The following is a 57,671-nucleotide window of genomic DNA, read 5'->3' on the forward strand; positions in this document are numbered from 1 at the left end:
CCCCCGCCTAACCAGCGGGGGTTTTTGCTTTCTAACCCCACAAACCCCTCTCATCCCCCTCCCTCTCGCAACGCGCTCCCGTCACGCCACCCCTTTGTTGACCCAGCCGCGCGTCCGTTTCGCCCCCTCCCTTCCTCTTATCCCCCATTAATGGCCCAGCCGTCTGACCGCTTACCCCTTCTCCGAAATCACGCGAATACCCACCATCCGTAAGGCATATCGTGGATCTTCTCGTCAGATCGGCAGCGGAAGGTGGAGTGCTATGCCTTGAATCGAAACGTCGATCGCGTTGCCAGATTTCCCTGCTGCCCACCTGGAACCCCGAGATTTAGTAAGTTCAAAGCGTAAAATCACCGGACCCACAGAAACTGAGTCGATAAAACATGTCCGCCCCAATCCAAATCGCTCGAGCAGTTTGCCCGCATGACTGCCCAGACACCTGTGCAATGCGCGTCACCGTCGAGAATGGTCGAGCGGTCAAGGTTACGGGAGATCCGGATCATGCACCCACTCAAGGCGTTCTATGCACGAAAGTGAGCCGATACGCGGAGCGCGTTCATCATCCTGAGCGACTGACCGTGCCGCTTAAGCGGGTGGGACGAAAAGGAGAAGGGCGTTTTGAGCCGATTAGCTGGGAGGCAGCTAACGAGCTGGCGGCCGAACGGCTCTCGGAAATCGCGCGCCGCGCTCCGGAAGCGATCGTGCCCTATAGCTATGCAGGAACAATGGGGCTGATTCAAGGCGAAAGTATCGCCCAGCGTTTTTTTAATGTATTGGGCGCCTCATTACTCGAAAGGACGATCTGCTCCGCTGCGGGCACCGCAGGACTTCAGTATACCTACGGCGCCAATATCGGCATGCATGTCGAATTTTACGAAGAAAGTGAATTGATTTTGATTTGGGGGGCTAATCCGATCGCGTCGAATTTGCATTTTTGGACGCGTGCTCAAGAAGCCAAACGTCGGGGTGCGCAATTGATTGCGATCGATCCATACCGGTCGCTGACGGCCGAAAAATGCCATCGTCACATCGCGCTGAAACCGGGCACGGACGGCGCGTTCGCGCTTGGCATGATGCACGTGCTGATCGGCGAGGGGCTTCTCGATCATGATTTTATCCGCGATCACACGCTCGGTTTCGACGCATTGAAGGCGCGTGCGATGAGTTACTCCCCGGAGCGAGTCGCGCGGATCTGCGGAATATCTGAGTCGGAAATCATCAAACTGGCCCGTATTTACGGCCATACGCGCAAGGCATCCATTCGTCTGAACTACGGCATGCAACGCGCACGGGGTGGCGGCAACGCGGTACGCGCGATCGCTTCGCTGCCCGCGCTCACCGGTGCATGGCGGGAGCGCGCGGGCGGCCTGCTGCTGTCCTCGGCCGAATGGGCGCCGATTAACCATGCGGCGCTCAGACGCCCGGATTTACTGCCTGGTTGGCCGAATAAGCTGCCGCGTTCGATCAATATGAATGCAATTGGCGACGCGTTGTTGCATCCCGGCGGAGGGGATTTCGGTCCGAAGATAGAGGCGGTCATCGTCTACAATTCGAACCCGGTGGCGGTGGCGCCCGATTCAGGCAAAGTCGCCGCAGGTTTTGCGCGAGAAGATTTATTCACGATCGTTCTCGAGCATTTCAAGACAGATACGGCCGATTACGCCGATCTTGTGTTGCCGGCAACCTCGCAGCTCGAACATCTCGATGTCCATAAATCGTATGGCCATACGTATGTGATGGCGAATCTGCCATCGATCGAGCCGGTTGGCGAGGCCCGGCCGAATACCGAGATCTTCCGCGGTATCGCGCGCCGAATGGGGCTCGACGAGCCCGCGCTGTATGAAGACGATGAAGCGCTCGCACGCGCATCGCTGCACTGGAATGATCCGTCGCTGCAAAGTAATTGGGATACGCTCAAGCAGGCGCGTTGGATCAAGCTGAAGCTTGCCGATGCGCCGTTTGCGAACGGCGGTTTCCGAACGCCATCCGGGAAATGCGAGTTTTACAGTGAACGTCTCGCGCAGTTGGGGCTCGATCCGGTGCCCGACTATCTGCCGCCTTATGAATCGGCGGACGGCGCGCCGGAACTGGCGGCCCGCTATCCGCTCGCGATGATTTCCCCGCCGGCCCGTCATTTTCTAAATAGTACGTTCGTCAACGTCGCGAGCCTGCGTTCGGCTGAAGGTGAGCCGTATCTCGACATCCACCCAGCTGATGCTATGCAGCGCGGTATCGAAGAGGGCGATATCGTGCGGATCTTCAATGACCGCGGCTCGCTGCAGGCGAAGGCGCGGGTAACCGAACGCGCGCGCGAAGGGCTCGTCGTCGGCTTATCGATCTGGTGGAAGAAGCTTGCGCCGGACGGACGGAACGCGAATCAGGTGACGAGCCAGGCGTTGACCGATCTCGGGCGCGGCGCGACGTTCTACGATTGCCTGGTTGAAGTGGAGCGTGTGTAAAGGATGTGGGAAAACCGCGGAAAAGACGCACGGATGAACGAACGACGCCGCGCGCTGCCGCTGCCCGGCAGCGTTGGCAAAGTTGGAAAGGAGTGTCTAACTGGATTGTCTCGGAGGGACCGACCGGCTACGATGCAATTTTTAGCACGACCATTCGAAAATGAGCCTGGAGACGCGCTGCATGGAGAAGATTTGGCTGAAGTCGTATCCCCCCGGCGTGCCAGCCGAAATTGACGCGTCCCCGTATTCGTCCGTTCCTGATCTGCTCGAAGAAAGCTTTCGCCTCTATCGCGAACGGCAAGCCTTTATTTGCATGGGCAAGGCGATCACCTATGGCGAACTCGACGCGCTATCGCAAAAGCTCGGCGCGTGGTTTCAATCGCGCGGGCTTGCGCCTGGCGCGCGGATCGCGATCATGATGCCGAACGTGCTGCAGTACCCGGTGACGATCGCGGCTGTGCTGCGCGCGGGTTATACGGTCGTCAACGTCAATCCGCTCTACACGCCGCGTGAGCTTGAACACCAGCTCAAGGACAGCGGCGCGCAAGCGATCGTGATTCTCGAGAATTTCGTGACGACGTTGCAGGCGGTGATCGCCGGTACGTCGATCAAGCACGTCGTCGTCGCGGCGATGGGCGATCTGCTTGGTTTCAAGGGTTTGATCGTCAATTATGTCGTGCGTCGCGTGAAGAAGTTGGTGCCGGCGTGGCGCTTGCCATCGTTTACGCGTTTCAACGCGGCGCTTGCCGAAGGCGCCAAGCAGAGCTTCAAGCCGGCCAAGCCGAAGCCGGACGACGTCGCGTTCCTACAGTACACGGGCGGCACGACCGGCGTGGCGAAGGGCGCGACGCTGCTACACCGCAATATCGTCGCGAATGTATTGCAAGCGCAGGCGTGGCATCAGCCTGCTTACACGCTGCGTCCTGAAGTGACGCAGTTCAATACCGTGGTTGCGCTGCCGCTCTATCACGTGTTCGCGCTGACCGTTTGCGGGCTGCTGACCTTGCGCACGGGCGGTACTGGCATCCTGATTCCGAATCCGCGCGACATTGCGGGTACGATCAAGGAATTGAAAGGTATCCAGATCATCACGTTTCCGGCCGTCAATACGCTTTATAACGCCCTGTTGAATCATCCGGACTTCGACCAGCTCGATTTCTCGAAGCTCGCGGTCGCCAATGCGGGAGGGATGGCGGTTCAGGAAAGCGTGGCGAAACGTTGGTACGAAAAGACGAAAACGCCGATCGTCGAGGGCTACGGCTTGTCGGAAACGTCGCCCGTTGCAACCTGCAATCCGGTCACGGCAACCGAATACAGCGGCACGATCGGCTTGCCGTTGCCGTCGACCGAAATCGCGATCCGCGACGATGCCGGCGCCGACGTCGCGCTCGGCCAGCCTGGCGAAATCTGCATTCGCGGCCCGCAGGTGATGGCGGGTTATTGGAATCGTCCGGACGAAACCGCGCAGGTCATGATGCCGGACGGCTTCTTCAAGACGGGCGACATCGGTGTGATGGACGAGCGCGGCTACGTGAAGATCGTCGACCGAAAGAAGGACATGATTCTCGTATCGGGCTTCAACGTTTATCCGAACGAGGTTGAGGATGTGGTCGCGTCGCATCCGGGCGTGTTCGAGGTGGCGGCCGTCGGCGTGCCCGACGAGCATTCGGGCGAGGCGGTGAAGCTGTTCGTCGTGAAAAAGGACCCGGCGCTCACGGACAAGGAAATTCTCGCTTACTGCAAGGAGCGCCTGACCGGCTACAAGCGGCCCAAATACGTCGAATTCCGCACCGAGCTGCCGAAGACCAACGTCGGCAAGATCCTGCGCCGCGAGCTGCGTGACGGCAAGGCGTGACAAGCGCTGCGTGCGGCGCGCGAGGTTCGACGCATTCATTTTCGGGCGCGACTTTTTCGCGTAGCGGCATCGTCACATCGTCAATAAAAAAGGCGCCCTCGGGCGCCTTTTAAGCGACTGCGGGATATTCATTACCCGCTACTGCGCATGTATCAGAACTTGTGGCGGATGCCGACGCGCGCCGTGAACTGATTGCGGTTCGACGATGGCGTGATGCCGTTGATCGCCGCGGTTGCCGGCCCAATGGTATTGCCGTTCGCTTCGATCACGTTGCCCGATGCGTGCTGGTACACGCCGATCATATAGACGTCGGTGCGTTTCGACAGGAAATAATCGACGCCCGCCGAGCCCTGGTGATATTTTGCCGCCGACTGGCCGGCGATCTTGCTGCCCTGCGTGTAGTCATACGCGGCGCCGGCGACGAGGGCCGGGGTCAATTGATACTTGAAGCTGACTTCGCCGTTGTTGAACGTCGCGGTTTGGTTTGGGAACACGGCGCTGGCGAAGTTCATAAACTTGATGTTCGAGTACGTCGCGCCGATCGTTGCAGCGCCGATCGTGTACGCTGCGGCCGCGCCGATCACCTGGTACGTATGCGCGGAAGCGTAGCCGGCATAGACGGGAGACGTCACGGCGGCTGGCGTGCTCGACGTCGTGTTGTTGCCGAACAGGCCGCCCGATGTCGATGGCGTGCGTGCGTTCAGGTAGCCGACACCCAGCGAGAGCGGGCCGTTCGTGTAGCCGGCGCCGAGCGACCAAGTCTGGTTGCGGCTGAAGTCGCCGGCGATGCCGCCGAGGCTGTACAGGCCGCCGAACGTGAAGCCGCCGTAGTTTGCACTGGTGAACTTGATTGCATTGTTCACGCGATAGGCGTTGTTGAAGTTGTCGAGGTCGCCGGGGTGCGCGGCAATGTAGCCGCCCCACTGATCGCCGACGGCGAGCGGGCCGACGAAATCGACGACGGAGTCATATTGGCGGCCGAGCGTGACCGTGCCGAAGCCGCTCGATAGGCCGACATACGCTTGACGGCCGAATTCGAGGCCGCCTTGGTTGATTTGGCCGGTGCTGGCGTTGAAGCCGTTTTCGAGCACGAAGACGGCTTTCAGTCCGCCGCCGAGATCTTCAGTGCCGCGCAAGCCCCAGCGGCTGCCCTGCATGACGCCGCTCGTCAGGTCGTACTTATGCTTGCCGCCCGCATTCGTATTGATGTTGAAGCCCTCGTCGATGATGCCGTAGAGTGTCACGCTGCTTTGCGCGTGCGCCGCACCAGCAAACGCGCTCAACGCGACGAGCGCGAAAAGCGATTTCTTCATTGAAAGATCTCCAAATATGAAATTTTTTGTGGCGGCCATCGTCGTGTTTTGAGGTCTCGGGCCTGCTCGAACTTCGAAAGAAGCGCTCGTAATTTAGCAAATGGACTAAAGGCGACAAAGGGAAAGCGCGACATGAGATTCCTCATGTTTCCTTTATGCAACAATGGGTAAAATCACGGGTTAACCGCTATTTCCGGCGCTACCGTAATAAGCATGAGCAATTATTTTGTTACGCTTTCCTTACGAAAAGCGGCGCGTCGGCATGGAGAAACGCAATGGTGTTCGACGAGTTGATCAGTGAATTTGACCGGGGCTTGCGCTCGATGACGGGCGTGAGCCGAATGAGCCGGCCGGTGCCCACGCCCGCTGTTGAGGCAAGCGCCGAACTTACCGCTGCCGAGCGCAAGCATGCGGCGGGATTGATGCGGGTGAATCATGTCGGTGAGGTATGTGCTCAGGCGCTTTATCAGGCGCAGAAGCTCACGACGTCATCGAGTGCGCTCAAGGAAATGTTCGACGAGGCCGCACGCGAAGAGGAGGATCATCTCGCATGGACCGCGCATCGTCTGAAGACGCTCGATTCCCGGCCGAGCTTGCTGAATCCGCTGTGGTATGCGGGCGCGCTCGCGATCGGCGTCATTGCCGGGCGGTTCGGTGACAAGGTGAGCCTCGGGTTCATGGCTGAAACGGAGCGTCAGGTCGAGAGCCATCTCGACAGCCACTTATCTGCTTTGCCGGCGGCGGACGTCGAATCGCGCGCGATCGTCGAGCAAATGCGCATCGACGAGATCAAGCACGGCAAGACGGCGGCCGAAGCGGGCGGAATCGAGCTGCCGCAGCCGGCGCGTATGCTGATGCGCGCCGCGTCGAAAGTAATGACAAGCACTGCCTACTATCTTTAAATAGTCAGTCCGGAACGGCTGTATTCGTGCCGTTCCGGACGCTAACCCGCCCCGCCGTTTTCCCTCCGCTGTTTTCTCTTCTGAAATCCCTGCCGCCGCGCCGACCTGGGGCGTGCTTCTCATGTACCACTTTCACAAATTGCACTAGTCCATTCATTTATAACGTTTTTTGGCATGATGGGTGACTTGAGGTGATGCGCGTAAGTCCTTGTTCTGAATAACAAAATTCGTCAAAAAATCGGCCGTCTCCCTTGACCGTCCATAGGCGTTCCTCTAAAGTGGGAGACAGTGTGAGAAAGTGTATTTTTGTGTGATTTGCCGGGGTTTTCCGGCTAAATTTTCAGCGTTGGGCGGATTCTTCGGCGCCCTGATCGGGAGAGCGGAAACGTGTTTCAAGGGGCGTCGGCGCTGACGCTCGATGCGAAAGGACGGATGTCGGTGCCGTCCCGCTATCGCGAGGCGCTGCAAGGACAGGCAGAAGGACGGGTGACTGTGACCAAGCACCCGGACGGCTGCCTGTTGCTGTTTCCGCGTCCTGAATGGGAAGTGTTCCGCGCAAAGATTGCCGCGCTACCGATGGACGCGCACTGGTGGCGCCGCATTTTTCTGGGCAACGCGATGGATGTCGATCTCGACAGCGCGGGCCGGATTCTCGTGTCTCCCGAGCTGCGGATGGCGGCCGGGCTGGAAAAGGAAGTCATGTTGCTGGGAATGGGAAGTCACTTCGAGCTGTGGGATGCGCAGACCTACATCGCGAAGGAGCAGGCGGCGATGGCGCAGGGCATGCCCGAGGCGCTGAAGAATTTCACGTTCTGATTGCGGTGAGGAAGGCGCCCGCGATGGGAAACGAATTGCAGCATCGCACGGTGCTGTTGGATGAGGCGGTCGATGCGCTCGTGGCGCGGCCTGACGGTATCTATGTCGACGGCACGTTCGGGCGTGGCGGTCATAGCCGCGCGGTGCTCGCGCGGCTCGCGCCGGCGGGCCGGCTGATCGCGTTCGACAAGGATCCGCGTGCGATTGAAACGGCTGCGGGCATCGGGGACGCGCGCTTCGAGATTGTTCATGACAGCTTCGCGTCGCTCGCCGGCGCGCTGGCCGAGCGTGGAATAGGGCGGGTGTCGGGCGTGTTGCTGGATTTGGGCGTGTCGTCGCCACAGGTCGACGATCCGGAGCGCGGCTTCAGCTTTCGCGCAGACGGCCCGCTCGATATGAGGATGGACCCGACGCGTGGTGAATCGGCGGCTGAGTGGCTCGCGCGAGCGTCGGTGCAGGAATTGACGGAGGTGATACGGGATTATGGGGAAGAACGGTTTGCTTTTCAGATTGCAAAGGCGATTGCTGCTCGCCGGGCAGAGTCCGACCGTCTCGGGCCTCTCGACAGCACGCGCGAGCTTGCCCAAATCGTGGGTCACGTCGTCAAGACCCGTGAGAAGGGCAAGGATCCGGCAACCCGCACCTTTCAAGCTATACGGATTCACGTCAATCAAGAGCTTGCGGACCTGCAAGTCGTTCTAGAGGCAGCATTGACGGCGTTGGAGCAAGGGGGGCGGCTCGTGGTCATCAGCTTTCATTCGCTGGAGGACCGGATCGTCAAGCGATTCATGCAGGCGCATGCGAGTGCGCCTGCTGTCGATCGTCGTCTGCCGATCCGCGCCGTCGATCTGCCCAGCCCGCCACTCAAGCTGCTCGGCCGCAAATTCCCGGGCGACGCGGAAGTCTTGGCCAATCCGCGTGCCCGCTCGGCGGTGATGCGCATCGCGGAGCGCGTCGCGCCATGAGCCGCCTCAATATCTTTCTGCTGATCATCGTGATGGGATGCGCGCTGTCGGTCGTCAATTCGACGAACCAGCAGCGGCAGATCTTCATCCAGTTGCAACGCGCGCAATCTCAGGAGCATCAGCTTCATCAGGACTACGCGCAGCTTCAGTATCAGCAAAGCGCGTTGTCGAAGACATCGCGCATTGAGCAGCTTGCGACGAGTTCGCTGAAAATGCAGCCGATTTCGACGGGCCGCACGCAATATCTGACGGCGCCGTCCGGCGACGCGAAGGCGGCTGATGCGCCGCTGCCTTCCAGCGCCGTCGCGGCTCAGGGAGGCGCGCGATGAAGCCGGCGTCCAAGCGTGCGCAAGGCGTGAAATTCGCATCGAGCCCCGTGTTATCGGTGCACCTGCCGATGTGGCGCTCGAAGTTTGTCGTGTTCCTGCTGTTCATGGCGTTCGTCGCGCTCGCCGCGCGTGCGTTCTGGATTCAGGGACCCGGCAACGCGTTCTATCAGAAGCAGGGCGAGAGTCGTTATCAGCGCACGCTCGAGCTGCCGGCGACGCGCGGCAAGATCCTCGACCGCAATGGCCTCGTGCTCGCGACGAGTCTGCCGGTGCGCGCAATCTGGGCGATTCCGGCCGACGTGCCGGACGATTTCGGCGGCGACAAGCTCGCCGCGCTCGGCAAGCTGCTCGGGATGACCACGAAGGAGCTGAGGGCGAAGCTGTCGGAGGACAAGACGTTCGTCTACGTGAAGCGTCAGGTGCCGCTCAATGTTGCCGATCAGGTCGCGAAGCTCGACATCCCCGGCATCTATCAGCGTGGTGAATACAAGCGCTTCTATCCGGAAGGCGAGATCACGGCGCATCTGATCGGCTTCACGAACGTCGAGGACGAAGGGCAGGAAGGCGTCGAACTCGCGGACCAGAAGCTGCTCGCCGGCGCATCCGGCAGCCGGCGCGTGATCAAGGACCGGCTGGGGCATATCGTCGAGGATGTCGACGAGCAGCTTCCTCCGCACGACGGGACGGACGTGGGGCTGTCGATCGACAGCAAGATTCAGTACATCACCTATACGAATCTGAAGGCGGCCGTCGAAAAATTCCATGCGAAGGCGGGCGCGGCGGTCGTGGTCGACGTGCGCTCGGGCGAGGTGCTGTCGCTCGTCAATTATCCGACTTACAACCCGAACGATCGCTCGCACCTGACGGGCGAGCAGTTGCGCAACCGCGTGCTGACCGACGTGTTCGAGCCGGGCTCGATCATGAAGCCGCTCACGGTGTCGCTCGCGCTCGATTTGCATCGCGTGACGCCTTCGACGCTCGTCAACACGGGCAATGGCCATTTCGTGCTCGACGGCGCGCCGATTACCGACGATGCGGGCTTCGGCACGCTGACGGTCGGCGGCGTGATCCAGAAATCGAGCAATATCGGTGCGACGAAGATTGCGATGACGATGCGGCCCGAGGAAATGTGGAATATGTATACGAGCATCGGGCTCGGGCAGGCGCCGAAGGTCGGTTTTCCGGGGGCGGCGGCCGGGCGTTTGCGGCCGTGGAAGAACTGGCGCCGGATCGAGCAGGCGACGATGTCGTATGGCTACGGGTTGTCGGTGTCGCTGTTTCAGCTTGCGCGCGCGTACACGGCAATCGCGCACGACGGCGAGCTGATGCCACTCACGATCTTCAAGACCAACGACGAGCAGCCGCCAAGCGGCCCGCAGGTTTTCGCGCCGACGACCACACGCGAAGTGCGTGCGATGCTCGAGACCGTCGTCGCGCCCGGCGGCACGTCGCCCGATGCGGCGGTGCCCGGCTATCGCGTCGGCGGCAAGAGCGGCACCGCATACAAGCAGGTCGGCCGTGGCTATGATCACAAAAAGTATCGCGCGTCGTTCATTGGCATGGCGCCGATGCCGAATCCACGCATCGTCGTCGCGGTGTCGGTCGACGAGCCGACGACGGGCAGCCACTTCGGCGGCCAGGTGTCGGGCCCCGTATTTTCGGCGATCGCAGGCGATACGCTGCGCGCGTTGAACGTGCCGCCCAACATGCCGGTCAAGCAGCTCGTCGTGTCCGGCGAGGCCGCGAGCGGCGCGAACGCCGCCGCGCCGTACAAGCTGTCTGCCACGGCGCCGGCCAAGCGCATCACCGTGTCGAGTACGACACATAACCATCCTGGAGTTGTTCGATGAGCGCCGTGCGCAGTTCTCATCCGGCGCATTCCCAAATCGCGGCCGCGCTCGCGTGGCTGCGCGCGCATGCCGCGGCGGGCGCGCAGTTGCACGCCGACACGCGCAGCGTGCAGGCCGGCGACGTGTTTTTCGCGTATGCGGTCGACGGTGCGGACAATCGCCCGTTCATTGCCGACGCGCTCGCGCGCGGCGCGGCCGCCGTGTTGTATCAACCGGAAAATTTCGATGCCGCGAAACTCGATCCGGCGGTATCGCTCGCCGTTCCCGCGCTCGATGTGCTCGCGGGCGAGATAGCGAGCGGCTGGTATGGCGATCCGAGTGATGCGTTGCTCACGATCGGCGTAACGGGGACGAATGGCAAGACGTCGTGCACGCAGTGGATCGCCGCGGCGCTGTCCGCGCTGCGGCGGCCGTGCGCGGTGATCGGCACGCTCGGCAGCGGGATGCCGGGCCAACTCGTGCATACGGGCTTCACGACGCCCGATGCGCCGCAACTGCAGCGCAGTCTCGCGAAATTGCGCGACGCCGGCGCTCAGGCGGCGGCGATGGAAGTATCGTCGCATGCGCTGCATCAGGGGCGCGTGAACGGTACCGCGTTCGACATCGCGGTTTTCACGAATCTCACGCAAGACCATCTCGACTATCACCATACGTTCGAAGCCTATGAGGCGGCGAAGGCCAGGCTCTTTGCGTGGCGCGGGCTGCGCGCGGCGGTCGTCAATCGCGACGATGCGGCTGGCCGCCGCTTGCTGGCGACGCTCGCCGGCCGCGTGAGCACGCTCGCCTACGGCATCGGCGCGCGTGCCGATGCCGTAGGCGCGGATCGCGAACTTGTCGCGACCGATGTCCGCGCGACGGCGACAGGCACCGCGTTTCGCGTGACGTCGCCGTGGGGCGAGGCGGACGTCGAGGCCAGCACGCTCGGCGCGTTCAACGTCAGCAATCTGCTCGCGGTGCTCGGCGCGTTGCTCGCTGCCGATGTGCCGTTCGATACGGCGATCGCCGAGCTCGAAGGGCTCGAACCGGTGAACGGCCGGATGCAGCGGCTCGGCGGCCGGCTGCAGAACGACGAGCCGCTCGTCGTCGTCGATTATGCGCATACGCCTGACGCGCTCGAGAAAACGCTCGATGCGCTGCGTCCGATCGCGCAGGCGCGCGGCGGCGAACTTGTCTGCATGTTCGGCTGCGGCGGCGATCGCGACCCGACGAAGCGCCCGCTGATGGGCGCGATCGCCGAGCGTCTCGCCGACAAGGTCGTCGTGACGAGCGACAACCCGCGCAGCGAGGACCCGCAAAGGATCATCGACCAGATCGTCGCCGGGATGCGGGAGCCGGCGCGTGCCCGTCGGCTCGAGGATCGCGCGAGCGCGATCTTGCAGGTGGTGCGCGGCGCCGCGCGCGACGATGTCGTGCTGCTCGCCGGCAAGGGGCACGAGGCGACGCAGGAAATCATGGGCAAGAAGCGCGTGTTTTCCGATCAGGACCATGCGCGTCTCGCGCTGGCCGCACGCACGACGCAGGTGCGCGGAGGCGGCGAATGACGATGCTGACTTTGCGCGAAGCCGCCGCAATGATCCCGGGTGCAACCGTACTAGGCGACGAGCACGCGTCGTTTGCGCGAGTGTCGACGGACAGCCGCACGGCGGGGCCGGGCGATCTGTTCGTCGCGCTGAAGGGCGAGCGTTTCGATGCGCACGATTTTTTGACCGACGTCGCCGCCCGCGGGGCGAGCGCGGCGCTGGTCTCGCGCAACCCGGCCGAGGGGCATTTGCCTGCGCTGAAGGTTGCCGATACGCGCGCGGCACTCGGCGCGCTGGCGCACGGCTGGCGCACGCGCTTCGCGGTGCCGGTCGTCGCGGTGACGGGCAGCAACGGCAAGACGACCGTCAAGGAGATGATCGCGGCGATCTTCTCGGCGGCGGTCGGTGAACAGGCGCGGCTTGCGACATCGGGCAATTTGAACAACGACATCGGCCTGCCGCTCACGCTGCTGCGTCTGTGCGCCGCGCACCGGCTCGCGGTTGTCGAACTCGGGATGAACCATCCGGGCGAGACCGAAACGCTCGCGCGGATCGCGGCGCCCACGGTTGCACTCGTCAACAACGCGCAGCGCGAGCATCAGGAATTCATGGCGACGGTCGAGGCGGTCGCGCTCGAGCATGCATCGGTGATTCACGCGCTCGGGCCGGACGGTGTCGCCGTATTTCCGGCTGACGACGCGTATGCGGGCATCTGGCGCGTCGCCGCGACCGGCAACCGGATCGTCGATTTCGCGCTGCACGGTGCCGCGCCCGCGATGTCCGCCGCCGTGACGGGCACGCTTGACGGCAGCCGTTTGGCAATCGAGACGCCGGACGGCAGCGTCGACGTGCAATTGCGCGCGCTCGGCGAGCACAACGCGCGCAACGCGCTCGCGGCGACGGCGGCGGCGCTCGCGGCCGGCGTGCCGCTTGCCGCGGTCAAGGCCGGGCTCGAGGCGTTCGAGCCGGTGAAAGGGCGGCTGCAGGTCAAGCGCGCGACGGCCGGCCTGCTCGCCGGCGCGACGTTGATCGACGACACATACAACGCGAACCCGGATTCGATGCGCGCCGCGATCGACGTGCTCGCTGCGCAGTCCGCACCGCGTGTGCTCGTGATCGGCGAGATGGGTGAGGTCGGCGACGAAGGGCCGGCGTTCCATCGCGAGATCGGCGCATACGCGCGCGAGCGCGGAATCGATGCGCTCTTCGCGCTCGGCGCGGCCACGCAGCCGGCATGCGATGCGTATGGCGCCGGCGCGCAGCGTTTCGACGACGCGCAGGCGCTGATCGCCGCGCTCGGCGCGGCGGGCTTCGGCGCTCGCGCGACGCTGCTGGTGAAAGGCTCGCGGTACATGAAGATGGAGCGCGTGGTCGATGCGCTCGCGAACGCAACCGCGCCGGGCGCTGCGCCCGGCGCACACTGAAGAAAGGAAGTAAGAGCATGCTGCTGGCGTTGGCGCAATGGCTGCAAAGTGACGCAAGCTTTTTGCGCTTGTTCACGTACCTGACGTTCCGGGCGGTGATGGCCACGATCACGGCGCTCGTGATCGGCCTCGTCTGCGGTCCGTGGGTGATTCGCAAGCTCACCGAGATGAAGGTCGGCCAGGCGGTGCGCAAGGACGGTCCGCAAACGCATCTCGTGAAATCGGGCACGCCGACGATGGGCGGCGTGCTGATCCTGATCGGCATCGCGGTCGCGACGCTCCTGTGGGGCGATCTGACGAACCGTTTCATCTGGATCGTGATGCTCGTCACGTTCGGCTTCGGCGTGATCGGCTGGGTCGACGATTACCGGAAGGTCGTCTATAAGGACCCGCGCGGGATGTCGTCGCGCGAGAAGTATTTCTGGCAATCGGTGATCGGCCTCTTCGCGGCCGTTTATCTGGCGTTCAGCGTGTCCGAGGCGAATAACGCGCGTGTGTTCGATCTGTTCATCGCGTGGGTGCAAAGCGGGCTATCGATGGGGCTGCCCGCGCGCGCGGATCTGCTGCTGCCGTTTCTCAAGTCGATCAGCTATCCGCTCGGCGTCTGGGGCTTCATCGCGCTCACGTATTTCGTGATCGTCGGCGCGAGCAACGCGGTGAACTTGACCGATGGCCTCGACGGCCTCGTGATCATGCCGGTCGTGCTGGTCGGCGCGTCGCTCGGCGTGTTCGCCTACGTGATGGGCAGCGCCGTCTATTCGAAATATCTGCTGTTTCCGCACATTCCGGGCGCGGGCGAGCTGCTGATCTTCTGCTCGGCGATGGGCGGCGCGGGGCTCGCGTTCCTCTGGTACAACACGCACCCCGCGCAGGTGTTCATGGGCGACGTCGGCGCGCTCGCGCTGGGCGGCGCGCTCGGCACGGTCGCCGTGATCGTGCGCCAGGAGATCGTGCTCTTCATCATGGGCGGCATCTTCGTTGCCGAGACGCTGTCGGTGATGCTGCAGGTCACGTGGTTCAAGTACACGAAGCGCCGTTACGGCGAAGGGCGGCGCATCTTCAAGATGGCGCCGCTGCATCATCATTTCGAATTGTCGGGCTGGAAGGAAACGCAGGTGGTGGTGCGTTTCTGGATCATCACATTGATGCTCTGCCTGTTCGGTTTGTCCACCCTCAAGCTGCGGTAAAGGGAAGCTCAGGATGTTTGGCGAGATGTTCGGAGATCGGCAGCGGCCGATGGTGCTCGTGTTGGGGCTCGGCGAATCGGGCCTCGCGATCGCGCGATGGTGCGCGACGCACGGGTGCCGGCAGCGTATTGCCGATACGCGCGAGACCCCGCCCAATCTTGATGCGCTTGCCGCTGCGGGAATCGACGCCGAATTCGTCGGCGGTGCGTTCGCACCGGCGCTGCTCGACGGCGGGATCGAACTCGTTGCGCTGAGCCCCGGCTTGTCGCCGCTTGCCGATGACGTCGCGCCGCTCGTCGCTGCCGCGCGCGAGCGGGGCGTGCCGGTGTGGGGCGAGCTCGAATTCTTCGCGCAGGCATTGAAGGCGCTGGGTGCGAGCGGCTATGCGCCGAAGGTGATCGCGATTACCGGCACGAACGGCAAGACGACCACGACGAGCCTCACGGGCCTGCTGTGCGAACGCGCGGGCAGGAAGGTCGCGGTTGCGGGCAACATCAGCCCGGCGATGCTCGACAAGCTTGCCGAAGCGATCGACGCGGCCGCGCTGCCGGACGTCTGGGTGCTCGAGCTGTCGAGCTTTCAGCTCGAAACCGCGCATACGTTCGCGCCCGACGCCGCGGCGATTCTCAATATCACGCAGGACCATCTCGACTGGCACGGCGGCTTTGCCGCCTACGCGGCCGCGAAGGGCCGGATCTTCGGGCCGCGCACGGTGCGCGTGCTGAACCGCGACGACGCCGAGGTGATGAAGTTCGCGCCCGCGGCCGCCGATGCGCCGCGCGCTGTCACGTTCGGCTTGAACGAGCCGGGCGCCGACGGCGACTACGGTTTGTCACGCGACAATGGGATCGCGTGGCTTGTCGAGGCGGTCGATCGCGACGCGGCCGATGCGGGCGCCCCGACGTCGCGGCGCCGCAGGCAGGACGCCGCGCACACGCCGGATATCGGCATGAAGCGCCTGATGCCCGCCGACGCGTTGCGCATCCGCGGGCTGCACAACGCGGCGAACGCACTCGCCGCCTATGCGCTCGCGCGCGCGGTCGAGCTGCCGGCTGCGCCGCTGTTGCACGGCTTGCGTGAATACCGGGGCGAGCCGCACCGGGTCGAGGTGATCGCGACGCTCGACGGCATCGATTACGTCGACGACAGCAAGGGCACGAACGTCGGCGCGACCGTCGCCGCGCTCGACGGGCTGGCGCAGCGCACGGTGCTGATCGCGGGCGGTGACGGCAAGGGTCAGGATTTCGCGCCGCTCGCGGCGCCCGTCGCGCGCTGGTGCCGTGCGGTGATGCTGATCGGCCGCGACGCGGGCGCGATTTGCGCGGCGCTGGCCGACGCCGGCGTGCCGCTTGCCGAGCATGCGACGCTCGAGGCGGCGGTGCGCGCGGCGAGCGCGCTCGCGCAGCCGGGCGACGCGGTATTGTTGTCGCCCGCATGCGCGAGCCTCGATATGTTCAGGAATTATGCGCATCGGGCCGACGTGTTCCGTAGCGCGGTCGAAGACATCGCCTTGGAAAAAGGAACGACGTTATGAGCTGGTCCGATCGCTTCGTTTTCCGTTTCAACAACGCGCGCGACGCGGGCGGCGGCGCATCGCGCTCGGCGGCCCGGGGCGCGTCCGGTTCGTCGCGCATCACGACGGGGCTCGCAAGCGTCGTCAACGGTGCGCGCCCGACTCGCTCGCGCATGCTCGATTTCGACTATTCGCTGCTGTGGGTCGCCGTTGCGCTGCTCGGGCTCGGGGTCGTGATGGTGTATTCGGCTTCGATCGCGATGCCGGATTCGCCGAAATACGCGTCGTATCACGATTATGCGTTCCTGCTGCGTCACGTCGTGTCGCTCGTCGTCGCGTTCGTCGCTGCGGTGGTCGCGTTCCGCGTGCCGGTTTCGACGTGGGATAAATACGCACCGCATCTGTTCCTGATCGCGCTCGTCGGCCTCGTGATCGTGCTGATTCCGCATGTCGGCAAAGGCGTGAACGGCGCGCGCCGCTGGATTCCGCTGGGCATCACGAACATGCAGCCTTCGGAGATCATGAAGCTCGCGGTGACGATCTATGCGGCGAACTACACGGTTCGCAAGCAGGAATATATGCAGAGCTTCGCGAAGGGCTTCTTGCCGATGGCGTGTGCGGTGGGCCTCGTCGGCGCGCTGCTGCTGCTGGAGCCCGACATGGGCGCGTTCATGGTGATCGCGGCGATCGCGATGGGCGTGCTGTTCCTCGGCGGCGTGAACGGCAAGCTGTTCGGCGGCCTCGTTGCGACTGCGGTCGGCACGTTCACGATGCTGGTCTGGCTTTCGCCGTGGCGGCGCGAGCGGATCTTCGCGTATCTCGATCCGTGGGACGAGCGCTATGCGCAGGGCAAGGCGTATCAGCTCACGCACTCGCTGATCGCGTTCGGGCGCGGCGAGTGGTTCGGCGTCGGCCTCGGCGGCAGCGTCGAGAAGCTCAACTATCTGCCGGAAGCGCATACCGACTTCATTCTTGCGGTGATTGGCGAGGAGTTGGGTTTCATCGGCGTGCTCGTCGTGATCCTGCTCTTTTACTGGATCGTGCGCCGCGCGTTCGAGATCGGCCGTCAGGCGCTCGCGCTCGACCGCACGTTCGCGGGCTTGATGGCAAAGGGCGTAGGCATTTGGTTCGGTGCGCAAGCGTTCATCAATATGGGCGTGAATCTTGGCTTGCTGCCGACCAAGGGCTTGACTTTGCCGCTCGTCAGTTATGGCGGCTCGGGCATTCTGCTCAACTGCGTCGCGCTGGCGGTGCTGTTGCGCGTCGATTATGAAAACAGGGTGCTGATGCGCGGAGGAAAGGTATGAGCGCAGCGCAGCGCACGCTGATGGTGATGGCTGGCGGCACCGGAGGCCACGTGTTTCCGGGGCTCGCGGTCGCGCACCGGATGCAGGCGCAGGGCTGGCGGGTCGTTTGGCTCGGCAATCCGTCCGGCATGGAAGCGACGCTCGTGCCGAAGCACGGCATTCCGATGGAATATGTGAACTTCGGCGGGCTGCGTGGCAAAGGGCTGAAAACGAAGCTCGCGCTGCCCTTTAATCTGCTGCGTGCGTGTGTGCAGAGTTTGTGCGCACTGTCGCGCGTGAAGCCCGACGTCGTACTCGGCATGGGCGGCTACATCACGTTTCCGGCCGGCCTGATGGCGACGTTGACGGGGCGGCCGCTCGTGCTGCACGAGCAGAATTCGATCGCGGGGCTGACGAACCGAGTGCTCGCGAAGCTTGCGAAGCGCGTGCTCGTCGCGTTTCCCGGCGCGTTGCCGCATGCGCAATGGACGGGTAATCCGATTCGTGCGGAACTTGCGCGCACGGAATCACCCCAAGCACGCTATGCGGCGCGCAGCGGCAAGCTCAAGCTGCTCGTCGTCGGCGGCAGTCTGGGGGCCGCGGCGTTGAATGAGGTGGTGCCGCGCGCGCTGGCGCTGCTCGCTGCCGGCGAGCGGCCGCAAGTAGTCCATCAGGCGGGCGCGAAACACATCGATACGCTCAGGGAGAACTATGCGGCCGCCGGGCTCGCGGCCGGCCGCGACGTCGAGCTTGTGCCGTTCATCGACGACATGGCGAACGCGTATGCGAGCGCCGATCTGGTGATCTGCCGCTCCGGTGCGATGACGGTCGCGGAAATCGCGGCGGTGGGAGTGGCGGCGCTGTTCGTGCCGTTTCCGTATGCGGTCGACGATCATCAGACGACCAACGCCGCGTTCCTGGCCGAACAAGGCGCGGCAGTGCTGGTGCAGCAACGCGACTTGTCGGCCGAACTGCTTGCCGATTGGTTGCGCGGCCAGTCGCGAGAGTTGCTCGCGGCGATGGCCGAGCGTTCGCGCTCGCTCGCCAAGCCGGACGCCACCGACGAAGTCGCGCGGGTGTGCGCGGCGGTGGCGGGCGCGAGGCTGGAAGGAAAGCAATGAAACACATCGTCAAACATATTCATTTCGTCGGAATCGGCGGCGCGGGCATGAGCGGCATTGCCGAAGTGCTCGTGAACCTGGACTACCAGGTGAGCGGCTCCGATCTCGCGCGCAACGCGGTGACCGAGCGCCTCGAGGCGCTCGGCGCGCGCGTGTCGATCGGCCATGACGCAGCGAACATCGAAGGCGCGAATGCGGTTGTCGTGTCGAGCGCGGTGCGCTCGGACAATCCGGAGGTGCTCGCCGCGCGCCGTCTGCGCGTGCCGATCGTGCCGCGCGCGGTGATGCTCGCGGAGCTGATGCGCCTGAAGCAGGGGATCGCGATCGCAGGCACGCACGGCAAGACCACCACGACGAGCCTGGTGGCGAGCGTGCTTGCCGCGGGCGGCCTCGATCCGACGTTCGTGATCGGCGGACGCCTGACGAGCGCGGGCGCGAATGCGCGGCTCGGCACGGGCGATTTCATCGTTGCCGAAGCGGACGAGTCGGACGCGTCGTTCCTGAACCTGTATCCGGTGATCGAGGTGATCACGAACATCGACGCCGATCACATGGATACCTACGGCCACGATTTCGCGCGGCTCAAACAGGCATTCATCGAATTCACGCAGCGGCTGCCGTTCTACGGCAGCGCGGTCGTGTGCGTCGACGATCCGAACGTGCGTCAAATCATTCCGCTGATCTCGAGGCCCGTGGTGCGCTATGGGCTTGCGGCGGACGCGCAGGTGCGCGCGGAGCACGTCGAGGCCCGCGACGGCCGGATGCATTTCACGGTGCAGCGCGAAGGGCGCGCGCCGCTGCCCGTCGTGCTGAATCTGCCGGGGCTGCACAACGTGCAGAACGCGCTCGCGGCGATCGCGATCGCGACCGATCTCGGCGTCGACGACGCGGCGATCCAGCAGGCGCTCTCGGAATTCACCGGCGTCGGCCGGCGTTTTCAGCGCTACGGCGAAGTGCCGCTCGCGCACGGCGGCGCGTACACGCTGATCGACGATTACGGCCACCATCCGGTCGAGATGGCGGCGACGATCGCGGCCGCGCGCGGCGCGTTTGCCGGCCGCCGGCTCGTGCTCGCGTTCCAGCCGCACCGCTACACGCGCACGCGTGATTGCTTCGACGATTTCGTCAACGTGCTGTCGACGGTCGACGCGCTCGTGCTGACCGAAGTGTACGCGGCGGGCGAAGCGCCGATTCCGACCGCGAACGGCGACGCGCTGTCGCGCGCGCTGCGCGCGGCGGGCAAGGTCGAGCCGGTGTTCGTCGATACGATCGACGCACTGCCTGAGGCGATCGCGCGCATCGCGAAGGCGGGCGACGTGGTGATTACGATGGGTGCGGGCTCGATCGGCGGGGTGCCGGGCAAGCTCGCGCGAGACACACAACAGAAGGGATGACATGAGCGGGATCGATCCGAAACGTTTCGGCAAGGTGGCGGTGCTGCTCGGCGGGCAATCCGCCGAGCGCGAGGTGTCGCTGAATTCCGGCCGGCTGGTGCTGCAAGGCCTGCGCGACGCGGGCATCGATGCGCATCCGTTCGATCCGGCCGAGCGGCCGCTGTCGGCGCTGAAGGACGAGGGCTACGCGCGCGCATTCAACGCGCTGCACGGCGGCTATGGCGAGAACGGCCAGATCCAGGGCGCGCTCGATTTTTACGGCATTCGCTATACGGGCAGCGGTGTACTCGGCTCGGCGCTCGGGCTCGACAAATTCCGCACGAAGCTCGTCTGGCAGCAAACGGGTATTCCGACGCCGCCGTTCGAGACCGTCATGTGCGGCGACGATTACGCGGCGCGTGCGAACGACATCGTCGCGAAGCTCGGCTTGCCGCTCTTTGTGAAGCCGGCGAGTGAGGGTTCGAGCGTCGCGGTGCTGAAGGTGAAAAGCGCCGATACGTTGCCTGCCGCGCTGGCGGAGGCGGCGAAACACGACAAGATCGTGATCGTCGAGAAGAGCATCGAAGGCGGGGGCGAGTACACCGCGTGCATCGCCGCGGATCTCGATCTGCCGCTCATCAAGATCGTGCCCGCCGGCGAGTTTTACGACTATCACGCGAAGTATGTCGCGAACGATACGCAGTACCTGATTCCGTGCGGAATCGACGCGGCGAAGGAAGCGGAATTCAAACGCCTCGCGCGCCGCGCATTCGACGTGCTCGGCTGTACCGACTGGGGCCGCGCGGATTTCATGCTGGATGCCGACGGCAACCCGTACTTCCTCGAAGTCAACACCGCGCCGGGGATGACCGATCACTCGTTGCCGCCGAAAGCGGCGCGCGCGGTCGGCATCAGCTATTCGGAGCTGGTCGTGAAAGTGCTGTCATTGACGCTCGATTGATTGGATGCAGGACCGGATTTGAACCATGTGGAATAACGTTCGCCAACTGAACCTTGCCGCCAGCGCGTTGTACGCGCTGCTGCTGCTCGTGTTGGCGGCGGCCGGCTGCTACTGGCTGATCCAGCGCCCGGCGTTCGCATTGCGCGAGATTCGGATCGACGGCGATACCGAGCATATCAACGCGCCGACCGTGCGCGCGGGTGTTGTCGGCCGGCTCAAGGGCAATTTCTTTACCGTCGATCTCGATCTCGCACGCGCCGCGTTCGAGCAGATGCCGTGGGTGCGCCATGCGAGCGTGCGGCGGGTTTGGCCGAACGCGCTTGCCGTGACGCTCGAGGAATACAAGCCGCTCGGCACCTGGGGCAACGATCAGCTCGTGAGCGTGGACGGCGAACTGTTTACCGCGAACCAGGGCGAGCTCGAAGACGAACTGCCCGCGTTCGATGGGCCGGAGGGCAGTGCGAAGGAGGTGGTTGCGCATTATCGCGACTTCGTCAAATGGTTTGCGCCGCTCAACGCGACGCCGGAGGAAGTGACGCTGTCGCCGCGTTACGCGTGGACGGTGAAGCTGTCCAACGGCATGCAGGTGGAGCTTGGCCGCGAGCGCAACAACGACACGCTGTCGGACCGGGTCCGCCGTCTCGTTTCGGCGTGGCCGTCCGTCACGCGCCGCTGGGGCGGCGATATCGAGTATGCGGATTTGCGCTACCCGAACGGGTTTGCGATCCGGGCGGCCGGCATGCGGTTTCTGAGCGACGCCGACAAAGGCAAGAAGTAACACGACATCACACGCAAGAGCACTCTATGAGCAAAGACTACAAGGATCTGCTGGTTGCCCTCGACATCGGTACGTCGAAGGTGGTGGCCGTCGTCGCCGAGCTGAAGGGCGAGGGTCACTATGAGGTGATCGGCCTCGGCCAGAGCGAGTCGAAGGGGCTGAAGAAAGGCGTGGTGGTGAACATCGAGGCCACCGTGCAATCGATTCAGCGCGCGCTCGAGGAAGCGGAGTTGATGGCCGACTGCAAGATCACGAACGTCTTCACCGGGATCGCCGGCAGCCATATCCGCAGCTTCAATTCGAGCGGGATGGTCGCGATCAAGGAGAAGGAGGTCACGCAGACGGACGTTGCGCGCGTGATCGAGACCGCGAAGGCGATCAACATCCCGACCGACCAGCAGGTGCTGCACATCCTCACGCAGGAATTCATCATCGACGGCCAGGAGGACGTGCGCGAGCCGATCGGCATGAGCGGCATCCGCCTCGAGGTGAAGGTCCATATCGTGACGGGCGCGGTGAGCGCCGCGCAGAACATCGTCAAGTGCGTGCGCCGCTGCGGGCTCGAAGTGAACGACTTGATCCTGCAACCGCTCGCGTCGTCGCTGGCGGTGCTGACGGAAGACGAGAAGGATCTCGGCGTCGTGCTGGTCGACATCGGCGGTGGCACGACCGACATCGCGATCTTCGCCGAAGGCGCGATCCGCCATACCGCGGTGATTCCGATCGCGGGCGATCAGATCACGAGCGATATCGCAATGGCGCTGCGCACGCCCACGCCGGACGCGGAAGACATCAAGGTTGGCTACGGGATCGCGAAGCAGGCGCTCGCCGATCCGGACGAGATGGTCGAAGTGCCGGGCCTGGGCGAGCGCGGGCCGCGCACGCTGTCGCGGCAGGCGCTCGCGGCCGTGATCGAGCCGCGCGTCGAGGAGTTGTTTTCGCTCGTGCAGCAGGTGGTGCGCGAGTCTGGTTACGAAGAGTTACTCAGTTCTGGTGTCGTGCTGACGGGCGGTGCTGCGATGATGCCGGGCATGGTCGAATTGGGCGAGGACATCTTCCTGAAGCCGGTGCGCATCGGCGCGCCGGAATACGCGGGAGGCCTGGCCGACGTCGTGCGTAATCCGCGCTATTCGACAGCGATGGGCCTGCTCGTCGAAGGCAGCGCGCAACGCATGCGCGGGCGCAAGGTCGCGGTTCAATCCGGCTCCGCAGGCCAGATCTTCTCGCGGATGAAGGACTGGTTCCTCAGCAACTTTTAAACACGTTCGGATCGGGCGGCGTGCGCCAGATCCGAAAAGCGGGAAAACCTGGGCGGCCCAGTGTTTTCTTCAAAGCGGTTTCGCAATACGCGCCGGTGCCGGCGGCTGGCGCGCGACGAAAGGTTGCCCGATCTTTCGCCGAATAACGGCCGAATAGCGGTTATTTTCTTGACGGAGGCAATGATGGAATTCGAAATGCTGGAAACCGAGACCAACGGCACGATCATCAAAGTGATCGGCGTTGGCGGCGCGGGCGGCAACGCCGTGCAGCACATGATCAACAAGGGCGTGCAGGGCGTCGATTTTGTCGTGATGAATACCGACGCGCAGGCGCTGTCGCGTTCGCGCGCGCCGTCCGTGATTCAGCTCGGCAACACTGGCCTCGGCGCCGGCGCGAAACCGGAAATGGGCCGCGCGGCGGCCGAGGAAGCGCGCGAGCGCATCGCCGACGCGTTGCGCGGCGCGCACATGGTGTTCATTACGGCCGGCATGGGCGGCGGCACCGGCACCGGCGCGGCGCCCGTCGTCGCGCAGATCGCCAAGGAGATGGGGATTTTGACCGTCGGCGTGGTCAGCAAACCGTTCGAGTTCGAAGGCGGCAAGCGCATGCGTGTCGCGGAAGCCGGTTCGCAGCAACTGGAAGATCACGTCGATTCGCTGATCGTCGTGCTGAACGACAAGCTGTTCGAAGTGATGGGCGACGACGCCGAGATGGATAAGTGCTTCCAGTGCGCCGACGACGTGCTCAACAACGCGGTCGCGGGCATCGCCGAGATCATCAATGTCGACGGCCTCGTGAATGTCGACTTCGAAGACGTGAAGACGGTGATGGGCGAACAGGGCAAGGCGATGATGGGCACGGCGACGGTCGCCGGCGTCGATCGCGCGCGCCTTGCGGCGGAACAGGCGGTGGCGAGCCCGCTGCTCGAAGGCGTCGATCTGTCGGGCGCGCGCGGCGTGCTGGTCAACATCACGTCGAGCCGTTCGCTGCGCCTGTCGGAAACGCGCGAAGTGATGAACACGATCAAGAGCTACGCGGCGGAAGATGCGACGGTGATCTTCGGCGCGGTGTACGACGACGCGATGGGCGACGCGCTGCGTGTGACGGTGGTGGCCACCGGTCTGGGCCGCGCGGTGAAGAAGCAGCAATCGGCGCCGATGACGCTGCTGCGCACCGGTACGGACAATCAGCCGGTCGCCGCGGCCCAGCACGGCTACGCAAACTCGCATCACGTGAGCACCGGTGACTACGGCGCGTTCGATACGCCGGCTGTATGGCGCAATTCGCGCGAGACGGCCGCGTCGCACGTGCAGGCGCTGCAGGAGAAGGGCGTCGACACGTATGACATCCCGGCTTTCCTGCGCAAGCAGGCCGACTGACGCGCGAGCTGCTTCGCGCCGCGTGATGCACGCGCGGCACGAGCCGACGTGACGGATGAAACGGCTCATCACAGGCCGCGTCGCTTGACGCCGGGCTGGCACATTGCCCGCTTCGCTCGTGCGAGGCTGGCCGGGCCGTGTCGTCTGTTGCAAACGATCGTATCGCAAGAGGAAGAACCAGCAATGATTCGAGTGGGCGACACGCTGCCCGACGCGGAACTCTTCGAGTATCTCGACGACGCGCGCGTGGGCTGCACGCTGGGGCCGAACGCCTTCAGCGTGCGCGAGCAGACGGCGGGCAGGCGCGTGGTGATCTTCGGATTGCCGGGCGCATTCACGCCGACTTGCTCGATGCAGCATGTGCCGGGTTACGTCGAACATGCCGAGCGGTTGCGCGCGGCGGGTGTCGACGAGATCTGGTGCGTTGCCGTCAACGACGCATTCGTGATGGGCGCTTGGGGACGCGATCTGCACACCGCGGGCAAGGTGCGTATGATGGCGGACGGCAGCGCGGCTTTCACTCATGCGCTGGGTCTTACGCAGGATTTGTCTGCGCGCGGCATGGGGACGCGTTCCCGACGCTACGCGATGGTGGTCGATGACGGCGTGGTCAAGACGCTGTTTGTCGATATGCCGGGCAAGTTCGAAGTCAGCGATGCGGCAAGCGTGCTGGCGAGTTTGACGCGCTGAAAATGCGCTATGCCATTGCCCGCCGTTGTCTTTGAGCAACGCAGCGGCGCGCCGGCTGCGAAGTTGTAACACGGGCCGACGACCGGGAACGCCTCCGTTCCGGGCGCCGGCCCGTCTCGCATTCATCAGGGTAATGCGTCGAAACAGTTTGAAACGTTGATCCACAAGGCGAGAAATAGGGAATTACGCTATAATCTCGTCTATCAAATAAAACTCCTGATTGAAAATCTCAATCAAGAAGACCGTCACCATGTTGAAGCAGCGCACTATCAAATCGATTGTCAAGACCGTCGGCATCGGCGTGCATTCGGGGCGCAAGGTCGAGCTGACGCTGCGTCCCGCCGCGCCAGGCACGGGCATCGTATTTTCGCGCGTCGATCTGCCGACGCCCGTCGACATTCCCGCATCGGCGCTGTCGATCGGCGACACGCGGCTCGCGTCCGTGCTGCAAAAGGACGGCGTGCGCGTATCGACGGTCGAGCATCTGATGTCCGCGTGCGCGGGCCTGGGGATCGACAATCTGTATATCGACGTGACTGCCGAGGAAATCCCGATCATGGACGGCAGTGCGGCGTCGTTTGTGTTCCTGATCCAGTCGGCTGGCATCGAAGAGCAGAATGCGCCGAAGCAGTTCATCAAGGTGACGAGGCCCGTCGAGGTTCGCGACGGCGACAAGTTCGCGCGGCTCGAACCGTACTTCGGCTTCAAGTTGAAGTTCACGATCGATTTCCGCCATCCGGCCGTCGATAAGACGGGCCAGGCGCTCGAGGTCGATTTCGCGAATACGTCGTATGTGCGCGAGATCGCGCGTGCGCGCACGTTCGGCTTCGCGCACGAGGTCGAGATGATGCGTGAGCTTGGGCTGGCGCGCGGCGGCAGCATGGACAACGCAATCGTGCTCGACGAATACCGCATCCTGAACAACGACGGCTTGCGTTACGACGACGAGTTCGTCAAGCACAAGATGCTCGACGCGATCGGCGATCTTTATGTGGTCGGCCATCCGCTGCTGGCGTCGTATACCGCGTATAAGTCGGGCCATGGCCTGAACAACGCGCTGCTGCGCGAGTTGCTTGCGCACGAGGACGCTTACGAGATCGTCACGTTCGACGATCCGAAGGCCGCGCCGAACGGCTTCGGCTTCGATGCGCAAACGGCATTTGCGTGATGCGCTGAGCGCGCTGAAAAGCGGGGCGGAAATCGCAAAGGCGGCCTGCGGGCCGCCTTTCTTTTTGGGGCGCGCCTGGGTTTGGCGCTCGGGCCTGCCCGGCGGAACCGGACGCAGGTTCGCTGACGGCGATATGCATCGAGCCGCAACGGGGTGCGCGGGCGGCTGACGGGCTGGGCGCAGCGGCAGCGCGCCTCGCCGGCCGGCGAGGCGCGCCCGCGCTGGTCATCGCGGTGCTTTTGCGTGACGTGCGACCATTCGTTCGAGCGCCGCTTGCAAAGGTGACGGCTCGAGCGTATCCGCGAGGCGGCGCAGCGCGTCCGCGCCCGCCTGCGACATCCGCGCCTGCTTGATCGGCGGCGGTTCGGGCGCAGGCCGCGGCCGGACCTTGATTTTCAGCGACGCAACGGGCCAGCCGCGCGCTTGCAAGTCTGCGACCAGGCGCGGCTCGACCTGCCGCAACCGGGCGGCGAGCGCGTTGTGCGCAGCGAAGAGCGCGAGCGTGCCGTCCTTGATAAAGCCCGGCTCGACATGGTTGGCCAGGTAATCGGGGAGCAATGCGGCGAGATCCCGCTCGAGCGCGGCGACCTGCTCGACGCCTGCGCGCAACGCGGCGAACGCATCGGTGCGCTTGAGCACGTCGGCGGCCGCTTGCGGCCGCGCCCAGTGGGTGAAATGCTGATGCTTCGGAGGTCGGTTCATGGTGAAGAGCGGGCGGCGCGCGGCGGCTCGCGCGGCCGGGCGGTGCGGCAATGCGCCGATTGTACCTCGGCGCGCCCGCGCGCCGACCGGCACGCCCGCGCTCGGCGCGAGCGCGAATCGTGGCCGCTGCGCCCGCCGCCGAAGTCTCCGGCGCGTAGTAGTGCGCGTGCTAAAATTCGTCGTTTGAATTCACCTCTACGCTAAGCCGCCGAGGCTCAGGTGCCGGGACGACGACGTTCGCAGCTCCGGGGCCTTGCACCGACGCAAACCCGATCCGATGACAACCGGTTTTCTCCAGAAAATTTTTGGCAGCCGCAACCAGCGGCTCGTCAAGCAATACCAAAAGACCGTCGCGGCGATCAATGCGCTCGAAACGCAGATCGAGAAGCTGACGGACGACCAGTTGCGCGGCAAGACAGAGGAGTTCCGTCAGCGCATCGCTGGCGGCGAGACGCTCGATAAACTGTTGCCCGAAGCGTTTGCCGTGTGCCGTGAGGCGAGCCGCCGCGTGCTGAAAATGCGTCACTTCGACGTGCAGTTGATCGGCGGGATGGTGCTGCACTACGGCAAGATCGCCGAAATGCGCACGGGCGAGGGCAAGACGCTCGTCGCGACGCTTGCCGCATATCTGAATGCGCTTGCCGGCCGCGGCGTGCACGTCGTGACGGTCAACGACTACCTCGCGCAGCGTGACGCCGAGTGGATGGGACGGCTCTACAATTTCCTCGGGCTGTCCGTCGGCATCAATCTGTCGGGGATGGAGCACGACCAGAAGCAGGCAGCATATGCGGCTGACATCACGTATGGCACGAACAACGAATTCGGCTTCGACTACCTGCGCGACAACATGGTCTACGAGACCGGCGCGCGCGTGCAGCGGCCGCTCAACTTCGCGGTGGTCGACGAAGTCGATTCGATCCTGATCGACGAGGCGCGCACGCCGCTCATCATCTCGGGCCAGGCGGAGGACCACACCGAGCTGTACGTGCGGATGAACGCGCTGCCGCCGCTGCTCGAGCGTCAGATCGGCGAGGAGAAGGCGGACGGTACGGGCATCGAGAAGCCGGGCGACTACACGCTCGACGAAAAGGGCCGCCAGGTGTTCCTGACCGAATCGGGGCACGAGAAGGCCGAGCGGATGCTCGCCGAGTGGGGCTTGATCGGCGATGGCGAAAGCCTCTATGCGCCGCAGAACATCACGCTGATGCACCACGTGTACGCGGCGCTGCGCGCGCATACGCTGTTCCATCGCGATCAGCATTACGTTGTGCAGAACGGCGAGGTGATCATCGTCGACGAATTCACGGGCCGTTTGATGCCGGGTCGCCGCTGGTCCGACGGGCTGCACCAGGCGGTCGAGGCAAAGGAGCACGTGAAGATTCAGAACGAGAACCAGACGCTCGCGTCGATCACGTTCCAGAACTATTTCCGGATGTACGCGAAGCTGTCGGGGATGACCGGCACCGCGGACACCGAAGCCTACGAATTCAACGAGATCTACGGTCTCGAGACGGTCGTGATCCCGACCAACCGGCCGCCAAAGCGCATCGACAAGCAGGATCAGATCTACAAATCCGCGAAGGAGCGTTACGATGCGGTGATCCGCGATATTCGCGAGTGCCATGAGCGCGGCCAGCCGGTGCTGGTGGGCACCACGTCGATCGAGAATTCGGAGCTGCTGTCGCATCTGCTCAAGCAGGCGGGGCTGCCGCACGAGGTGCTCAACGCGAAGCAGCACGAGCGCGAGGCGGCGATCGTCGCCGAGGCGGGGCGGCCGAAGCGCATCACGATCGCGACGAACATGGCGGGCCGCGGCACCGACATCGTGCTCGGCGGCAACGTCGAGAAGCAGGCGGCGTTCATCGAGGCCGACGACACGATCCCGGCCGACGAGAAGGCTCGCCGCATCCAGCAACTCCACGACGAGTGGGAGACGCTGCACGAGCAGGTCAAGGCAGCGGGCGGCCTGCACATCATCGGCACCGAGCGGCACGAGTCGCGCCGCATCGACAACCAGTTGCGCGGCCGCGCGGGCCGTCAGGGCGATCCGGGCTCGTCGCGCTTCTACTTGTCGCTCGAGGACCCGCTCCTGCGCATCTTCGCGGGCGATCGCGTGCGCGCGATCATGGACCGTCTGAAGATGCCGGAGGGCGAGGCGATCGAGGCGGGCATCGTCACGCGCTCGATCGAATCGGCGCAGCGCAAGGTGGAAGCGCGCAACTTCGATATCCGCAAGCAACTGCTCGAATACGACGACGTCGCGAACGACCAGCGCAAGGTGATCTACCAGCAGCGCAACGAACTGCTCGAGGCGCACGACATCGCCGAGACGATCGGCGCGATGCGCCACGGGGTGATCGCCGATGTGGTCCGGCAGTTCGTGCCGGCGGGCAGCATCGAGGAACAGTGGGACGTTCCCGAGCTTGAGGAGGCGCTGCGCCAAGACTGGCAGCTCGATCTCGCGATCCAGGAAATGGTGAACGAGTCGTCGTCGATCAGCGCCGACGAGATCCTCGACGCCGTCACGACGGCGGCCGACGAACATTACGACGCGAAGGTCGCTCTCGTCGGCCGCGAGTCGTTCAGCGCGTTCGAGCGCTCGATCATGCTGCAGACGCTCGATCGCCTATGGCGCGAGCATCTCGCCGCGCTCGATCATCTGCGCCAGGGGATCCATTTGCGCGGCTATGCGCAGAAGAACCCGAAGCAGGAATACAAGCGCGAGGCATTCGAGCTGTTCGCCGCGATGCTCGATGCAATCAAGCTCGAAGTCACGCGGATCGTGATGAACGTGCAGATCCAATCGCCCGAGCAGCTCGAGGAGGCGGCCGAGCAGATCGAGGAGCAGGGCGGCGGCCATCTCGATCACGTCGAATATCAGCATGCCGATTTCACCGCGGCTGCCACGGCCACAGCGGGCGGCGCGGCGGTGGCGGAAGCGGCGGCCGATATGGCCGGCCATGCGGTGAGCCACGGCGGGCAGGCAGGCGAAGTGCCGAGAGTCGGCCGCAACGATCCGTGTCCGTGCGGCAGCGGCAAGAAGTACAAGCATTGTCACGGCAAGCTGACGTGATGGGCGGGCCCGGCGTTGCGTCGGGTGCCGCCGCCTGAAAGGGCGGCCGGGGCGCGCGGCGGCGCGGGTGCCGATCGAAGGCGGCGCGCGATGAGCGCGCCGCGTCGTCTGTGCGATAGCGTTTTTGCGGTCGTGGTGTGGGCGGTGCGTAAGCGGCCGCTCGTTCTTCAATCCATCGATGCCGGCATGCGTGCCGGCATTTTCCTTCGGTGCAGGTGCTTCAGATGGCTGTCAATTTTCCGTCGATCGATTCCGCGCAATTGCATCCCGTCGCCGGCGTCACGCTCGGCTGGGCGGAGGCGCACATTCGCAAACCGAACCGCAAGGACGTGCTTGTCGTCTGCGTCGACGAAGGCGCGAGCGTCTCCGGCGTGTTCACCGAAAACCGCTTCTGCGCCGCGCCCGTCACGGTGTGCCGCGAGCATCTCGCGAAGGCGCGTGCGGGCGGCGCCGGGATTCGCGCGCTCATCGTCAATACCGGTGTGGCGAACGCGGGCACGGGCGAGCCGGGGCTGATGCACGCGCGCGAAACCTGCGCGGCGCTGGCGCACCTGATCGGAATCCACGCCGACCAGGTGTTGCCGTTCTCGACCGGCGTGATCCTCGAGCCGCTGCCGCTCGACCGACTGAAGGCGGGCTTACCCGCCGCGCTCGCGAATCGCGCCAGCGCGCACTGGCTCGAAGCCGCGCAGTCGATCATGACGACCGACACGCAGCCGAAGGCCGCATCGCGCCAAGTGACGATCGAGGGCCACACGGTCACGCTGACGGGCATCAGCAAGGGGGCCGGCATGATCAAGCCGAACATGGCGACGATGCTCGGCTTTCTCGCGCTCGACGCGAAAGTTGCGCAGCCGGTGCTCGACGTGCTGGTGAAGGAAGTGGCGGACCGCTCGTTCAATTGCATCACGATCGACGGCGATACGTCGACCAACGATTCGTTCATCCTGATCGCATCCGGCCGAGCGAGCCTGCCCGAGATCACGTCGACCGATTCGCCCGCGTATGCGGCGCTGCGCGACGCGGTCACCGAACTCGCGCAGACGCTTGCGCAATTGATCGTTCGCGATGGCGAAGGCGCGACGAAATTCATCACGGTGCAGGTCGAAGGCGGCCGCAGCGCCGACGAGTGCCGCCGGATCGCGTATGCGATCGGCCATTCGCCGCTCGTGAAGACCGCGTTCTACGCATCGGACCCGAATCTCGGCCGTATTCTCGCTGCGATCGGCTATGCCGGCGTCGCGGACCTCGACGTCGGCAAGATCGATCTGTATCTCGACGACGTGCTGGTCGCGCACGCGGGGGGCCGCAATCCCGCGTATCTGGAGGAGGAAGGCCAGCGCGTGATGAAGCAAAGCGAGATCACGATCCGCGTGCTGCTCGGCCGCGGTGACGCGCGGGCGACGGTTTGGACCTGCGATTTGTCGCACGAATACGTGAGCATCAACGCCGACTATCGTTCATAAACTACACGCACACGGGGCGAGCCTCATGGACCAGCTCGAACAATTGCTGAAACGTGCCGAAGCGCTGCTCGGGCGCCTCGAAGCGCTGCTGCCGCCGCCGCCCGCGGCGATCGACTGGGCGGCGGCGACTGCATTCCGTTGGCGCAAGCGCCAGGGGCGCGGCTATCTGCAGCCCGTCGCCGCGCGCTCGACGATCACGCTCGGCGATTTGCAGAACATCGATCGCCAGAAAGCGCTGATCGAGCAGAACACGCGCCAGTTCGTTCTGCGCAAGCCGGCGAACAACGTGCTGCTGACGGGCGCGCGCGGCACCGGCAAGTCGTCGCTGATCAAGGCTTGTCTAAACGCTTTCGCGGCCGACGGATTGCGTCTCATCGAAGTCGACAAGGATGATTTGCACGATCTCGGCGACATCGTCGAGCTGATTTCGGCGCGGCCGGAGCGCTTCATCGTGTTTTGCGACGATCTTTCGTTCGAGGACGGCGAGTCGGGCTACAAGGCGCTCAAGGTCGCGCTCGACGGCTCGATTGCCGCACAGTCCGACAACGTGCTGATCTACGCGACGTCGAACCGCCGGCACCTGCTGCCGGAGTACATGAGCGACAACGAAACATACAAGCATCTGCCCGACGGCGAGATCCATCCGGGCGAGGTGGTCGAGGAAAAAATTTCATTATCCGAGCGTTTTGGCCTCTGGGTCAGCTTCTACCCGTTCAAGCAGGATGATTACTTGGCGATTGTCGGCCACTGGCTCAAGCATTTCGGCTGCGATGACGCCGAGATCGACGCGGCGCGCGGCGATGCGCTCGTCTGGGCGCTCGAGCGCGGGTCGCGCTCCGGCCGCGTCGCATGGCAATTTGCGCGCGACCGCGCGGGCCGCAAGGAGAACGTATGAGTTTGGATGTATCAAACGACGCGGCGCGGACGGGTGCCTCGCGCAAGGTGACCGAGGTGGCGGTCGGCGTGCTGGTGCAGCCGGACGGCCGTTATCTGCTCGCGCAACGGCTGCCCGGCAAGCCTTACGAGGGCTATTGGGAGTTTCCGGGCGGCAAGCTCGAGGCGGGGGAGAGCGTCGAGGAGGCGCTCGCCCGGGAGTTGCACGAGGAACTCGGCATCGTCGTGACCGATTGTCACCGCTGGCATACGCTCGAACACGACTACCCGCATGCATACGTGCGGCTGTATTTCTGCAAGGTGACGGATTGGACGGGCGAGCCGCATAGCCGCGAAGGCCAAGCGTTTGTCTGGCAGCGCCTGCCCGTCGACGTGGCGCCGCTGCTGCCGGCCGCGCTGCCCGTGCTCGAACTGCTCGCGCAGGAGCAGGGTGGCGCACGGTAGTAAGCTGCGCACGCGGTTTTCAGTCCGCCGGAGGGCGGCTTGTCACGCGCAACGGGTTACGCTTGGCCGTTGGCTCGATAGATGACGGCAGGGAGTGCCGGGCCGCCGGCACGCCGGGCCGCTCGACAAGCGATGCCGGTTCGGTCATGCGCGGTTTTTCGGGGTCGGCGGATTTACCCGCGGGTTCCCTTTTCTGCGTCGTCGTCGGACAGCGCTTCGTTATCGGCGCCACCGATCCGGTATTTCTCGGCCGCCCATGCGCCGAGGTCCAATTGCTTGCAGCGGGACGAACAGAAGGGACGGAAGCGATTCTCGGGCGTCCAGCGCACTTCCTTGCCGCAGGACGGGCATTTCACGGCGGTAACCATAGCAGCAGATCACATTGCGGCGCGACGCGCCGTTACAGGTTGCAAAGGGTAAGTTGGAACGGCACGTTGATATCGACCGCGCGCGGCCGGACGTCGCCGTCCTGCGTGGTGAAGCGCACCCACAGCATGTATTTGTTCGCGCTCGCCTCGGGGATCACGCGCAGTTCGGGGGCGACGCGCACTTGCATGAGCTGATAGGTGCGCCCGGACAGCATCTGCTGATAGCTGCCCTGCATCGCCATGACCTTCGCCGCCTGTCCCGATTCACGGGCGAGGCGCAGCACGATCGTCGCGGCGTCCCGCAGTGGTAACAGCGGCATTGCCCATTTCGCGATGTCCTGGCGGCGTTGCTCGGACGGCCACTGCTGCCACGCGTAGTAAGACGGCAGGTCGAATTTGCAGGTGCCGCCCGGGATCACGGCGCGGCTGCGGATGCTCGCGAGCCATTCGTTGTCGATCAGATGCTGGCCGGTCTTGCCTTGCATTTGCGCAAGGTTCGCAAGCGTCTGCTCGATTTCGCCGAGCACCGCTTCGAGCGCATTCTGTTCGATACCGGGATTGCCGCGAAATGGCGCGAGCGTTTGCCGCTGGCGCTCAAGCTCCTTCATCAGATCCGATTTCAGATCAGCGCGGCCCGCGACTTCGGCGATTTCGAACAGCGTCGTCAGCGCGACATGATGTTCTCTCGCGTCTTCCTGGGCGACAAAAAACGTAAAGCGCTCGAACAGATCTTCGAGACGCAGTAGCGTGCGGATTCGCTCGTTGAACGGATACTCGTAAAGAATCAAGCGCGCTCGCCTCTCGCGTTGGGGATGACCGAAATTGCAGGGACATTCTAATGCTCACGGTCTACCCTAGCAATCGGACCATTTCGGGACGCATGACAATGAGGGCGTTCGTGACGGTGCCCGTGGCGAGGGGCTCAGCCCGCCGCCTGGCGCACGTTGGTTATACGTCAGCGGGTGGCGGCGAAAGCGAGATAGCGTTGGTGCAGCGCGGCGACTTCGGCTTCGAGTTGCCGATGCGACGTGTGGTCGTTGACGATCACGTCGTCGGCCGCCGCCAGCCTGACGCTGCGCGACGCCTGCCGAGCGATGATCGCCTCGACCTGCTCGCGCGTGAAGCCGTTGCGGCGCATCACGCGCGCGATTTGCGTGTCCACTGCGCAGTCGACCACGAGCACGCGGTCCACGCGTGCTTTCCATGTGCCGGATTCGACGAGCAGCGGTACGACGAGCACGACGTAAGCGCCTTGCGCCGCGTTCGCCTCGCGTTCGGTTTCGTCGCGAATCAGCGGATGAGTGATGGCTTCAAGGCGCTTGCGCGCCCCTTCGTCGCTGAAGACCAGTGCGCGCATTTTCGCGCGGTCGAGCGAGCCGTCGGCGGCGACGAACGCCGCGCCGAACTCGCGCGCGATAAGCGGCATCGCGGAGCCGTGTGCAGCGGTGATGTGGTGCGCGATGAGGTCAGTGTCGACAATCGACGCGCCGAGCGAGCCGAGCAGATTCGCGATCGTTGTCTTGCCGCTGCCGATTCCACCCGTCAATCCCACCGAGAACATAGGTCAGCCTCCAAGCAGCAAGTAAAACGGCGTTCCGCAAAAAAGCGTGGCGGCACCGCCGATCGCAAGAAACGGGCCGAATGGCAGCGGCTCTTCGAATCGCATGCGGCCGCGCCAAGTCGCGACGAGGCCGACCGTTGCGCCGGCCACGGCGGCGATCAATACGACCTGCGGCAACGCTTCCCAGCCGAGCCACGCACCGAGCGCGGCAAGGAGCTTCAGATCGCCGTAGCCGATGCCTTCGATGCCGCGCAACAGTTTGAAGAGCCACAGAACGCACCAAAGGAACAGATAGCCGGCAATCGCGCCAATAACAGCGGCGCGCAAGCCGGTGAACATGCCCCACAGATTGACGCACAGGCCGGCCCAAAGAAGCGGCAGCGTCAGCGAATCGGGCAGGAAGCCGGTTTGCATGTCGATCGCGCTCATCGCGAGCAGCGCCACGCACAGGCCGAATGCGGCGAGCGCCGCGCCGCTTGGCCCGAAAAGGGAGAGCGCGGCGGCCGCGAGCGCGGCGGCCGCGAGTTCCACCAGCGGATAGCGCAGGCCGATGGCCGCTTGACAGTGGCTACAGCGGCCGCGCAGCACGATATAGCTGAGCACTGGGATGTTTTCCCAGGCGCGCAGCACATGGCCGCAGCTTGGGCAGGCGCTGCGCGGCACCCACAGGTTGTAGCGCGGCGGCAGGCCGTCGGCGGCAGGCGGCTCGCCCGTTGCTTCGGCTATTTCCGCGAGCCACGCGCGTTTCATCATGATCGGCAGCCGGTGCGCGACCACGTTGACGAAGCTGCCGACGACAAGACCGAACACGATCGCGAATGCATACTGCGCGCCCGACGGAAGCGCCGCGAATGCGGCGAGCAGCGCGAAGGGCGCTTGCGTTGCCGGATCGGGAAGAAGCGGGTTGGACGTGATCAAGGCGGTCGTCATGGTTAATGGAGTCGGATTCGGCTGCGATGCTACACCACGTTACCGAGCTGAACGATCGGCAGATACATCGCGATCACCAGCGCGCCGATGAGCGCGCCCAGCACGACGATCACAACAGGCTCGCACAGGTGCGCGATCATGCCGATCTGGTCGTCGATCCGCCGGTCGCAGAGTGTCGCGATATCGAGCAACATCATATCGAGCGTGCCGGATTCTTCGGCGACCGAGATGGGTTGCACGACATCGTCGGGAAAACAGCCTTCGGCCCGCATCGCCTGGGCGAGCCGCTCGCCGCGCTGCAGGCGCGCGGCAATCCCGGCTGTTGCGCGATCGAAGAGCACATTGCCGCTTACATGCGACAAAGCGGCGAGCGCATCGGCAAGCGGCGTGCCAGCGGCGAGCAACGTGCCGAGCGCGCGACTCCAGCGGGCGGCGGCGAGCGTGCGCAGCAGCGGCCCGGCAAGCGGCATGCGCAGTAGCGCCCGTGCGAGTGCGACGCGGACGGCTGCGGAGCGGCGCGTGGCGTGACGCATTGCGGCGCAGACGAGCGCCACGGCAATGCCGACCGGCACACTCATGCGTGTCACGCCGGCCGATAGCGCCAGGATGAAGCGGGTCGGTGCGGGCAGGGCGGTGCCGAAGCCGGAGAAAATCTGCTCGAAGGTCGGTACGACCCAGATCAGCAGCGCCGCAGTCAGCGCGAGCGCGAACAGCAGCACTGCCACCGGATAGGCGAGCGCCCCTCTGACCCGCGCATATTGGGCGGCGGCGCGTTCGCGATCCTCGGCGATCCGTGCGAGCACGGCGGCGAGTGCGCCCGCCGTCTCGCCGACCGCGACGAGCTGGCGCAACAGTGGATCGAACGGACGCGGATAGCGGTCCAATGCGGCCGAGAATTGCCGACCTGCGACGATCTCGCGCGCCAACCCCGCCGCGATGCGAGGTATCGCGCTGCGCTGCCGGGACGCGTTCGTGCGTGCCAGCAATTCGAGTGACGGTGCGAGCGCCAGCCCAGCGTGCAGGAGCCCGGCGAGTTGGCGCGTGAAGCGCGTGATCTCGTGCGTGCGCACTGCCGGGGGCGGCGCCGTACCGCGGGCTTCGAGGTGCAGCACGGTAATGCCGGTGCGCTTGAGTGCCGCGCGCGCGGTGCCCGAATCGACGGCAATCAGCACGCCGCGCCGGCGTGCGCCGTCCGCCGTCACGCCTACCCAGCGATAACGGGCTTCGCTCGGCGCAGGACTGCGCGTATTCATTCGGAGGCCTCGGTTGCATCAAGTGCTTCGTCCAGGCTTGTGGAGCCATCGCGCACGCGGATGAGCGCGGCTTCGCGCAAGCTCGCCATGCCTTCGGAACGGGCTTGGCGCGTAAGTTCGGCGCCGCTTGCGTGAGCGCTGATCAAGTCGCGTTGCTCGGCTGACAGCGGCATCACCTGATGAATACCCACGCGCCCCTTGTAGCCGATGCCATGACACTCGGCGCAGCCTCTCGCGGTATACGGCCGCCAGCCGGCATCGAGCGACGCCGCGGCGATGCCGGCCGCGCGCAGCGCGTCGCGCGACGCATCGGCGGGCGCGCGACACGCGGTGCAAAGGCGCCTCACCAGCCGTTGCGCGGTCACGAGTCTCAACGCAGCGGCGAGGTTGTATGGTGCGACGCCGATGTCGAGCAGCCTCGTGACCGCTGCCGGCGCATCGTTCGTATGCAGTGTCGATAACACCAGATGGCCAGTTTGCGCGGCTTTGAGCGCGACATCGGCGGTTTGCGCATCGCGAATCTCACCGACCATGATCACGTCGGGATCCTGGCGAAGGAACGCGCGCAGCGCGACCGCAAACGTCAGGCCCGCTTTTTCCCGCACCCCTACCTGATTGATGCCATCGAGTTCGATCTCGGCCGGGTCCTCGACCGTGCAGATGTTGCGCGATGCGTCGTTCAATTGCTGAAGGAAGCAATACAGCGACAACGTTTTGCCGCTGCCGGTGGGCCCGGTCACCAGAATGAGGCCATGTGGCGCCCGGATCGCTGCTTCGACGGTGCGTGCCTGGGCGGTGTCGAAGCCGAGCGCGGTGAGCGACAGCGCGGCGGGCAGTGTTTCCAGACGTCGCAGCACGAGTTTTTCGCCATGCAGCGTCGGCAATGAACTGACTCGGTAGTCGCAGCAGAGCCCCGGCGCCGGCGCAAGCCGCAGCCGGCCATCCTGTGGCACGCGGCGCTCGGCGATGTCCATTCGCGCGAGTACCTTGATCCGCGTCACGCACGCATCGCGCAGATGGGCGGGCGGCCGCGCGAGCTCATGCAGCACCCCGTCGATTCGCAGCCGCACACGCCAGCCCGATTCACAGGGCTCGACGTGGATGTCCGACGCATTGCGCTCGTGTGCCGTGCGCAGCATATCGGCGACGGCGCCAATGGCTGGTGCGTCATCGTCGAATTTCGCGGCGCGCGGCCGGGAAGTGGCAAGAGGCGCGGTGGAGGAGGCCGCCGCTTGCGGTGGCGATGCCGGCGCCGCACGGTCCGGCCATGCGGAAAAGAAAGGAGAAGACCTGACAGACATTGGCTCCGGCCCAAGGCCGCCTGTTCGACGCGATGAGAGAATCATCGCGTGGCGCGCATCAGGCGGCCAGTCGGCCGTTCGGCCAAAGCCGGGACGACGGGGCGCGTTACATGGCTCGTGAGTGCCCTGGGCCGCGCGGCATGCGGGGCTGGAACAGTTTGACCGTGCGTACACCCTGATCGTCGCTGCGCATCACTTCAATCATTACGTTGCCGATCTTCAAGCAGACGTCGCCTTCCGGAATTTCCTCGAGCACTTCGAGAATGAGCCCGTTAAGCGTTTTCGGGCCCGTCGTCGGCAGATCCAGGTGGAGCCAGCGGTTCAGTTCGCGCAACGGCATGCTGCCCGCGACGATGCATTCGCCGTTTTCGTCCCAGCCGCCCTTCGAGCCTTCGCTTTTCGGCATCGTCGTCGTGAATTCGCCGATCAGCTCCTCGATGATGTCCTCCGGCGTGACGAGCCCTTCGAGTTCGCCGTACTCGTTGACAACGAGCGCCGTGCGCTGGCGGCTTTCCTGGAAGTACTGCAATTGCTGGTAGACGGGCGTGCCGGATGGCACATAGTACGGCTCGGTGAGCAACTCGCGCAGCGTCGCGCGATCGAAATCCTGGTTGTGAAGCGCGGCAAGCGTCTTGCGCACGTGCAGCACGCCGAGCACGCGCTCGATATCCCCTTCGTAGACGACGAGCCGGTTGTGATAACAGGTCTCGATCTGGTGCAGCACGTCGTCGAGCGGTGCGAGGATGTTCAGCGCTTCGATCTGGCGGCGCGGAATCATCACGTCGTCGACGGTGATGTTCTCCAGATCGAACAGGTTGAGCAGGATGCTGCGGTGCTTGGTCGGCATGAAACTCGCGGATTCGAGCACGAGCGTGCGCAGTTCCTCCGCCGACAGCCGCTGGTCTCGGCCTGCCTTCGTGTTGATGCGCAGCGTGGCGAGGATGGTGCCGGACAGCGCGTTGACGAACCATACGATCGGCATCAGCACCCGCATCAGCGGTGCGATGACGATGCTGGCGGGCAATGCGATCCGCTCGGGGAACGTCGCGCCGACGATTTTCGGCGTGATTTCGGCGAACACGATGATGAGGAACGCAACGATTCCCGTCGCGATCGACAGCACGAGGTTGTCATGGCCGAACGTGCGTAGCGCGATCGACGTCGTCAATACCGGGATGATCGTGTTGAACAGATTGTTGCCGATCAGAACCACGCTGAGGAGTTGATCGGTTCGCGCAAGCAACCCTTGCGTCGTCTTCGCGCCGAGCGCGCCTTGGGTGGCGAGGTGTTTGAGCCGATGACGGTTGAGCGCCATCATCGCGGTTTCGGAAATGGAGAAGAAGCTGGAGCAGAGAAGAAGCAGGAAGACGGCGCCGATTTGCGCCCATAAGGGAATTTGGTCCACGCGTGGAAAGTCGGTGAATGAACAGGAATGGGGAAGACTATAGCAGAGGGGCGCGCGCGGATTTGGCGCGAGCGCGCGGCGCTGGTTTTGCGCGGCAGCCGGCGGCGAACCGGCCGACGACATGCGGGAACGGCGAAAAAAAAACCGCGCATTGGATGCGCGGTTTTTTCAAAATCTGGTCGGGGTGAGAGGATTCGAACCTCCGGCCTCTACGTCCCGAACGTAGCGCTCTACCAGGCTAAGCTACACCCCGATTTGACTCGATTCATACTGCGTGGTCACTTTAGTCCAAATCAAGACTGGCGTGACGTCGAGTAAGAGCATAATTCTAGCAGGCTCTCTTTGAAAATGGAAGAGGGAAACGACGAAATTGCAGTGGCGGCCGCTTGAGCTTCTTGGCGTGCGCATTCCAGCGTGTGATCGAGCGCGCCCGAGCGTGTGATCGCGTCGAAGATCGTTTCGAACCGATCGGTGCCGCCCTGTTCGATCGCTTCGCGCGCGAGTACTGCCTGCTCCTGTGTGCCGCGCTCGATCAAATAAATGAGAGGCAGCGTCGGCTTGCCTTCGCGCAAGTCATCGCCGGCGTTCTTGCCCATCGATTCCGCAGTGCCCGCGTAGTCGAGCCAATCGTCCATGATCTGGAACGCGGTGCCGATCCGGCGGCCGTATTCGGCCGCGGCGGCTTCCGTGCGCGCGTCGGCGCCCGCGAGCACGGCGCCGAGTCGCGCGGACGCTTCGAACAACTTCGCGGTTTTATAGCGAATCACCTGCATGTAGCGGGTTTCGTCGACGTCGGCATCGTGCATGTTCAGCAACTGCAACACCTCGCCTTCGGAGATGATCGTCGTTGCTTCCGACAGAATCTCCATCACGCGCATTTTTCCGACACCCACCATCATCTCGAACGAACGCGAGTAGAGGTAATCTCCGACGAGAACGCTCGCCGCATTGCCGAACAGCGCATTCGCGGTCTTACGGCCGCGCCGCAATTCCGATTCGTCGACGACGTCGTCGTGCAGCAGCGTCGCCGTATGAATGAACTCGACGACGGCCGCGAGCACGTGCCGATGGCTCGTGTTTTCGCCGAGTGCGCCCGCGACGAGCAGCAGAAGCGCTGGCCGCAGCCGCTTGCCGCCCGCACCGATGATGTATTCGGCGATCTGATTGATCAGCAGCACGTCTGACGCGAGGCTTTGCCGGATGACGCGGTTTACCTGCTCCATATCGTTGACGATCGGGGCGAGCAGGTGGGCGGCGCTGAGGGAGGGGGTGGCAGTCGACGACATGATGATGGATATGGGTAGTGCCGCGGATTATAAGGCGAATCGTCGTCGAGCCGGGTCGTTGTGCAGCGCTTTTGCTGGTATTTCGGCCGTTTGGCCGATGTGCGTCATGCCTGCGCGGGCGGGATTCGGCGGTTTGCTTTGACTGAAGCGCTAACCCTATGTATAATCACGCGTTTTCCGTGCACGGTGTGCGGAAAAATGGATCCAGAGTGAGGTTTTCAATGTACGCGGTCATAAAAACCGGCGGCAAGCAGTACAAGGTTGCCGTTGGCGAAAAACTGAAAGTAGAACAGATACCGGCTGACATTGACGCAGAAATCACGCTCGACCAGGTTCTCGCAGTGGGCGAAGGTGAATCGATCAAGTTCGGTACACCGCTGGTCAGTGGGGCTTCCGTCAAGGCCACCGTCGTGTCGCACGGTCGTCACGCCAAGGTCACCATCTTCAAGATGCGTCGCCGGAAGCACTACCAAAAGCACGGCGGCCACCGCCAGAACTACACTGAGCTGCGCATCGACGCGATCAACGCGTAAGCGTCTCGGTAAAGGAGCAATCAGATGGCACACAAAAAGGCAGGCGGCTCGTCCCGGAACGGCCGCGACTCCGAGTCGAAACGTCTCGGCGTGAAAGTGTACGGCGGCCAGGCGATCAACGCCGGCGGCATCATCGTGCGTCAGCGCGGCACGCGCATGCACGCTGGCGAGAACGTCGGCATGGGCAAGGATCACACCCTGTTTGCGCTGGTCGACGGCCACGTGAAGTTCGCGACGAAGGGCGCGGACAAGAAGCATACGGTCATCGTCGTTCCGGCCGCTGCCTGAATTCAGGCGCGACGGGCTTCGTAGCCACAAAGGCCCCGCGGTTTCAGCGGGGCCTTTTTTATTTTGCGCGCGGCGCTTCGCGGGCGCGACATTAGCCGTTCGGCCGATTGGTCAAGCGTAACGGCACGCGGCACAATAGCGAAAACGTGCAGCTATTATTGGATACCGGACGGAGTGACGGATGAAGTTCATTGACGAAGCGCGAATCGAGGTTATCGCCGGAGATGGAGGCGATGGCAGCGCGTCGATGCGGCGCGAGAAGTTCGTTCCGTTCGGCGGGCCGGATGGCGGCGACGGCGGTCGCGGCGGCAGCGTCTACGTAATTGCGGATCGCAATATCAATACGCTGATCGATTACCGGTACGCGAAGAAGCATATGGCGCGCAACGGTGAGAACGGTCGCGGTTCCGATTGCTATGGCAAGGGCGGCGACGATATCACGCTGCGCATGCCGGTCGGTACCATGATCACCGATATGGACACCGGCGAGCTGATCGCCGATTTGACCGAGCACGATCAGAAGGTGCTCATCGCGAAAGGCGGCGCAGGCGGCCTCGGCAATCTGCACTTCAAGTCCAGCACGAATCGCGCACCGCGCCAGAAGACCGACGGCAAGCCTGGCGAGCGCCGGATGCTGAAGCTCGAACTGAAGGTGCTTGCGGACGTGGGTCTTCTGGGCATGCCGAATGCGGGAAAGTCGACGTTCATCGCGTCGGTGTCGAATGCGAAGCCTAAGATCGCCGACTATCCGTTCACGACGCTTGCGCCGAATCTGGGTGTCGTGCGTGTCGGGCCCGGCAAGAGCTTCGTGATCGCGGACATTCCGGGGCTGATTGAAGGCGCGGCGGAAGGCGCGGGCCTCGGCCATCAGTTCCTACGTCATTTGCAGCGCACGGGATTGCTTCTGCATCTCGTCGATCTCGCGCCGTTCGACGAGAACGTCGATCCCGTCGCCGAAGCGAAAGCGATCGTCGGCGAATTGCGGAAATACGACGAATCGCTGTATGAGAAACCGCGCTGGCTCGTGCTGAACAAGCTCGACATGGTGCAGGAGGACGCGCGCCGGGCACGCGTTGCCGATTTCGTCGAGCGTTTCGGTTGGACTGGCCCGGTTTTCGAAATCTCGGCGTTGACGGGGCAGGGTTGCGAGAGCCTCGTCTACGCAATCCACGACTACCTGGCCAAGCATTCGGACGCGCATCGTGCCGAAGTGGCCGAGAATCTGGCTGCGGACGTGCGGTTTCGCGAGGTGGGCGCAGCGGACGTTCGTGTAGGCGAAGCGCTGCCGCCGGTTGCCGACGAGCCGCCACGCTAGCGCGGCTCGGACGCGTCTTGAATCTACCGTTCGGCGGTAGGCGGCGCGCGCTGTCCGGCGGATTTTCGGCGCGCGCGCAGTTCCATTCGCGACGATTCGCGAACCATTTATCCGGATTTGCCGCATTCCACAGGAGATAGCGCACGATGCGTTCGATCATCGCCGACTCGAAGCGCCTGGTAGTCAAGGTTGGTTCGAGCCTCGTCACCAACGACGGCCGCGGACTCGACCATGCGGCGATTGGCCGCTGGGCCGCGCAGATCGCCGCGCTGCGCAGCGCGGGCAAGGAGGTGGTGCTCGTCAGCTCGGGAGCGATCGCGGAAGGGATGCAGCGTCTTGGCTGGACCAAGCGGCCGCGCGAAATCGACGAGTTGCAGGCGGCGGCGGCTGTCGGGCAGATGGGGCTTGCGCAAGTTTACGAGAGCCGCTTTGCCGAACATGGCATTCGCACCGCGCAGATTCTGCTGACGCATGCCGATCTTGCAGATCGCGAGCGTTATCTGAATGCGCGCTCCACGCTGCTCACGCTGCTCACGCTCGGCGTCGTGCCGATCATCAATGAAAACGACACCGTCGTTACCGATGAGATCAAGTTCGGCGATAACGATACGCTGGGCGCGCTCGTGGCGAATCTGATCGAAGGCGACGCGCTGATCATTCTCACCGACCAATCCGGGCTATATACCGCCGATCCGCGCAAGGACCCCGGCGCGACGCTCGTTGCGGAGGCGAACGCCGGTGCGCCCGAATTGGAAACAATGGCAGGCGGCGCGGGCTCGAGCATCGGCCGCGGCGGCATGCTGACCAAGATTCTCGCGGCGAAGCGCGCGGCCCACAGTGGAGCGAACACGGTAATTGCGAGCGGTCGCGAATCCGATGTGCTCGTGCGCCTTGCTGCTGGCGAGGCTATCGGCACCCAATTGATCGCCCGTACCGCGCGGATGGCTGCGCGCAAGCAGTGGATGGCCGATCACTTGCAGGTGCGAGGGCACGTGGTGATCGATTCGGGCGCGGTCGACAAACTGACGGTGGGCGGCAAGAGCCTGCTGCCAATCGGCGTGATCGACGTGCGGGGCGTGTTCGCGCGCGGCGAAGTGATTGCGTGCGTCGACGGGGCGGGGCGTGAGGTCGCGCGTGGGATCACCAATTACAGCAGCGCGGAAACGAAGCTGATCCAACGCAAGCCGAGCGGCGAGATTGAGACGGTGCTCGGCTACATGCTTGAGCCGGAGCTGATTCACCGCGACAACCTCGTGCTCGCCTGATTCCCCCGGCAGGCGGCACGAGCGGCGCGCGGCGGATCAGCGGATTTGGCTAAGCCGTGTGCGGTGATGGCGGATATTGTCGAGGATCGTTGAAGTCTGGCCCGCCGGTATCTTGTTGTCGCAGAAATAATCCCGATAGAGCGCCGAGCGATAGGCATTCAGTTCGCCGTTCTCGATTCGTCGCCAATCTGTTTCGACCGTGCGGTCCCAGTCGTCGTGATCGGCATTCAGGCCTGCGTACTGACGCCATTCGTACGTGTCGCAACGAATGCCTTCGTAATTGACGTTGCGCGCGCCGCTGGGGCTCGTGACAACGATGGTGTAGCGCACGATGCCGTCGGTGCCCACGTCGAGTGACTTCGAGTCGACGAAGAACTGCAGCGGGGTGTTTTGCGATACGTTGAATGGCAGAAGGTTGCCCGTTTGCGGCAGCGGCGGCAGCGTCTCGACCTTGTTTTCGGTCCAATTCGGCTGGCGGTCGAGCAGGTAGGTGAACACGCCGTCGTCCTTGTTGGACGGGGTGTTGGAATGGGCGCAGCCCGCCAGCACGGCGGCCACGGCAATCGACGCCACGGCAACAGCAATCGCTTTCAATATGCGGTCCTCGTAAAAAAGCGCGGCATCCTTCAATGCCGCGCCCGGTCAATGTTTCTCATTTCCGGCAGGCGAGCGCGCGTCAGTCGCGCAGGATCAGGCGCGGAGGGGGACCGTCGAGCACGTTCGCGCCCGGCTCGATTTCCGAGCAGACGGTGGACGGGTCAACCGCCGCTGGCGCGCTCGCAGCCGGATAGCCATTCACGGCGCGCGGGTAGCGCACCGTGCGCGGGTTACGCGGTTTGTCCGCGCGCTGCGCCGGGCGGCGCAGAAAGCGCGACAACTCGGTCAACGCCAACTGATAGACATCCCGCTTGAACTCGATCACAGCCTCGAGCGGCACCCAGTACTCGTTCCAGCGCCACGCGTCGAATTCCGGATGATCCGTCGCACGCAGGCAGATATCGCAATCGCGTCCGACCATTCGCAGCAAGAACCAGATCTGCTTCTGGCCGCGATAGTGCCCACGTACTTCGCGTTTGATGAACTTGTCTGGCACCTCATAACGCAACCAGTCGCGAGTGCGGCCGATGACCTTGACGTGTTCCGGACGCAACCCGGTTTCCTCGTGCAGTTCTCGGTACATTGCCTGCATCGGGGTCTCACCATACTTGATGCCCCCTTGCGGGAATTGCCAGGAATGCTCGCGAAGCCGTTTGCCCCAAAACACCTCGTTGTGCGCGTTCAAGAGGATGATGCCGACGTTCGGGCGAAAGCCTTCACGATCCAGCATACAACCACCTTCGAATCCTTTAAAATTGCTTTGATTATAAACAGATAACGGGCGCCGCGCACCGGAACGGAGCGAATCCGGGCGAGGTGCGTCATCTATACTGTCCCCGATTTGTCTGCTATGTCATCTGCGCCGCTCAATGCCGTGCGCAGTCGTTCATCCACCTTTAGCCTTTTTCCGGCGGCCCGCGTTGGCCGCCGCCATCGGAACCGTTCGCATGAAAGCCTCTCGTTTCTTTATCGGCACCCTGAAGGAAGCACCCGCCGACGCCGAAATCGTCAGCCACAAGTTGATGGTGCGCGCCGGCATGATCCGTCGCGTGGCTGGCGGTATCTACAATTATCTGCCGATTGGCCTGCGCTCGATTCGCAAGGTCGAGGCGATCGTGCGCGAGGAGATGAACCGGGCGGGCGCGATCGAATTGCTGATGCCCGCGGTGCAGCCGGCCGAGCTGTGGCAGGAATCCGGGCGCTGGGAGCAGTATGGCCCGGAGCTGTTGCGTATCAAGGATCGTAAGCAGAACGATTTCGTGATCGGACCGACGCACGAGGAGGTCGTCACCGATATCGCGCGCAACCAGATCAAGAGCTATCGGCAGATGCCGGTGAATTTCTACCAGATCCAAACGAAATTCCGCGACGAGATTCGTCCGCGCTTCGGCGTGATGCGCGGGCGCGAATTCATCATGAAGGATGCGTATTCGTTCGACAAGGACGCGGACGGCCTGAAAGCGTCGTACAAGAAGATGTACGACGCCTACGTGCGGATCTTCACGCGCATCGGCCTCGAGTTTCGTGCGGTCGCGGCGGACAATGGTTCGATCGGCGGCAGCGGCTCGCACGAATTTCACGTGATCGCCGATACCGGCGAGGACGCGCTTGCCTATTGCGCGACGTCGGATTTCGCGGCGAACGTCGAGGCGGCCGAGGCGCTGCCGCTCATCGCGAGCCGCGCGGCGCCCGCTGAGGCGATGACGAAGGTTGCGACGCCGGGCAAGGCGAAGTGCGAGGCGGTTGCCGCGTTGCTGAACATTCCGCTCGAACGCACGATCAAGTCGATCGTGCTTGCAACCGACAACGAAGGCGCCGAGCCGACTATTTGGCTGCTGATGTTGCGCGGCGATCACGATTTGAACGAGATCAAGGCGTCGAAACTGCCGGGGCTTGCGGGGCACCGCTTCGCGACCGAAGCGGAGATCGTCGAGTGGTTCGGCACGCCGCCCGGCTATCTTGGCCCGATCGGCACGAAGAAGCCGGTGCGCGTCGTCGCCGATCGCACGGTGGCAAACATGAGCGATTTTGTCGTCGGTGCGAACGAGGTCGACTATCACATTGCCGGCGTGAATTGGGGCCGCGATCTGCCGGAGCCGGTCATCGCCGACATCCGCAACGCGAAGGCGGGCGATCCGTCGCCGGACGGCAAGGGCGTGCTCGACATCTGCCGCGGGATCGAGGTCGGGCACGTGTTTCAGCTCGGCACGAAGTATTCGGAGGCGATGGGCGCGACGTTCATCGACGAGGCCGGCAAGACGCAGCCGATGATGATGGGCTGCTACGGGATCGGTATTACGCGGATTCTCGGCGCGGCGATCGAGCAGAATTTCGACGACAAGGGCATCATCTGGCCCGAGGCGATTGCGCCGTTCGAGGTCGTGCTGTGCCCGATGGGCTACGACCGTAGCGACGCCGTGCGCGAAGCGGCCGACAAGCTGTATGCGGAACTGACGGCAGCGGGCATCGACGTGATCCTCGACGATCGCGGCGAGCGTCCGGGCGTGATGTTCGCGGACTGGGAGCTGATCGGCGTGCCGCATCGTCTCGTGATCGGCGAGCGCGGGTTGAAGGACGGCAAGCTCGAGTATCAGGGCCGGCGCGACACCGAAGCGACGCTGTTGCCGGCCGACACTGCCGCATCGACGATCGCGGGTAAGGTGCGCGCGGCGCTCGCGCGCTGACGGCCAAGGGAGCGCGCGTTGGAGTCGAATTTTCTGTCGGCAACGGTGCTCCTCATCCTGATCACCGATCCGCTCGGCAACATCCCGCTTTTCATTGCCGCGCTCAAGGACGTGCCGGGCGAGCGGCGCGTGAAGGTGATCCTGAGAGAAGTGGCGATCGCGTTCGTGATCCTGCTGTTTTTCATGATTGTGGGCGATCGCTTTTTGCGAATGATGAGCCTGACGGACTTGTCGCTGCGGATCGGCGGCGGGATCGTGCTGTTCCTGATCGCGCTGCGGATGATTTTCCCGCATCCGGACGGCGCGCTCGGCAATGATCCGCGCGCGGGCGGCGAGCCGTTTATCGTGCCGCTTGCGATTCCTGCGCTGGCGGGGCCGTCAGCGCTTGCGACAGTGATGCTGCTGACTTCGCAGGCCCCCGGCAAGACGCTCGAATGGGCGGGCGCGCTAACGGTGACGATGCTCGTCTGCGCGGTCACGCTCGTGATGGCCGAACGAATTCAGCAGTGGCTGGGCGAGCGGACTGTGATGGCGTTCGAGCGGCTGATGGGGCTTGTGCTCGTGGCGATTTCGGTCGAGATGATGATGGCGGGCGTCCGGGCGTTCGTGCACCAGTTGTAGCGGCAGATGGCAGATGGCCGATGAGCGGCGGCCAGTCTGATGGTCCGGAACGACGTGGGTGGCGGGTGAAAAAAGCGGCTTCGCGAGAAATGCGAAGCCGCTTTTTTCGGCAGCATTTGGCGCCGTGTCGAGGGAGCGGCGGTTCAACGGCGTTTGCGCCGATTGCGGCCTGTTTTGGGCGGGCCGCCTGAGCCGCTTATCGGGCCGGCGCCTTTCGGGCACGCGGCAACGTCACTCACGCGCCGGCAGTGAGTGCGCGGATCGCCGGCAGGTTGCGCCAGTAGCCTTTCGCATCCATCCCGCAGCCGAATACATAGCGATCCGGCACCGTAAAGCCGCAGAAGTCCGGGTGCAGCGGCTTCGATTTCGTCAGAATTTTCTCGCACAGCACGGCGGACAGAAACCGCTGCGCGCCCATCTCGAGCAGGCGGTCGCGGATCGCGGCCATCGTTTCGCCTTCGTCGAGGATGTCGTCGAGCACGAGCACGATCCGGTCCTTCACCGATTCGCGCGGCGCAACCCGCCAATGCATTTCCGGGCTGCCTTGCGTCGTGTTCCGGTAGCGGGTCAGGTGGATATAGTCGAACTCGAGCGGAAAATCGAGGTGTGGCAACAGCATCCCGGTAAATACCGCCGCGCCGCCCATTACCGACAGCACGAGAGGAAACGCGTCGCCGATTTGCGCACGGATGTCGTCGGCCATCTTGGCGATCGACGCTCTTACCGCATCGGCCGAGACGATCTCTTCGGAGTGTTTGAAAATATGGAGGGCTTCTTCGCGATTCATGGGTTCGGACGAGCGGTCGGGAACAGACTAGGGTAAAACGGACGCGGGCGACGCGCGCCCGCACATGGCAAATAGCATAAACCCGTGCGCCGGGCAGCGCGTATCAGCGCAGGCCCGGTATCATGCCTTTCATGCCGCGCATCATTTTCTGCAGGTTTCCGCCTTTGAGTTTTTTCATCATCGTGCGCATCTGGTCGTACTGATTCAGCATCCGGTTGACTTCCTGCACCGGCACGCCCGCGCCTGCCGCGATCCGGCGCTTGCGGGTCGCCTTGATGATCTCGGGCTTCGCGCGCTCGGCGGGCGTCATCGAATTGATGATTCCTTCCATCCGGCGGATCTGCTTTTCCGCCTGGCCCATGTCGGCGCCTGCCGCGGCTTGCTGGAACTGCGCGGGCAGCTTGTCCATCAGCGTCGACAGTCCGCCCATCTTCTTCATCTGCGAGATTTGCGCGCGGAAATCGTTCAGATCGAAATCGCCGCCTTTTTTAACCTTGTCGGCAAGTTTCTGCGCTTCCTTGACATCGACGCCGCGCTGCGCCTCCTCGACGAGCGCGAGGATGTCGCCCATGCCGAGAATGCGGTTCGCCATCCGGTCTGGGTGGAAGATTTCCAGGCCGTCGAGTTTCTCTGCGACACCGACGAACTTGATCGGCTTGCCCGTCACGTGACGCACCGACAGCGCCGCGCCGCCGCGCGAGTCGCCGTCGAGCTTCGTCAGCACGACGCCGGTGAGCGGCAGCGCGTCGTTGAACGCCTTCGCGGTGTTCACCGCGTCCTGGCCGAGCATCGCGTCGACGACGAAGAGCGTCTCCACCGGTTTGAGCGCCGCATGCAGCTCGGTGATTTCCTGCATCATCGCCTCGTCGATGCCCAGACGCCCGGCGGTATCGACGATCAGCACGTCGTGGTAGTGGCGCTTGGCCCAATCGACGGCGGCAAGACCGATATCGACGGGTTTTTGCTCCGGCGTCGACGGGAAGAAATCGGCGCCGACCTGCTCACTCACCGTCTTGAGCTGCGCGATCGCGGCCGGACGGTAGACGTCGCACGACACCGTGAGCACCTTCTTCTTGTATTTCTCGCGCAGCAGCTTCGCGAGCTTGCCGGCGGTCGTCGTCTTACCGGCGCCTTGCAGGCCGGCCATCAGGATGATCGCGGGCGGCGTGACGGCGAGATCGAGTTCGGCGGCCTTGCCTTCGTAGTCGCCGCCGATCACGGCGATCAGCTCCTTCTGGACCACGCCGACGAGCGCCTGGCCGGGCGACAGACTGCTGATCACGTCCTCGCCGAGCGCTTTTTCCTTGACCTTCGCGATGAATTCGCGCACGACGGGCAGCGCGACGTCGGCTTCGAGCAGTGCGAGCCGCACTTCGCGGAGCATCTCCTGGGTATTTGCCTCGGTGAGCCGGGCTTCGCCGCGCAGCGTCTTGACGACGCGCGCCATCCGTTGGGTGAGATTGTCGAGCATGGGGAGCGATGGACAGTGAAGCCGCCGGCGCGAGTCGGGCGAAAAGCCGGCCGTCGCGGGCAGGGGGCCTAGTGTAAACTTCGAACATGGATATTGTACTGTATGCCCTCACCGCGCTTTTATACGCCGGTCTCGCCGTGGCGGGCGGGCGGGCGCGCCATGCCGGCGCGCAGCCGCTCGTCGTGAGCGGACCTGCCGCCGCCGCGCAGGCTCGTGAGCCGGCCGCCGCCGGGATCGGCGGATTCGGGCGCGTGCTGCTGGGCGCCGCGCTACTCGCGCATGGGGTGCTGCTGCACATGACGATCTTCCCGCGCGATGCGATGATGTTCGGCTTTGCGTTCGCGTTGTCGGCCATGTTTTGGCTGGGCGCGGGTATCTATTGGATCGAGAGCTTCTTTTTTCCGCTCGACGGGATGCGGCTGCTGGTGCTGCCGCTTGCATGCGTCGCGTCGCTGTTGCCGCTCGTGTTCGGTGGCGTGCGCGTGCTGCCGTATGCTGCGTCGCCGCTTTTCAAGGCACACTTCCTGATTGCGAATGTCGCGTATGGTCTTTTCGCGATCGCCGCGCTGCATGCCGTGCTGATGCTGATGGTCGAACGGCGCTTGCATACGTTACAGCGTGACTCGGCCGGCTGGATTGCCGGCTGGCTCGATACCCTGCCGCCGCTCCTCACGCTCGAGAAGCTGTTGTTCAGGCTGATCGGCGCGGGTTTCGTGCTGCTCACGCTCACGCTGGCGTCCGGCATCCTGTTCAGTGAGCAGATCGGCGCGCCGGCGCTCAAGCTCGATCACAAGACCGTGTTCGCGGTGCTGTCCTGGCTGATGTTCGGCGGGCTCATCGTGGCGCACCAGACATCCGGCTGGCGCGGCCGCGGCGCCGCGCGCTGGGTGCTTGCGTCGTTCGTCGCGCTGTTGCTGGCGTATGTCGGCAGCCGTTTTGTTCTCGAGGTGCTGCTGCACCGTTCTGTGGTTTGATGACCTGATTTTCGATGCGACAAATCCTTCTCCTGATTCTGTTGTTCTTCGCGAGTTCGTGGCTTGCGAGAAAGATCCGCCAAGTGCAGACGCGCGGCGGTTCGTTCCCGGGCGGCTTCGACGGCGCCGGCACGGCGTCCGGCGGCGCGGCGGGCGGCCCGCGGGCGGGCGGCTCGACCGCCACGGATAGCGGCACGCTGGCCGAGCCGATGGTTCGCTGCGCCGAGTGCGGCGTGCACGCGCCGAAGAGCGACGCGGTCGCGACGGGCGGCGACTATTTCTGCAGCTCGGAGCACGCGGCGCGTCACGCCGCGCACGCAAACCACCGCGGCCGGTCATGAGCGACGCGTCGCGCTGGGCGGTCGATGCCGGCGGCTGGGTGGCCGGCGCGCGGCGCGAACCATCGCCGAACGTCGACGGGCGGCCCGCAGGCGTCATGCCGACGCTCGTCGTGATCCACAACATCAGCCTGCCGCCCGGCGAGTTCGGCGGCGACGCGATTGTCGAACTGTTCCAGAATCGTCTCGATTGCGACGCGCATCCTTTTTATGGCGCGCATCTGCGCGGCGTGCGAGTATCCGCGCACTTCCTGATCCGGCGCGACGGCGTGCTGATCCAGTTCGCGTCGTGTGACGCGCGTGCGTGGCATGCTGGCGCATCGAGCTTCCTCGGCCGAGAGCGTTGCAACGATTTTTCGATTGGCATCGAACTCGAGGGCACGGACGATGTGGCATTCGACGAGCGGCAATACGCGACGCTCGTTGCGCTGTCGCGCGCGCTCGTCGCACGCTATCCAATCGACGCGTTCGCCGGGCATGCGGACATCGCGCCCACGCGCAAGACCGATCCGGGGCCGCACTTCGACTGGCGGCGTTTTGCCGCCGCCGCCGGCTTGGCGGCGCAGCGTTTTCCCTATCAGCCGCGCTGAGCCCGCGCGTCGAAATTTTTCACGCGCCCGCCGGCTTGCCCCTTTCCTTGCCCTGTCTGCGATAACGCGCTTGTCAATACGTCCCGCGCAAATTTTTTCGTTTGCGCTACCGCATGCCTCCACTATACTTGGTGCCAATCGAGCAGCACTGCACTAGATATAGTGTGTCGATCGGGAGCATTTTTGATCCCCGGCGGCGTCCGGCGGCCATGCCGAACGCGACATTCTCCGTGCAGCGCATCCGGCGACCGATCCGGCACGCTGCGTCCACACCTCCTTTCGCACCACCCAACACCAGGAGCTTTGCCCATGCAAACCACCGACAACGCGACGCCCCAATTCGAGGGCGCGGCGAGCCGTTCTTTTGCCGGGAGCGCGCAAGGCGCGCCGGCGCTCGCGCCGCAGACGACGTATGCCGACTACAAGGTGATCCGCCGTAATGGCAGCGTGGTGGCGTTCGAGCCGACGAAGATCGCGATCGCGGTAACGAAGGCGTTTCTTGCCGTCAACGGCGGGCAAGGCGCCGCATCGGCTCGCGTGCGCGAACTCGTCGAACAATTGACGCAATCCGTCGTGCGCGCGCTCGTGCGCAGCCGCCCGAACGGCGGCACGTTCCATATCGAGGATATCCAGGATCAGGTCGAGCTTGCGCTGATGCGCGGCGGCGAGCACAACGTCGCGCGCGCTTACGTGCTGTACCGCGAGAAGCGCCACCTCGAGCGCGCCCACGAGAGCGAAGCGGCGGCCGATGCGCACGAAGGGGGCGGCGGCATCAACGTGATGGACAACGGTGTCACCCGGCCGCTTGACCTGAACGCACTGCGCGCGCTCGTCGTATCTGCGTGCGCGGGGCTTGGCGATGCGGTGAGCGCCGAGCCGATCGTCGCGGAGACGGTGAAAAACCTGTACGACGGCGTGCCGATGACCCAGGTCTACGATTCGGCGATCCTGGCCGCGCGGACGATGATCGAGAAGGACCCGGCGTACAGCCAGGTCACGGCGCGCATTCTGCTGCACACGATCCGCCGCGAAATTCTCGGCGAGGAAGTGACGCAGGCCGAAATGGAAACGCGCTACGTCGAATACTTCCCGCAGTTCATCAAGCGCGGCGTCCAAGCCGAGCTGCTCGACGACAAGCTGCTGCAGTTCGACCTGAAGCGCCTGGGCGAGGCGCTCGACGCGAACCGCGACCTGCAATTCGGCTACCTCGGCCTGCAAACGTTGTACGACCGCTACTTCCTGCATGTCGACGGCACGCGCATCGAAATGCCGCAGGCGTTCTTCATGCGCGTCGCGATGGGCCTCGCGCTCAATGAGATCGACCGTGAGGCGCGCGCGATCGAGTTTTACAACGTGCTGTCGAGCTTCGATTTCATGAGTTCGACACCGACGCTGTTCAACTCGGGTACCCGCCGCTCGCAGTTGTCGTCGTGCTATCTGACGACGGTTGCCGACGATCTCGACGGTATTTATGAAGCGCTGAAGGAAAACGCGCTGCTGTCGAAGTTCGCGGGCGGCCTCGGCAACGACTGGACCCGTGTGCGCGCGCTCGGTTCGCATATCAAGGGCACGAACGGCAAGTCGCAGGGCGTCGTGCCGTTCCTGAAGGTCGTCAACGATACGGCCGTCGCAGTGAACCAAGGCGGCAAGCGCAAGGGCGCGGTCTGCGCGTACCTGGAATCGTGGCACCTCGACATCGAGGAATTCCTCGAACTGCGCAAGAACACCGGCGACGATCGCCGCCGCACGCACGACATGAACACGGCGAACTGGATTCCCGACCTGTTCATGAAGCGCGTGATGGAGGGCGCCGACTGGACGCTGTTCTCGCCGTCGACCTGCCCGGATCTGCACGACAAGTTCGGCGCCGAGTTCGAGGCGGCCTACCTGGCCTACGAGGACAAGGTCGCGCGCGGCGAGATCAAGCTGTTCAAAAAGATTCCGGCGCAGCAGCTCTGGCGCAAGATGCTCGGGATGCTTTTCGAAACCGGTCACCCGTGGATCACGTTCAAGGACCCGTGCAATGTGCGCTCGCCGCAACAGCACGTCGGCGTCGTCCACTCGTCGAACCTGTGCACCGAAATCACGCTGAACACGAGCGACACCGAGATCGCCGTCTGCAACCTGGGCTCGGTGAACCTGGTCGCGCACCTCGCGAAGCAGGCCGACGGCAGCTACGCGCTTGACCATGACAAGCTCAAGCGCACGATCGGCGTCGCGATGCGCATGCTCGACAACGTGATCGACATCAATTACTACGCGGTGCCGAAGGCGCGCAACTCGAATCTGAAGCACCGGCCGGTCGGCCTGGGCATCATGGGCTTCCAGGACTGTCTGCACCTGCTGCGCACGCCGTATGCGTCGGAAGGCGCGGTCGAGTTCGCCGACCGCTCGATGGAGGCGGTCTGCTACTACGCGTACTACGCGTCGACCGAGCTGGCCGAGGAGCGCGGCCGCTACTCGAGCTACCGCGGTTCGCTGTGGGACCGGGGCATCCTTCCGCAGGACACGCTGAAGCTCTTGACTGAAGCCCGCGGCGGCTACGTCGAGGTCGACACGAGCGCGACGCTTGACTGGCCGGCGCTGCGCGCGCGGATCGACTCGTTCGGGATGCGCAACTCGAACTGCGTCGCGATCGCGCCGACGGCGACGATCTCGAACATCATCGGCGTGTCGGCGTGCATCGAGCCGACCTTTCAGAACCTGTACGTGAAGTCGAACCTGTCGGGCGAGTTCACGGTCGTCAACGAGTACCTGGTGCGCGACCTGAAGGCGCGTGGCTTGTGGGATGAGGTGATGGTCGCCGATCTCAAATACTTCGACGGGATGCTGTCGCGGATCAATCGGATTCCGTCCGACCTGCGCGCGATCTACGCGACCGCGTTCGAAGTCGATCCGAAGTGGCTGGTCGAGGCGGCGTCGCGCCGTCAGAAGTGGATCGACCAGGCGCAGTCGCTGAATATTTATATGGCGGGCGCGTCGGGCAAGAAGCTCGACGAGGTCTACAAGCTCGCTTGGCTGCGCGGCCTGAAGACGACCTACTACCTGCGCACGATGGCGGCGACGCACGTCGAGAAATCGACTGTCGCGCACGGCGCGCTGAACGCGGTGCCGACTTCCGGGGGGGGGAGCGGTGGCGGTGCGGTGGGCGGTGCGCAAGGCGCGGGCGGTTTCGGCGCGGCGGGCGGTGATGCGCAGTCGGGCGCGTTGAATGCGGCGCCGATCGAAGCGGACGGTCCGGTGTGCACGATGCGTCCGGGCGACCCTGGTTTCGACGAATGCGAAGCGTGCCAGTGATGCGGCGCGCGTAGCAGCGACGACGCGGCGCGCAGCACGACCGATATAGGTTGAAGTGCGCGCCGCTCTCTACTAAAAAAATGATAAGGATTCTGTAACGCAGCGCACACGTTGCAGACCACGCGAAACACGATCAACGTATCACCGAAAGCGTCACATTTCGAGCTGCGCTCGACGCGACGAACGAGCTTTGATGGACGTCGCGAATCACGTGCTGCACACATCACACACGCGATGAATGACGATGCGTTGCTCAAAGTGTTGTATCGAGGTCGCAACGCGAATCGAAAACAGGAATTTTCCTGAGCGAACTCTTTTAACGCTCAGGAAAAGATGGTACAAACCGATCTAAATTGATGGTGAGAATTTATGCTCAACTGGGATGACGAGATGACCGCCGTAACTCCCGCGAGCGGAGCGCAGCAAAACGCGATGCGCGACCCCGCAGGAATGGTTGTCGGATTGCAGGCCGCGGTGCCTGCCGCTCATCAAACTTCGTCGGCGCGCGACATCTTCGCAGGCGATTTCGCTGTCGCACCTCGCGCCGCCGATGCGCAAGCAGCGTCTGTCGATTCGCAAGCGCGGGTCAACGTTGCCGACAAGCGCATCATCAACGGCCAGACCGACGTCAACCAACTCGTGCCATTCAAGTACAAATGGGCATGGGAGAAGTATCTGGCCGGCTGTGCGAATCACTGGATGCCGCAGGAAATCAACATGTCCCGCGACATCGCACTGTGGAAAGACCCGAATGGCCTGACCGAGGACGAGCGCCGCATCGTCAAGCGCAACCTTGGTTTCTTCGTGACGGCCGATTCGCTCGCGGCGAACAACATCGTGCTCGGCACCTACCGCCACATCACGGCGCCCGAATGCCGGCAATTCCTGCTGCGGCAGGCGTTCGAAGAGGCGATCCACACGCACGCTTACCAATATATTGTCGAATCGCTCGGTCTCGACGAGGGCGAGATCTTCAACGCGTACCATGAGGTCACGTCGATCCGCGCGAAAGACGAGTTCCTGATTCCGTTCATTCACACGCTGACCGATCCGGCGTTCAAGACCGGTACGCTGGAGGCCGATCAGAAGCTGCTCAAGTCGCTGATCGTGTTCGCGTGCATCATGGAAGGCCTCTTTTTCTACGTCGGTTTTACGCAGATCTTGGCGCTCGGCCGGCAGAACAAGATGACCGGCGCGGCGGAGCAATACCAATACATCCTCCGCGACGAGTCGATGCACTGCAATTTCGGGATCGACTTGATCAACCAGATCAAGCTTGAGAACCCGCACTTGTGGACCGCCGAGTTCCGCGCCGAGATCCGCGAGCTGTTCAAGCATGCGGTCGATCTTGAGTACCGTTACGCGGAGGACACGATGCCGCGCGGCGTGCTGGGCCTGAATGCGTCGATGTTCAAGAGTTATCTGCGTTTCATCTGCAACCGCCGTTGCCAGCAGATCGGCCTCGATCCGCTGTTCCCGAACGAGGAGAACCCGTTCCCGTGGATGAGCGAGATGATCGATCTGAAGAAGGAACGCAACTTCTTCGAGACGCGGGTAATCGAATATCAGACGGGCGGCGCGCTGTCGTGGGAATGACCCGCCGCGCTGGCGAATGACGATATTTAAGCCGGGCGCGGCGCCCGGCACAAGGTTTAGGAGCAAGAACGCCTGATGCAAAGCATGTCCGGTGCCCCGGGGGCCCACGTATACGACAGGCACTTTGCGAACCCTTCAGTGGGATGGGCAAACTTCCCTCCGCGAAAAGCCGGCGGCTGCGCTGCCGCCGGCTCGATCAAGCGATTAGGGGTGGCGGCGAAGGGTGCGCTTGCCACCGACTTGATTTGGCGTGCGATGCCGGTGGGCACCGCACGCCATACCGTATTCATTAGCGTAAGCATGCGTCGACCGCGTACGCCGATGAATAGCCCGCTTCGTAGCGCACGTCCTGATAAACGTCCGCGGGAAGCGGGTTTTGACGAAGGGTGTAGTTTGAACTGACTCTCATCTGAACCTGAAGGAGAACATGATGGCACTTGCCAAGAAGAAACCGGCCGCCAAGAAGGCAGCCGCTAAGAAGCC

The 57,671-nt window shown here is 64.0% G+C and carries 51 protein-coding genes and 1 tRNA gene (1 of these 52 running past the window's edge); 37 read left to right on the top strand and 15 right to left on the bottom strand.

Annotation, left to right across the window (positions count from 1 at the left end; translation table 11 throughout):
* The first annotated feature begins 383 nt into the window (after positions 1–383).
* Positions 384–2,459 (top strand): molybdopterin-containing oxidoreductase family protein, encoded by a 2,076-nt coding sequence (locus tag WS68_RS00700; RefSeq protein ID WP_059568991.1) that lies wholly within the window; start codon positions 384–386, stop codon positions 2,457–2,459.
* A 181-nt stretch (positions 2,460–2,640) separates the two neighbouring features.
* On the top strand, positions 2,641–4,314 hold the full coding sequence (locus WS68_RS00705) for a long-chain fatty acid--CoA ligase (protein WP_059568992.1): 1,674 nt from the start codon (positions 2,641–2,643) through the stop codon (positions 4,312–4,314).
* A 152-nt stretch (positions 4,315–4,466) separates the two neighbouring features.
* On the opposite strand, the gene WS68_RS00710 is transcribed toward WS68_RS00705, so the two are convergent.
* Complete coding sequence (locus WS68_RS00710; RefSeq protein WP_059568993.1) at positions 4,467–5,627, bottom strand: porin; 1,161 nt, start codon at positions 5,625–5,627, stop codon at positions 4,467–4,469.
* 275 nt (positions 5,628–5,902) lie between these two features.
* On the opposite strand from WS68_RS00710, the gene coq7 reads away from it, so the two are divergent.
* The 18 genes from coq7 to lpxC all read left to right on the top strand — a co-directional run bounded on the left by coq7 (position 5,903) and on the right by lpxC (position 26,149).
* Positions 5,903–6,529 carry a 2-polyprenyl-3-methyl-6-methoxy-1,4-benzoquinone monooxygenase gene (gene coq7 / locus WS68_RS00715; protein WP_059568994.1) on the top strand — a complete coding sequence of 209 codons (627 nt, stop codon included), beginning with the start codon at positions 5,903–5,905 and terminating at the stop codon, positions 6,527–6,529.
* A gap of 387 nt (positions 6,530–6,916) precedes the next feature.
* Entirely contained in the window at positions 6,917–7,345 is a 429-nt protein-coding gene (gene mraZ / locus WS68_RS00720) for a division/cell wall cluster transcriptional repressor MraZ (protein WP_038754498.1), read from the top strand.
* A gap of 23 nt (positions 7,346–7,368) precedes the next feature.
* A complete protein-coding gene (gene rsmH / locus WS68_RS00725; RefSeq protein ID WP_059568995.1) occupies positions 7,369–8,310 on the top strand; it encodes a 16S rRNA (cytosine(1402)-N(4))-methyltransferase RsmH in 942 nt (313 codons plus the stop codon).
* Positions 8,307–8,639, top strand: coding sequence for a cell division protein FtsL (gene ftsL / locus WS68_RS00730; protein ID WP_059568996.1), 333 nt, complete (start codon positions 8,307–8,309; stop codon positions 8,637–8,639). The genes rsmH and ftsL overlap by 4 nt, the downstream gene beginning before the upstream one ends.
* On the top strand, positions 8,636–10,489 hold the full coding sequence (locus WS68_RS00735) for a peptidoglycan D,D-transpeptidase FtsI family protein (RefSeq protein WP_059568997.1): 1,854 nt from the start codon (positions 8,636–8,638) through the stop codon (positions 10,487–10,489). The genes ftsL and WS68_RS00735 overlap by 4 nt, the downstream gene beginning before the upstream one ends.
* Positions 10,486–12,030: a UDP-N-acetylmuramoyl-L-alanyl-D-glutamate--2,6-diaminopimelate ligase gene (locus tag WS68_RS00740; protein ID WP_059568998.1), complete on the top strand. Its 1,545-nt coding sequence runs from the start codon at positions 10,486–10,488 to the stop codon at positions 12,028–12,030. The genes WS68_RS00735 and WS68_RS00740 overlap by 4 nt, the downstream gene beginning before the upstream one ends.
* On the top strand, positions 12,027–13,433 hold the full coding sequence (locus tag WS68_RS00745; protein ID WP_059568999.1) for a UDP-N-acetylmuramoyl-tripeptide--D-alanyl-D-alanine ligase: 1,407 nt from the start codon (positions 12,027–12,029) through the stop codon (positions 13,431–13,433). Before WS68_RS00740 ends, WS68_RS00745 begins: the two co-directional genes overlap by 4 nt.
* Positions 13,434–13,450: 17 nt before the next feature.
* Complete coding sequence (mraY, locus tag WS68_RS00750) at positions 13,451–14,620, top strand: phospho-N-acetylmuramoyl-pentapeptide-transferase (protein WP_059515762.1); 1,170 nt, start codon at positions 13,451–13,453, stop codon at positions 14,618–14,620.
* 25 nt (positions 14,621–14,645) lie between these two features.
* Positions 14,646–16,154, top strand: a complete 1,509-nt coding sequence (gene murD / locus WS68_RS00755; RefSeq protein WP_059569161.1) for a UDP-N-acetylmuramoyl-L-alanine--D-glutamate ligase — start codon at positions 14,646–14,648, stop codon at positions 16,152–16,154.
* A complete protein-coding gene (gene ftsW, locus WS68_RS00760) occupies positions 16,151–17,440 on the top strand; it encodes a putative lipid II flippase FtsW (RefSeq protein WP_059569000.1) in 1,290 nt (429 codons plus the stop codon). Before murD ends, ftsW begins: the two co-directional genes overlap by 4 nt.
* On the top strand, positions 17,437–18,540 hold the full coding sequence (murG, locus tag WS68_RS00765) for an undecaprenyldiphospho-muramoylpentapeptide beta-N-acetylglucosaminyltransferase (RefSeq protein WP_059569001.1): 1,104 nt from the start codon (positions 17,437–17,439) through the stop codon (positions 18,538–18,540). Before ftsW ends, murG begins: the two co-directional genes overlap by 4 nt.
* Positions 18,537–19,934 carry a UDP-N-acetylmuramate--L-alanine ligase gene (murC, locus tag WS68_RS00770; protein WP_059569002.1) on the top strand — a complete coding sequence of 466 codons (1,398 nt, stop codon included), beginning with the start codon at positions 18,537–18,539 and terminating at the stop codon, positions 19,932–19,934. Before murG ends, murC begins: the two co-directional genes overlap by 4 nt.
* A gap of 1 nt (position 19,935) precedes the next feature.
* Complete coding sequence (locus tag WS68_RS00775; RefSeq protein ID WP_059569003.1) at positions 19,936–20,874, top strand: D-alanine--D-alanine ligase; 939 nt, start codon at positions 19,936–19,938, stop codon at positions 20,872–20,874.
* Positions 20,875–20,899: 25 nt separating this feature from the next.
* Positions 20,900–21,652, top strand: a complete 753-nt coding sequence (locus WS68_RS00780) for a cell division protein FtsQ/DivIB (RefSeq protein WP_059569004.1) — start codon at positions 20,900–20,902, stop codon at positions 21,650–21,652.
* A 26-nt stretch (positions 21,653–21,678) separates the two neighbouring features.
* The gene (gene ftsA / locus WS68_RS00785) at positions 21,679–22,911 is read left to right on the top strand and encodes a cell division protein FtsA (RefSeq protein ID WP_059515773.1); all 1,233 of its coding nucleotides are present in this window, start codon (positions 21,679–21,681) and stop codon (positions 22,909–22,911) included.
* A 183-nt stretch (positions 22,912–23,094) separates the two neighbouring features.
* Positions 23,095–24,291, top strand: coding sequence for a cell division protein FtsZ (gene ftsZ, locus WS68_RS00790; RefSeq protein WP_059516068.1), 1,197 nt, complete (start codon positions 23,095–23,097; stop codon positions 24,289–24,291).
* Positions 24,292–24,474: 183 nt separating this feature from the next.
* Complete coding sequence (locus WS68_RS00795) at positions 24,475–24,981, top strand: peroxiredoxin (RefSeq protein ID WP_059569005.1); 507 nt, start codon at positions 24,475–24,477, stop codon at positions 24,979–24,981.
* Between the two features lie 250 nt (positions 24,982–25,231).
* The gene (gene lpxC / locus WS68_RS00805; RefSeq protein WP_059569006.1) at positions 25,232–26,149 is read left to right on the top strand and encodes a UDP-3-O-acyl-N-acetylglucosamine deacetylase; all 918 of its coding nucleotides are present in this window, start codon (positions 25,232–25,234) and stop codon (positions 26,147–26,149) included.
* A 225-nt stretch (positions 26,150–26,374) separates the two neighbouring features.
* Here the strand turns inward: lpxC and WS68_RS00810 are convergent, their stop codons facing one another.
* Entirely contained in the window at positions 26,375–26,851 is a 477-nt protein-coding gene (locus tag WS68_RS00810) for a DciA family protein (RefSeq protein ID WP_059569162.1), read from the bottom strand.
* 277 nt (positions 26,852–27,128) lie between these two features.
* Between WS68_RS00810 and secA the strand changes: the two genes are divergently transcribed.
* The 4 genes from secA (at position 27,129) to WS68_RS00830 (ending at position 32,728) form a co-directional block, all read left to right on the top strand.
* Positions 27,129–29,924, top strand: coding sequence for a preprotein translocase subunit SecA (secA, locus tag WS68_RS00815; protein WP_059569163.1), 2,796 nt, complete (start codon positions 27,129–27,131; stop codon positions 29,922–29,924).
* Positions 29,925–30,148: 224 nt separating this feature from the next.
* Entirely contained in the window at positions 30,149–31,390 is a 1,242-nt protein-coding gene (argJ, locus tag WS68_RS00820; protein WP_059569007.1) for a bifunctional glutamate N-acetyltransferase/amino-acid acetyltransferase ArgJ, read from the top strand.
* A 25-nt stretch (positions 31,391–31,415) separates the two neighbouring features.
* Entirely contained in the window at positions 31,416–32,285 is an 870-nt protein-coding gene (locus WS68_RS00825; protein WP_059569008.1) for an ATP-binding protein, read from the top strand.
* Complete coding sequence (locus tag WS68_RS00830; protein ID WP_059569009.1) at positions 32,282–32,728, top strand: NUDIX domain-containing protein; 447 nt, start codon at positions 32,282–32,284, stop codon at positions 32,726–32,728. The genes WS68_RS00825 and WS68_RS00830 overlap by 4 nt, the downstream gene beginning before the upstream one ends.
* A 173-nt stretch (positions 32,729–32,901) precedes the next feature.
* Here the strand turns inward: WS68_RS00830 and WS68_RS00835 are convergent, their stop codons facing one another.
* From WS68_RS00835 to WS68_RS00875, 9 genes are all read right to left on the bottom strand, one after another.
* A complete protein-coding gene (locus tag WS68_RS00835) occupies positions 32,902–33,096 on the bottom strand; it encodes a DNA gyrase inhibitor YacG (RefSeq protein WP_059569010.1) in 195 nt (64 codons plus the stop codon).
* A 32-nt stretch (positions 33,097–33,128) separates the two neighbouring features.
* Positions 33,129–33,884 (bottom strand): cell division protein ZapD, encoded by a 756-nt coding sequence (zapD, locus tag WS68_RS00840; RefSeq protein WP_059515791.1) that lies wholly within the window; start codon positions 33,882–33,884, stop codon positions 33,129–33,131.
* A gap of 167 nt (positions 33,885–34,051) precedes the next feature.
* Positions 34,052–34,657 carry a dephospho-CoA kinase gene (coaE, locus tag WS68_RS00845; protein WP_059569011.1) on the bottom strand — a complete coding sequence of 202 codons (606 nt, stop codon included), beginning with the start codon at positions 34,655–34,657 and terminating at the stop codon, positions 34,052–34,054.
* 3 nt (positions 34,658–34,660) lie between these two features.
* On the bottom strand, positions 34,661–35,572 hold the full coding sequence (locus WS68_RS00850) for a prepilin peptidase (RefSeq protein ID WP_059569164.1): 912 nt from the start codon (positions 35,570–35,572) through the stop codon (positions 34,661–34,663).
* A gap of 44 nt (positions 35,573–35,616) precedes the next feature.
* Complete coding sequence (locus WS68_RS00855; RefSeq protein WP_059569012.1) at positions 35,617–36,840, bottom strand: type II secretion system F family protein; 1,224 nt, start codon at positions 36,838–36,840, stop codon at positions 35,617–35,619.
* Positions 36,837–38,141 carry a GspE/PulE family protein gene (locus tag WS68_RS00860; RefSeq protein ID WP_082709735.1) on the bottom strand — a complete coding sequence of 435 codons (1,305 nt, stop codon included), beginning with the start codon at positions 38,139–38,141 and terminating at the stop codon, positions 36,837–36,839. The genes WS68_RS00855 and WS68_RS00860 overlap by 4 nt, the downstream gene beginning before the upstream one ends.
* Before the next feature lie 106 nt (positions 38,142–38,247).
* Positions 38,248–39,546, bottom strand: coding sequence for an HlyC/CorC family transporter (locus WS68_RS00865; RefSeq protein WP_059569166.1), 1,299 nt, complete (start codon positions 39,544–39,546; stop codon positions 38,248–38,250).
* A 176-nt stretch (positions 39,547–39,722) separates the two neighbouring features.
* Positions 39,723–39,799 (bottom strand) — tRNA-Pro (locus WS68_RS00870).
* A 40-nt stretch (positions 39,800–39,839) separates the two neighbouring features.
* Complete coding sequence (locus WS68_RS00875) at positions 39,840–40,832, bottom strand: polyprenyl synthetase family protein (protein WP_059569013.1); 993 nt, start codon at positions 40,830–40,832, stop codon at positions 39,840–39,842.
* A 221-nt stretch (positions 40,833–41,053) separates the two neighbouring features.
* On the opposite strand from WS68_RS00875, the gene rplU reads away from it, so the two are divergent.
* The 4 genes from rplU (at position 41,054) to proB (ending at position 44,233) form a co-directional block, all read left to right on the top strand.
* The gene (rplU, locus tag WS68_RS00885; protein WP_006025184.1) at positions 41,054–41,365 is read left to right on the top strand and encodes a 50S ribosomal protein L21; all 312 of its coding nucleotides are present in this window, start codon (positions 41,054–41,056) and stop codon (positions 41,363–41,365) included.
* Between the two features lie 24 nt (positions 41,366–41,389).
* Entirely contained in the window at positions 41,390–41,653 is a 264-nt protein-coding gene (gene rpmA, locus WS68_RS00890; protein WP_006400419.1) for a 50S ribosomal protein L27, read from the top strand.
* A gap of 181 nt (positions 41,654–41,834) precedes the next feature.
* Positions 41,835–42,968, top strand: a complete 1,134-nt coding sequence (gene cgtA, locus WS68_RS00895) for an Obg family GTPase CgtA (protein ID WP_059569014.1) — start codon at positions 41,835–41,837, stop codon at positions 42,966–42,968.
* 146 nt (positions 42,969–43,114) lie between these two features.
* Entirely contained in the window at positions 43,115–44,233 is a 1,119-nt protein-coding gene (gene proB / locus WS68_RS00900; protein WP_059569015.1) for a glutamate 5-kinase, read from the top strand.
* A 36-nt stretch (positions 44,234–44,269) separates the two neighbouring features.
* On the opposite strand, the gene WS68_RS00905 is transcribed toward proB, so the two are convergent.
* Both WS68_RS00905 and WS68_RS00910 read right to left on the bottom strand, forming a co-directional pair.
* Positions 44,270–44,827, bottom strand: a complete 558-nt coding sequence (locus WS68_RS00905) for a CNP1-like family protein (RefSeq protein ID WP_059569168.1) — start codon at positions 44,825–44,827, stop codon at positions 44,270–44,272.
* Positions 44,828–44,909: 82 nt separating this feature from the next.
* Positions 44,910–45,560: an RNA pyrophosphohydrolase gene (locus WS68_RS00910; protein WP_059569016.1), complete on the bottom strand. Its 651-nt coding sequence runs from the start codon at positions 45,558–45,560 to the stop codon at positions 44,910–44,912.
* A gap of 217 nt (positions 45,561–45,777) precedes the next feature.
* Here WS68_RS00910 and WS68_RS00915 point away from each other — a divergent pair, with 217 nt between their 5' ends.
* Both WS68_RS00915 and WS68_RS00920 read left to right on the top strand, forming a co-directional pair.
* Entirely contained in the window at positions 45,778–47,514 is a 1,737-nt protein-coding gene (locus WS68_RS00915; RefSeq protein ID WP_059569017.1) for a proline--tRNA ligase, read from the top strand.
* Positions 47,515–47,532: 18 nt separating this feature from the next.
* Complete coding sequence (locus WS68_RS00920) at positions 47,533–48,135, top strand: MarC family protein (protein ID WP_059569018.1); 603 nt, start codon at positions 47,533–47,535, stop codon at positions 48,133–48,135.
* Between the two features lie 235 nt (positions 48,136–48,370).
* Here the strand turns inward: WS68_RS00920 and WS68_RS00925 are convergent, their stop codons facing one another.
* The gene (locus WS68_RS00925; RefSeq protein ID WP_059569019.1) at positions 48,371–48,922 is read right to left on the bottom strand and encodes a hypoxanthine-guanine phosphoribosyltransferase; all 552 of its coding nucleotides are present in this window, start codon (positions 48,920–48,922) and stop codon (positions 48,371–48,373) included.
* 103 nt (positions 48,923–49,025) lie between these two features.
* Positions 49,026–50,393, bottom strand: coding sequence for a signal recognition particle protein (gene ffh, locus WS68_RS00930; protein ID WP_059569020.1), 1,368 nt, complete (start codon positions 50,391–50,393; stop codon positions 49,026–49,028).
* Positions 50,394–50,479: 86 nt separating this feature from the next.
* On the opposite strand from ffh, the gene WS68_RS00935 reads away from it, so the two are divergent.
* The 7 genes from WS68_RS00935 to WS68_RS00960 all read left to right on the top strand — a co-directional run.
* Positions 50,480–51,367: a cytochrome C assembly family protein gene (locus WS68_RS00935; protein WP_059569021.1), complete on the top strand. Its 888-nt coding sequence runs from the start codon at positions 50,480–50,482 to the stop codon at positions 51,365–51,367.
* A gap of 14 nt (positions 51,368–51,381) precedes the next feature.
* Positions 51,382–51,708 (top strand): PP0621 family protein, encoded by a 327-nt coding sequence (locus WS68_RS00940; RefSeq protein ID WP_059569022.1) that lies wholly within the window; start codon positions 51,382–51,384, stop codon positions 51,706–51,708.
* Positions 51,705–52,295, top strand: coding sequence for a 1,6-anhydro-N-acetylmuramyl-L-alanine amidase AmpD (gene ampD, locus WS68_RS00945; RefSeq protein ID WP_059569023.1), 591 nt, complete (start codon positions 51,705–51,707; stop codon positions 52,293–52,295). The genes WS68_RS00940 and ampD overlap by 4 nt, the downstream gene beginning before the upstream one ends.
* A 309-nt stretch (positions 52,296–52,604) precedes the next feature.
* On the top strand, positions 52,605–55,592 hold the full coding sequence (locus WS68_RS00950; RefSeq protein WP_059569024.1) for a ribonucleoside-diphosphate reductase subunit alpha: 2,988 nt from the start codon (positions 52,605–52,607) through the stop codon (positions 55,590–55,592).
* 369 nt (positions 55,593–55,961) lie between these two features.
* Entirely contained in the window at positions 55,962–57,188 is a 1,227-nt protein-coding gene (locus WS68_RS00955; protein WP_059569025.1) for a ribonucleotide-diphosphate reductase subunit beta, read from the top strand.
* 75 nt (positions 57,189–57,263) lie between these two features.
* Positions 57,264–57,590: a hypothetical protein gene (locus WS68_RS25550; protein ID WP_082709736.1), complete on the top strand. Its 327-nt coding sequence runs from the start codon at positions 57,264–57,266 to the stop codon at positions 57,588–57,590.
* 28 nt (positions 57,591–57,618) lie between these two features.
* Positions 57,619–57,671, top strand: the 5' portion of a protein-coding gene (locus WS68_RS00960; protein ID WP_059569026.1) for a histone H1-like DNA-binding protein. The gene runs 583 nt beyond the window's last position; the window shows 53 of its 636 coding nt (coding positions 1–53); it begins with the start codon at positions 57,619–57,621; its stop codon lies off the right edge, out of view.

Origin of the sequence: Burkholderia sp. TSV86 (genome assembly GCF_001522865.1) — a bacterium.
Lineage (GTDB): Bacteria > Pseudomonadota > Gammaproteobacteria > Burkholderiales > Burkholderiaceae > Burkholderia.

Excerpts from the sequence above, each read along its gene's own strand:
- WS68_RS00830 (WP_059569009.1), top strand. The coding sequence starts at position 32,282 with ATGAGTTTGGATGTATCAAACGACGCGGCGCGGACGGGTGCCTCGCGC.
- ftsZ (WP_059516068.1), top strand. The coding sequence starts at position 23,095 with ATGGAATTCGAAATGCTGGAAACCGAGACCAACGGCACGATCATCAAA.
- WS68_RS00935 (WP_059569021.1), top strand. The coding sequence starts at position 50,480 with ATGGATATTGTACTGTATGCCCTCACCGCGCTTTTATACGCCGGTCTC.
- WS68_RS00705 (WP_059568992.1), top strand. The coding sequence starts at position 2,641 with ATGGAGAAGATTTGGCTGAAGTCGTATCCCCCCGGCGTGCCAGCCGAA.
- WS68_RS00710 (WP_059568993.1), bottom strand. The coding sequence starts at position 5,627 with ATGAAGAAATCGCTTTTCGCGCTCGTCGCGTTGAGCGCGTTTGCTGGT.
- WS68_RS00950 (WP_059569024.1), top strand. The coding sequence starts at position 52,605 with ATGCAAACCACCGACAACGCGACGCCCCAATTCGAGGGCGCGGCGAGC.
- WS68_RS00915 (WP_059569017.1), top strand. The coding sequence starts at position 45,778 with ATGAAAGCCTCTCGTTTCTTTATCGGCACCCTGAAGGAAGCACCCGCC.
- WS68_RS00825 (WP_059569008.1), top strand. The coding sequence starts at position 31,416 with ATGGACCAGCTCGAACAATTGCTGAAACGTGCCGAAGCGCTGCTCGGG.
- WS68_RS00925 (WP_059569019.1), bottom strand. The coding sequence starts at position 48,922 with ATGAATCGCGAAGAAGCCCTCCATATTTTCAAACACTCCGAAGAGATC.
- coaE (WP_059569011.1), bottom strand. The coding sequence starts at position 34,657 with ATGTTCTCGGTGGGATTGACGGGTGGAATCGGCAGCGGCAAGACAACG.
- WS68_RS00875 (WP_059569013.1), bottom strand. The coding sequence starts at position 40,832 with ATGTCGTCGACTGCCACCCCCTCCCTCAGCGCCGCCCACCTGCTCGCC.
- WS68_RS00955 (WP_059569025.1), top strand. The coding sequence starts at position 55,962 with ATGCTCAACTGGGATGACGAGATGACCGCCGTAACTCCCGCGAGCGGA.
- WS68_RS25550 (WP_082709736.1), top strand. The coding sequence starts at position 57,264 with ATGCAAAGCATGTCCGGTGCCCCGGGGGCCCACGTATACGACAGGCAC.
- WS68_RS00775 (WP_059569003.1), top strand. The coding sequence starts at position 19,936 with ATGAGCGGGATCGATCCGAAACGTTTCGGCAAGGTGGCGGTGCTGCTC.
- WS68_RS00940 (WP_059569022.1), top strand. The coding sequence starts at position 51,382 with ATGCGACAAATCCTTCTCCTGATTCTGTTGTTCTTCGCGAGTTCGTGG.
- coq7 (WP_059568994.1), top strand. The coding sequence starts at position 5,903 with ATGGTGTTCGACGAGTTGATCAGTGAATTTGACCGGGGCTTGCGCTCG.
- secA (WP_059569163.1), top strand. The coding sequence starts at position 27,129 with ATGACAACCGGTTTTCTCCAGAAAATTTTTGGCAGCCGCAACCAGCGG.
- ampD (WP_059569023.1), top strand. The coding sequence starts at position 51,705 with ATGAGCGACGCGTCGCGCTGGGCGGTCGATGCCGGCGGCTGGGTGGCC.
- WS68_RS00700 (WP_059568991.1), top strand. The coding sequence starts at position 384 with ATGTCCGCCCCAATCCAAATCGCTCGAGCAGTTTGCCCGCATGACTGC.
- murC (WP_059569002.1), top strand. The coding sequence starts at position 18,537 with ATGAAACACATCGTCAAACATATTCATTTCGTCGGAATCGGCGGCGCG.
- ftsL (WP_059568996.1), top strand. The coding sequence starts at position 8,307 with ATGAGCCGCCTCAATATCTTTCTGCTGATCATCGTGATGGGATGCGCG.
- WS68_RS00745 (WP_059568999.1), top strand. The coding sequence starts at position 12,027 with ATGACGATGCTGACTTTGCGCGAAGCCGCCGCAATGATCCCGGGTGCA.
- WS68_RS00810 (WP_059569162.1), bottom strand. The coding sequence starts at position 26,851 with ATGAACCGACCTCCGAAGCATCAGCATTTCACCCACTGGGCGCGGCCG.
- WS68_RS00855 (WP_059569012.1), bottom strand. The coding sequence starts at position 36,840 with ATGAATACGCGCAGTCCTGCGCCGAGCGAAGCCCGTTATCGCTGGGTA.
- ftsA (WP_059515773.1), top strand. The coding sequence starts at position 21,679 with ATGAGCAAAGACTACAAGGATCTGCTGGTTGCCCTCGACATCGGTACG.
- WS68_RS00835 (WP_059569010.1), bottom strand. The coding sequence starts at position 33,096 with ATGGTTACCGCCGTGAAATGCCCGTCCTGCGGCAAGGAAGTGCGCTGG.
- cgtA (WP_059569014.1), top strand. The coding sequence starts at position 41,835 with ATGAAGTTCATTGACGAAGCGCGAATCGAGGTTATCGCCGGAGATGGA.
- WS68_RS00740 (WP_059568998.1), top strand. The coding sequence starts at position 10,486 with ATGAGCGCCGTGCGCAGTTCTCATCCGGCGCATTCCCAAATCGCGGCC.
- WS68_RS00795 (WP_059569005.1), top strand. The coding sequence starts at position 24,475 with ATGATTCGAGTGGGCGACACGCTGCCCGACGCGGAACTCTTCGAGTAT.
- WS68_RS00910 (WP_059569016.1), bottom strand. The coding sequence starts at position 45,560 with ATGCTGGATCGTGAAGGCTTTCGCCCGAACGTCGGCATCATCCTCTTG.
- ftsW (WP_059569000.1), top strand. The coding sequence starts at position 16,151 with ATGAGCTGGTCCGATCGCTTCGTTTTCCGTTTCAACAACGCGCGCGAC.
- rplU (WP_006025184.1), top strand. The coding sequence starts at position 41,054 with ATGTACGCGGTCATAAAAACCGGCGGCAAGCAGTACAAGGTTGCCGTT.
- rsmH (WP_059568995.1), top strand. The coding sequence starts at position 7,369 with ATGGGAAACGAATTGCAGCATCGCACGGTGCTGTTGGATGAGGCGGTC.
- murD (WP_059569161.1), top strand. The coding sequence starts at position 14,646 with ATGTTCGGAGATCGGCAGCGGCCGATGGTGCTCGTGTTGGGGCTCGGC.
- murG (WP_059569001.1), top strand. The coding sequence starts at position 17,437 with ATGAGCGCAGCGCAGCGCACGCTGATGGTGATGGCTGGCGGCACCGGA.
- argJ (WP_059569007.1), top strand. The coding sequence starts at position 30,149 with ATGGCTGTCAATTTTCCGTCGATCGATTCCGCGCAATTGCATCCCGTC.
- lpxC (WP_059569006.1), top strand. The coding sequence starts at position 25,232 with ATGTTGAAGCAGCGCACTATCAAATCGATTGTCAAGACCGTCGGCATC.
- mraY (WP_059515762.1), top strand. The coding sequence starts at position 13,451 with ATGCTGCTGGCGTTGGCGCAATGGCTGCAAAGTGACGCAAGCTTTTTG.
- WS68_RS00780 (WP_059569004.1), top strand. The coding sequence starts at position 20,900 with ATGTGGAATAACGTTCGCCAACTGAACCTTGCCGCCAGCGCGTTGTAC.
- proB (WP_059569015.1), top strand. The coding sequence starts at position 43,115 with ATGCGTTCGATCATCGCCGACTCGAAGCGCCTGGTAGTCAAGGTTGGT.
- rpmA (WP_006400419.1), top strand. The coding sequence starts at position 41,390 with ATGGCACACAAAAAGGCAGGCGGCTCGTCCCGGAACGGCCGCGACTCC.
- ffh (WP_059569020.1), bottom strand. The coding sequence starts at position 50,393 with ATGCTCGACAATCTCACCCAACGGATGGCGCGCGTCGTCAAGACGCTG.
- WS68_RS00735 (WP_059568997.1), top strand. The coding sequence starts at position 8,636 with ATGAAGCCGGCGTCCAAGCGTGCGCAAGGCGTGAAATTCGCATCGAGC.
- WS68_RS00860 (WP_082709735.1), bottom strand. The coding sequence starts at position 38,141 with ATGTCTGTCAGGTCTTCTCCTTTCTTTTCCGCATGGCCGGACCGTGCG.